Origin of the sequence: Flavonifractor hominis, from assembly GCF_040095835.1 — a bacterium.
In the GTDB taxonomy this organism is placed as follows: domain Bacteria; phylum Bacillota; class Clostridia; order Oscillospirales; family Oscillospiraceae; genus Flavonifractor; species Flavonifractor hominis.
Map to the genome: position 1 here is coordinate 1 of NZ_JBBMFT010000002.1, position 57,671 is coordinate 57,671.

Consider the following 57,671-nt stretch of genomic DNA (forward strand, 5'->3'; position numbering starts at 1 on the left):
ACTTCGTCAACGGCCACATCCTGTATGTGGACGGCGGCATCCTCGCCTACATCGGCAAGCAGCCCTGAGCGGGCACAAGGGATTCAGAGAGAAGAGAATAAAAAGCAGCGCCCCCGCATTTAGCGGGGGCGCTGCTTTTTTGCATCCTTCAGAGCAGGCCGCGGGCCTGCAGATAGGCCTTCCGGCCCGTCTCATAGAGGTTGTTGCCCTGACTGTCAATGACCACGGTGAGGGGCAGGTTTTCCACCTCCAGCCGGCGGATGGCCTCCGCTCCCAGGTCCTCATAGCAGACCAGCTGGGCGGATTTGACGCACCGGCTCAGCAGGGCCCCGGCGCCGCCGATGGCGCCGAAGTAGACGGCGCCGGTCTGCTTCATAGTTTCGATCACCTCGGGGCTGCGCTTGCCCTTGCCGATCATGCCCAGCTCTCCCAGACGCAGCAGAGTGGGAGCGTAGGCGTCCATGCGGTAGCTGGTGGTGGGACCGGCCGAGCCGATGGGCTGGCCGGGGCGGGCGGGCGTGGGGCCCACATAATAGATGACCGAGCCCTCAATGGGGAAGGGGAGCGGCTTGCCCTCCGCTACCAGGGCGCACAGCCGCTTATGGGCGGCGTCCCGGGCGGTGTAGACCGTGCCGGTGAGATAGACGCTCTCCCCGGCCCGGAGGGAGCGGGCACATTCGCTGGTCAGCGGGGCAGTGAGGTATTTGGCCATATCAGAGCACCTCCGTTGCGTGCCGGGACACGTGGCAGTTGATGTTGACCGCGCAGGGCAGTCCGGCGATGTGGGTGGGCATGGTCTCAATGTGTACGGCCAGGGCGGTGGTGCGGCCACCGAAGCCCTGGGGCCCAATGCCCAAAGCGTTGATCTGCTCCAGCAGTTCCCGCTCCAGGCCGGCGTAGAAGGGATTGGGGCTTGGCTGACCCATATCCCGCAGCAGGGCGCGCTTGGCCATCAGGGCGCAGCGGTCAAAGGTACCGCCGATGCCCACCCCGACCACAATGGGAGGGCAGGGGTTGGGGCCGGCCAGATCCACCGTCTCCAGTACGAAGCGGCGGACCCCCTCCAGCCCGTCGGAGGGCTTGAGCATGGCGATGCGGCTCATGTTCTCGCTGCCAAACCCTTTGGGCGCCACCGTGACGCGCACCTGATCGCCGGGGACCAGGTCGATATACAGCACGGCGGGGGTGTTGTCCCCGGTGTTCACCCGTTCCAGCGGGTCGGATACCACCGATTTGCGCAGGTACCCCTCCGTATAACCACGGCGCACGCCTTCGTCCACCGCCGCGTGGATGTCGCCGGTGATATGGACTTCCTGCCCTACCTCCAGGAATACGCAGGCCATGCCCGTATCCTGACAGATGGGGGTCTGCCCGCCGATGGAGTCGTTTTCCAAAATATGATCCAGGATTTCCTGGGCCACCGGCCAGTCCTCCGCCTGACGGGCGGCCGTAATGGTGTCCAGAACATCCTGGGGCAGGCGGGTGTTGGCCTGAATGCACAGCCGGGCCACCGCCTCTGTGATAACGCTGGAAGAGAGTTCACGCATCGTGCTGATTCACTCCTTTTTGCCACATTTGGCTACATTATAAACAGGGCGCAAGACCTTGTCAACGCAGGATAAAAAAGGAAAAATGTTTCGCGTTCGTTGAACTGCACAAAGAAAAAAGCAAAAACATAGTGCATTATAAACGAATCGGGGGCAGTTATTTTAATCTACCTTGACTAATTCCAACAGAATGATTAGTATAATTACAGCAGTTGTGCTAACAGCTCTAACTAGAATGTTAGTATATCTAGCGATAGCACACAAAATCAATCTGGAAAGGGGGAGCAGAAGAAAGAGCGTTCCAAACAACCGGCGTGAAGAAAAGGAGAGGATTCGTGTATGAAACATAGGTATCCCAAGAGCAAGGGATGGCAGCGCTGCCTGACCCTGTCATTGGCTGCCGCCATGACATTGAGTCTGGCGTCCCCGGCCTTTGCAGCGGACGCGGACGACGGCTACATCAAGGCCCCCTATGAGCCCGCCAGTACGATGGAGAGCCAGGAATATCTGGAGCCTGTGATCTATGAAAACGGCGAAGGGGAACCCTCCATCGGCGTGACCACCGTGGATGTGATCCAGCAGGATGGAAAGTATTTCCGTGACTCCGACAACGACAAGGAGCTGGATCCCTTTGAGGACTGGCGCCTGAGCACCGACGAGCGTGTAAAAGACCTGCTGAGCAAGCTCTCTCTGGAGCAGCGTGCCGGTCAGCTCATGATTCACTCTGCGCTTCAGCCCGCCTACGCCACTGGTCAGGCGCCTGATGAAGGTGCCGGCGGTATCATCGGCGCGCTGCCCGGGAACGACGACAAGACCTTTGTCAGCGGTATTCTGGGCACCAGCGTGATCTCTGCTTTGGACAACAACGAGATCCGCCACGGCGTTATCCGCAACAACCCCAGCCCCAGTGAGCTGGCCCTGTTCAACAATGCCATGCAGCAGGTCACCGAATATCTGGCTGCCACCGGCGAGGATACGGTTACCCTGCCTTATATCAATATCTCCAATCAGCGCAACCACAGCGGTAAGACGGCCGTGGGCTTCTCCGAAGCGACCGGCATCTTTGCCACCTATCCCGGCACCCAGGGCCTGACGGCCGCCGCCCTCGGCATGGAGGAGCGGGAAGAAGGTTCCGGCTATGAAATGATTTCTACCTTTGCCGATGAGTCCCGCCAGGAGTGGGTGGCCACCGGCATTCGGAAAGCTTATATGTATATGGCCGACGTGACCAGCGATCCCCGCTGGACCCGCGGCTATGAGACCTGGGGCGAGGATCCCGATGTGGTGGCTGAGATCATCTCCCGCCTGGTCATCGGCTTCCAGAACGGTTCCGAGGGTGTCAACGAGGGCAGCGTGGCCATGACGGTCAAGCACTTCCCCGGCGGCGGCGCCCGTGAAAACGGCACGGATCCTCATAAGGAGAACGGCCGCTGGAACGTGTATGCCACCGAGAACTCCCTGGCGACCTACCACCTGCCCTCCTTCCAGGCCGCGGTGGACGCCAACGTCGGTTCCATCATGCCCTACTACGCCATTGCCGCTGGCGATGAGCGTTCCGCCACTCAGGTGGTCAACGGCTACACCATGACCTTTGACGACCAGAAGGGCATGGCCTACAGCCCCGAGATCCTGGAAACGCTGCTGCGGGGCATCATGGGCTTTGAGGGCTATGTCAACTCCGATACCGGCATTACCGAGGGTACTGCCTGGGGCATTGACAAGAGTGTGTATGACACCACTGCCCGCGTAGCCATGGCGCTCAACGCCGGTACGGACATCATCTCCGGCCAGAGCAACCTCAGCCAGGTGCTGGAGGCTGTGAAGCGCGCCGAGGCCAAGGCCGGCGGCGAAGAGGCCATGAAGGCCTATTGCGAAGCCAATGAGCTGGTGTACGAGGATGTCAAGGACACCCTGTTCTCCGACAACGCGGTGCTGACCGAGGAGCGTTTGAACGAGGCAGCCGGCCGCGTGCTGGGTGAGGCCTTTGACCTGGGCGTGTTCGATAACGCCTATGTGGATCCTGACAACGCCGAGAAGGTAGTCTCCGAGATCAAGGCCACCGGTCATGCCTATGACGTCCAGCAGAAGTCCGCGGTGCTGCTGAAGAACGACGGCGCGACCCTGCCCATGACCACCGACAAGGCCGACGGCAAGAAGGTCTATGTGACCTATCTGGATGAGAAGGGCAACGAGACCACCACCAAGATCGCAGCCGAACTCAAGACCATGTTTGAGAGCGCCGGCTACACCATGACCGACGATCCCAGTGAGGCGGCCTATGCCTACTTCTTCATCGATCCCATCCGCTATCCCAGCAGCGGCACCACCGGCTATGTGCCTGAGCTGGTCCTGGGCGAGAACATGGAAGTGCCCACCATCAACGACGATGCGGGTGAGACCGGCAATCTGTCCGGCGAGACCATGTCTCTGACCACCGTGGCGGGCTTCAACTCCATTGCCACCACTGCCGAGACCGTGCATCAGAACGGCGGCAAGGTCATTGCCCTGCTGAACATGAACCAGACCTGGATCGTGGACAACCTGGAGCCCAACTGCGATGCGCTCATCGTCCACTTTGACACCCAGCAGCCCGCTCTGCTGGACGTCATCTCCGGCAAGGTGGACGCGGTCGGCAGACTCCCGGTCTCCATGCCCGCCAACTACGACGTGGTGGAGCTGCACAACGAGACCCTGACCGGTCCCGACGGCAAGCCCACTGAGTACGCCATCTGCGCCTCCCCCAACGATGTGCCCGGCTATGACAAGGACAAGTACATGGATGCCGATGTGCTGGCTACCACCAGCGGCAACAGCTATGTCTACAAAGACAGCGCAGGCAATTCCTACAAGGTGGGCTTTGGCCTGAGCTATGACAACTACTACATCCCCGCGCCCTATGAGCCTGTGGATGATGTGGAGAGCCAGGTTTATCTGGAGCCCGTGGTCTATGAAAACGGCAAGGACGAGCCTTCCATCGCTGTGACCACCGTGGGCGTCATCTATCAGGACGGCAAGTACTTCAAGGACTCCGACAACGACAAGGTCCTGGATCCCTTTGAGGACTGGCGCCTGAGCACCGACGAGCGTGTGAAGGACCTGGTAGAGAAGCTGCCTCTGGATCAGAAGGCCGGCCAGGTCATGATCAACACCCTGAATGCCGCAATTGCCTCGGGTGAGTCTCCCGAAGGCGGCGCAGGCGACCTGATCGGCGGCCTGCCCGATCCCAGCGAGACCGACGCGTTTGTCAGCGGCCTGATCCCCGAGTCCGGCCTGAGCATTCTGGTGGATAACCAGATGCGCCACACCATTCAGCGCGCCAACCCCAGCCCCTCCGAGCTGGCGCTGTACAACAACGCGCTGCAGCAGACGGCGGAATATCTGGCCGTGACCGGTGACCCGGGCGATGTGGCGATTCCTGTCGTGCAGACCTCCAACCAGCGCAACCACAGCGGCCAGGCTGCCGTGGGCTTCTCCGAGGCCACCGGTATCTTTGCCACCTATCCCGGCACCCTGGGCCTGACGGCCGCTGCCCTGGGCATGGAGGCCCAGGAGAAGGGCTCCGGCTATGACATGATCTCCACCTTTGCCGACCAGTCCCGCCAGGAGTGGGTGGCCACCGGCATCCGCAAGGCTTATATGTACATGGCCGACGTGACCAGCGATCCCCGCTGGACCCGCGCCTATGAGACCTGGGGCGAGAAGCCCGATGTAGTGGCCGAGATCATGTCCCGCCTGGTGATCGGCTTCCAGAACGGTTCCGAGGGTGTCAACGAGGGCAGCGTGGCCATGACGGTCAAGCACTTCCCCGGCGGCGGCGCCCGTGAGAACGGTACCGATCCCCACAAGGAGAACGGCCGCTGGAACGTGTATGCCACCGAGAACTCCCTGGCGACCTACCACCTGCCTTCCTTCCAGGCTGCGGTGGACGCCAATGTCTCCTCCATTATGCCTTACTACGCGGTAGCCGCCGGCGACGAGCGTTCCGCCACTCAGGTGGTCAACGGCTACACCATGACCTTTGACGACCAGAAGGGCATGGCCTACAGCCCCGAGATCCTGCAGAAGCTGCTGCGCGAGATCATGGGCTTTGAGGGCTATGTCAACTCCGACACCGGTATCACCAACAACATGGCCTGGGGCGTGGATAAGGAAGTCTACGACATGCCTGCCCGCATCGCCATGGCGCTCAATGCCGGTACTGACATCATTTCCGGCGCCACGGACCTGGCCTCTGTGCTGGAAGCTGTGGAGCGCGCCGAGGCCAAGGCCGGCGGCGAAGAGGCCATGAAGACCTACTGCACCGAGAATGGCCTGGTGTATGAGGACGTCAAGGACACCCTGTTCTCCGACAACGCGGTGCTGACCGAGGAGCGGCTGGACGAGGCGGCCACCCGCCTGCTGAGCGAGACCATTGCTCTGGGCGTGTTTGACAACCCCTACACGGATCCCGATAACGCCGAGAAGGTAGTCTCCGAGATCAAGGCCACCGGCCATGCCTACGAGGTCCAGCAGAAGTCTGCGGTGCTTCTGAAGAACACCGACAAGACTCTGCCCATGACCGCAGAGAAGGCCAAGGGTAAGCTGGTTTATGCCACCTACATGGATGCCAACGGCGACGAGACCACCACAGAGATGGCGGCCGAGCTGGTCACCATGTTCGAAAATGCCGGCTACACCATGACGAGCGACCCCGCCAAGGCGGATTATGCCTACTTCTTCCTGGATCCCATCCGCTATCCCAGCAAGGGCACGGAGGGCTATGTGCCCGAGCTGCGCCTGGGCGAGGATCTGGATGTGCCCACCATCAACGACGATTCGGGTGAGACCGGCAACCTGTCCGGCGAGTTCACCAAGATGACCACGCTGAAGGGCTTTAACAGCATCAGCACCATTTCGGACAAGGTCCATGCCAATGGCGGCAAGGTTATTGCCCTGCTGAACATCAACAACATGTGGATCGTGGACAATCTGGAGCCCGACTGCGATGCGCTCATCGCGCACTTTGACACGCAGCAGCCCGCTCTGCTGGACGTCATCTCCGGCAAGGTAGAGGCGGTCGGCAAGCTGCCCGTCTCCCTGCCCGCCAACTACGATGTGGTGAAGCTGCACAATGAGACCCTGACCGGTCCCGACGGCAAGCCCACCGAGTACGCCATCTGCGCCTCCCCCAACGACGTGCCCGGCTACGACAAGGATAAGTACATGGACGCCGACGTGCTGGCTACCACCAGCGGCAACAGCTACACCTACAAGGACAGCGAAGGCAACTACTATGGCGTAGGCTTTGGCCTGACTTACAGCGATGTTCAGGAGCCCGATGACGGCGGCAATACCGACGGCGGCAACACCGGCGATACCGGCGACACCGGCACCACCACCCCGCCGGTGGTCATCGTGCGGCCTGCCTTCAACGACATCGCCAACCAGTGGTACACCGACGCGGCCAACTATGTGGGCCGCAACGGCATCATGAGCGGCGTGGGCGGCGGCCGGTTTGATCCCAACGGCTTCTCCAGCCGCGCCATGGTGGCTCAGGTCATCTACAATATGGAAGGCAAGCCCGCCACGGCCGGTGTGTCCGGCTTCACCGACGTGCTGGCCGGCCAGTGGTACACCGACGCGGTGACCTGGAACGTGTCCGCCAAGATCGTCAACGGCTACGGCAACGGCCTGTTCGGCACCAACGACAACGTGACCCGCGAGCAGCTGGTGGTCCTGCTGTACCGCTACGCTCAGTATAAGGGCTACGGCACCTCCGCCTCCGGCAGCCTGGCCGCCTTTGTGGACAGCGCCAGCGTCTCCGACTGGGCCACCCAGGCTATGAGCTGGGCCGTGGCAAACGGCATCATCAACGGCAAGGACGGCGCCCGCCTGGATCCTCAGGGTACCGCTACCCGCGCTGAGATGGCCAAGATCCTGATGGTCTTCTGCCAGAAGATCGCCCAGTAAGTTTAGCAAATACCGTTCACCCTTCCTTGTTTCCGCCGGGGTCCCTCATCCAGATCGGATGTGGGGCCCCGGCCCTTTTTCGACCCAATAGGACCGTTGACAAAGGCGCTCCTTCCGGCTAAACTGGACGGCAGTCAGGAAAGGAGCCGAGTACATATGAACGAAAAAGAAGTGGGGGAGCTGCGCCGGCGTTTCCGGCCTGAGCGCAACGGGATCACCCATATCCGGGGCTGCTATGTCAATGAGATCGGCGAGATCGTGGCCCAGTTTGACCAGTCCCTGGCCCTGCTCAGCCAGGAGGAGACCGAGACCTGCCTGGGCCTGCTGCGGCGGACCCTGTCGGGAACGCTGGGGAAAAACCTGCATTCCCTGGAATTTGCCACCCGTCAGGTGGCACAAGGGGAGGAGCACAAGCTGCTCATGACCCTGCGGGACTCCGCCCTGCGGGAGGAGGAGGCGGTACAGGCCTTTTTTCAGAAGGTCATCGGTGCGGTCCAGATGGAGGGCAACTATCTCATCCTGCTGGTCCACGACACCTATGACGTGCCCTACCGGGCCAAGGACGGCCAGCAGCAGGACGACGCCTCCGCCGAGGTCTATTCCCACATCCTATGCAGCATCTGCCCGGTCAAGCAGACCAAGCCCGCCCTGAGCTATCAGGTGCGGGAGAATGAGTTCCATAACCGGGCGGCAGACTGGCTGGTGTCGCCGCCGGAATTGGGTTTCCTCTTTCCCGCCTTTGACGAGCGCACCACCAATCTTTACGGCGCGCTCTATTACACCCGGGACAGCGCCGACGCCCATCCGGATTTTGTGCAGGCGGTGTTTCAGTGTCCGGTGCCCATGGCGGCCGACACCCAGAAGGAGACCTTCCAGAGCATGCTGGAGGAGACCCTGGGGGAGGAGTGCAGCTACGACGTGGTGCAGGCGGTCCACGACCAGCTGTGCGAGCTCATCCAGGAGCACAAGGACAACCGCGAGGAAGAACCGCTGACGCTGTCCAAGGGGGCGGTGAAGTGCGTGCTCCGCTCCTGCGGTGTGTCGGACAAGCATGTGGAGGAGTTCGATACCCAGTATGACGACCAGTTCGGGGCGGACACCGCCCTCAGCCCCCGGAACCTGGTGGAAAACAAGCTGGAGGTGACCACGCCCGACGTGGTCATCAAGGTCAGCCCCGAGCGCAGCGACCTGGTGCAGACCCGGATCATTGACGGGGTGAAATACATCCTCATCCGGGCGGAAGAGGGCGTGGAGGTCAACGGCGTCAGCGTACAGATTCCGTAGCCGGAGGGCTTGCAGCCGGCCGGTCCGTGTGGGATAATGGAACAAAGCGCAAAAGGGAGGTTTTGTCCATGACGCCCATCAGCACCTGCCAGCCGGAACACCTGCACTATCTGAAGATGCTGGCCCGGCAGTACCCCAATGTACAGGCGGCCAGTACCGAGATCATCAACCTTCAGGCCATCCTGAACCTGCCCAAGGGGACCGAGCACTTTATCTCTGACGTCCACGGGGAGTATGAGGCCTTTCTCCACCTGCTCAACTCGGCCTCCGGCGTGGTGCGGGAGAAGGTGGACGACCTGTTTGCCGCAACCCTGTCCAAACACGAGCGGGACCAGCTGGCCACCCTCATTTACTACCCACGGGAGAAGCTGGAGGAGGTGGAGCGGGAGACGGAGGACATGCGGGAGTGGTACCGCATCACCTTCCACCGGCTCATTGAGGTCTGCCGCCTGGTGAGCTCCAAGTACACCCGCTCCAAGGTCCGCAAGGCCATGCCGCCGGAGTACGCCTACATCATTGACGAGATGCTCCACACCCACTACGGGGACAACGATAAGCGGGACTATTACGAAAAGATCATTTCCACCATCATCGACATCGACCGGGCCTCCAACTTCCTGGTACAGATGTGCGAGCTCATCAAGCGCCTGGCGGTGGATCACCTGCACCTGGTGGGGGACATCTTTGACCGGGGCCCCCGGGCGGACATCATTCTGGACTCGCTGCTGGAGTACCACAGCGTGGACATCCAGTGGGGCAACCACGACATCCTGTGGATGGGGGCGGCGTCCGGGTCCCGCACGCTGGTGGCCACGGTGCTGGCCAATTCCCTGCGCTACAACAATCTGGAGGTCATCGAGACCGGTTACGGCATCTCTCTGCGGCCCCTGTCCGACTTTGCCAACGAGGTGTACGGCGGGTGCGATACCCACTGCTTTGCCGTCAAGCTCTCGGGAGAGGACGCGGGCAACTTTACCGAGCGGGATAAGCTCCTGGCGGCCCGGATGTACAAGGCCATTACCATCATTCTCTTCAAGCTGGAGGGGCAGAAGATCCGGCGCAATCCCGCCTTCGGCATGGACGACCGGCTGCTGCTGGACAAGATCGACTATGCCCACCGCTGCATCACCCTTCAGGGGGTCACCTATCCCTTGGAAGACACCGACTTCCCCACCGTGGACCGGACCGATCCCTACGCCCTGACACCGGAGGAAAACACCCTCATCAACCAGCTTACCGCCTCCTTCCGCCACAGCGAAAAGCTCCAGCGGCATGTGCGTTTCCTCTACTCCAAGGGCAGCCTGTACAAGGTGTTCAACGGCAACCTGCTCTTCCACGGCTGCATCCCCATGACGGCGGAAGGGGAGTTCATGACCTTCGAGACCCGGGAGGGACCGCTGAGCGGCAAGGCCTTCCTGGATTATGCCGACCAGACCGCCCGCCGGGCCTACTACAGCCGCCCGGGGAGCGAGGAGCGGGAGTTCGGCATGGACTTCCTCTGGTTCCTGTGGGCCGGGCGCAACAGCCCCATCTTCGGCCGGGAGCGGATGACCACCTTTGAGCGGCGTCTCATTCTGGACGAGTCCACCTGGACCGAGCCCAAAAATCCCTATTACCAGTTCTACAACGACCCCGCCGTCTGCGACGCCATGCTGCGGCAGTTCGGCCTGGAGGGCCCCCATTGCCACATCATCAACGGCCACATCCCGGTCAAGTCCAAAAAGGGGGAGAGCCCCATCAAGGGCGGGGGCAAGCTGCTGGTCATCGACGGCGGCTTCTGCAAGGCCTACCAGAAGACCACCGGCATCGCCGGGTATACCCTGATCTACAATTCGGCCTGCTTCCGCCTGGTCTCCCATGAGCCCTTTGCCGGGCGGGCCAACGCCATCCGGGAGAACCAGGACATCGCCTCCACCTCGGTGGTGTTTGAGCGGCTGGAGTCCCGCATGAAGATCGCGGGCACCGACGTGGGCCGCCAGCTCCAGGAGCAGATCGACGATCTGATGGCCCTGCTGTGGGCCTACCGCAGCGGCGCCATCGTGGAGGACCACAAGGAATAAAAAAGGGCCGCATCCCACCGGGATGCGGCCCTTTTACAGGTTTAGGGCGTATTCAGACGGTAGCAGCCGTCACTGGTCTGGGTGAACTGTGCCTGGAAGAAGGCGGTGCACGCCCGGGAGAGGTACTCCGGATCCCGGCTGCCTGCGGTCTCCACCGCCGCGTGCATGGCCAGCTGGGCCATGCCGATGTCCGCCATGGGAATGCTCACCGCCCGGCCCAGCAGGTTGCCCAGGGTAGAGCCGCCAGGCTCGTCGGCCCGGTTGGCAAAGATCTGCACCGGCACCTCCGCCCGCTGGCAGATGGCGCGGAACAGACCGGCGGTGAGGCCGGTGGTGGTGTACTTCTGGTTGGCGGAATACTTGACCACCACCCCGCCGTTGGGGTAGACCCGGTTGGCCGGGTCGGCCTTTTCCGGGAAGTTGGGGTGGACGGCGTGGCCGTTGTCGGCACTGAGCAGCAGGCTGTTGGACAGGGCCAGCTGCTGGGCCTGGGGACTGAGGGAGAGGACCTGAGCGATGCGGGCGAGCACGTCGGGCAGGAAGGAGCTCAGCGCTCCCTGCCGGGTGCCGCTGCCCACCTCCTCATTGTCGAACAGGCAGTAGACCTGACCTGCGTCGGCAAGGGGCTTGGCGTTCAGAAAGCCCTCCAGCGTGGCATAGGCGCAGCCCAGATCGTCGATGCGGGGGGCCTGGAAGAATTCCCCGCCGGCGCCCAGCAGCACCGGCTCCTGCCGGGGGCAGAGGAACAGGTCGGTGGAGAGGATGTCCTCCTCTCCACAGCCCAGTTCCCGGGCCAGCAGAGTGGTGAGAGATTCCGCACCCGCCAGGGCGTACAGGGGCTGCATGTCTTTTTGGGCGTTGTAGTCGTGGCCACGGTTCACGTCCCGCTGCTGGTGGATGGCAAGGCTGGGAATGGTCAGCAGGTCACGGTCCAGATAGACCAGGCGGCCCTCCACCCCCTCCGGGGTGCGGACCACGGCACGGCCGGCCACCGTCAGCGGGCGGTCCAGCCAGCTGGCGCAGTTCATGCCGCCGTAGCCCTCTGTGGCCAGGCGGATGTAGCGCTTGTCCCCCTCCAGTACGTCGTTTTTTACATAGAAGGTGGGGCTGTCGCTGTGGGCGGCGGTCATACGCCAGCCGGTGGGGGCCTGCTGGGGCAGGCGGAAGGCGATAAGGCTGCTCTGATTGCGGGTGGTGTAGTATCCCTTGCCGGGCTCCAGTTCCCACAGAGAACCTTCCTCCAGGCGGATAAAGCCGCCCTCTTCCAGTAGTGCAGCGGCACTGCGCACCGCGTGATAGGGGCTGGGACTGTTCTGTATGTACTGCATCAGGCGTTGGGTTGTCTGCATGATGGTATCCTCCTTTGCCGGTCCATTATAAGCCTTTGTCCGTGCCGTGTACAGTGCCGGACGAAAAAAAGCCCCCCGGCTGTGCCGGGGGGCTTTTGCAGATTTGTTAATTGCCTTCGTCCTGCATGGCCTTCTCCTGAGCGGCAGGAGGAGCGTCTGTCCCGGCGGAACAGGTTCCGCCGGGAGCCCTGTGGGCGTTATTTGATCTGCTCGGGGCAAGTGAATGGCCCCGGCATCAAGGTTTTGTGCCGTTGGCCCAAAACGCTTGAACGGCGCAAAGTGCCGCCCCGTCTTTGGCGGGGCCCCTGAGGCCGCTCTCCCTGCCGCCAACAAGAAAGCCCCCCGGCTGTGCCGGGGGGCTTTTGCAAATTTGTTAATTGCCTTCGTCCTGCATGGCCTTGGCGGCCTCGATGGCCTTCTCCTGAGCGGCAGGAGGAGCGTCCTCATAGCGGACAAAGTGGAAGGTGAAGGAACCGCGGCCCTGGGTCATGCTGCGCAGGTCGATGGCGTAGCGGCCCATCTCAGCCATAGGCACCTCGGCCTCCACGATCTGGTTGCCCTCGCCGTCGGGGTTCATGCCCATTACGCGGCCGCGGCGCTTGTTCAGATCGCCGATGACGTCGCCCATATAGCTGTCGGGGATGGTGACCTTCAGCTCGCCGATGGGCTCCAGCAGCACAGGGCTGGCCTGGGGCATACCGGCCTTGTAAGCCAGCTGTACGGCGGTCTTGAACGCCATTTCGGAGGAGTCCACCGGGTGATAGGAGCCGTCAAACAGGGTGGCCTTCAGATACACCACGGGGTAGCCGGCCAGCACACCATGGACCACAGCTTCCCGCATGCCCTTTTCGACAGCGGGGAAGTAGTTCTTGGGCACAGCGCCGCCCACGACTTCCTCACAGAACTGCAGCTCCTCGGTATCGCCGGGCTCGAAACGCATCCACACGTCGCCGAACTGGCCGTGGCCGCCGGTCTGCTTCTTGTGGCGGCCCTGGACCTCCACCTTCTTACGGATCTTCTCCCGGTAGGCGACGCGGGGCTCACTGAGCTCGGCGTCCACGCCGAAGCGGCTCTTCAGCCGGGAGACGATCACGTCCATCTGCATATCGCCGGTGCCAGAGATCACCATCTGGTGAGTCTCGGCGTTGTTGACCCACTTGAAGGTCAGATCCTCTTCGTTCAGACGGGTAAGGCCGGCGGCAATCTTGTCCTCCTGACCTTTGGCCTTGGGCGTGATGGCCACAGAGTAGCAGGGCTCGGGGAAGGGGATGGGCTCCATCTTGACCACCTTGCGGGGATCAGAGAGGGTATCGCCCGTCTTGACCTTGTCCATCTTGCCGATAGCGCCGATGTCGCCGCACTCCAGCTCCTTGACCTCTTCGGCCTTCTTGCCCTTCATGACATACAGCCGGCCCAGCTTCTCCGTAGCGCCGGTACGGGAGTTGACCACCTGCATATCGGGCTTCAGGTTGCCGGAGAGCACCTTGACGAAGGAATACTTGCCGTACTGGTCGGAGACAGTCTTCCACACCAGAGCGCAGGGCAGAGCGCCGGGGGAGGCCACGAATTCATCCAGATCGCCCTTTTCGTTCTCACCCATCAGGGGGCGGCCCTCCAGCGGAGAGGGCAGCAGCTCCACGATGGTATCCAGCAGCATACGGGTGCCCAGACCGGTGACGGCCGAGCCGCACACCACGGGGAAGAGGGACAGATCCTTCACGCCCGCCCGCAGGCCCTGGATCATCTCGGCATAGGTAAAGTCCTCACCGGAGAAATATTTTTCCATCAGCTCCTCGCTGGTCTCAGCCACCGACTCCTTCAGGGCGTCGTACAGCTCGTCCAGCACGGGCTTCTTGTCCTCGGGCACGTCGATTTCCACACGCTCGCCCTTGGGACCGGCTTCAAAGGCGCGCTTATGAAGCACGTCGATAAAGCCGATGACCTTTTTGTCCGCATCCCAGATGGGGGCGGCCACAGGGGCGATGTTCTTGCCAAAACGCTCCCGCAGGGTGTCAAAGGCGGCGTTATAGTCGGAGTTATCCTCGTCGGTCTTGGAAATATAAATCACCCGGGGCACACCGCGGCGCTCGCACAGCTTCCACGCCTTCTCAGCGCCTACGCTCATGCCGCCCTTGGCGGAGCAGACGATGATGGCGGCGTCGGACACGTGGAGGGCCTCGATGACCTCGCCGGAGAAATCAAAGTAACCCGGAGTATCCAGCACATTGATCTTACAGCCGTTGTACTCGATGGGAGCCACTGCGGTGGAGATGGAAATCTGGCGACGGGTCTCCTCGGGATCATAATCGCAAACGGTGTTGCCGTCGGCGGGGGTGCCCAGCCGCACGGTTCCGCCGGTCAAATACAGCATGCTCTCAGCCAGGGAGGTCTTACCGTTTCCACCGTGGCCCAGCAGACAGACATTGCGGATATTTTGTACGGAATAGCTCATTTCTTGTTTCCTCTCCTTACATTTGGAATCGGGTAACAGCGCTCCCGAGGGACTGGATCACTGTTATTGTTGATTATACATTAAATGGAGATAAGATACAACTGGAATTTTAGAAAAATCGCGCAAAAAGCCCCGGCGCGTCTGCGCCGGGGCTTTTGAGGGTCAGGAGAGGGGGATGGTCTGGCCGTTGAGGGTGACCGAGACCAACTGGTCCGGGTCGATGGGGTCCTCAAATTCCCACATCACCCAGCCTGCCTGCTGGCTCCACACCTCGTCGTAATAGGCAGGGGCAAGCACGGTGCCGTCGGCCATGGTGACGGTGAGGGAGAGCTCAGCACCGTTGAGCATACAGGGCGCTTCCTGCCCTTCAGGTGTGGTAAAGTCGGCGCAGACGCTGAGGGGGGAGACGGTGAGCTGGTGCAGCTGGGCGTCATGGGCCCGGCCGTAGGGCTGTTCCCCGTTCTGGGTGTAGGGGAGCACCAGCGGCTCCGCTGGGGCGGCGGTGCGCAGATCCATCACCTCCACCGGTACGGTGACCGCCCAATTTCCTTCAATCCGTCCCCCCGCCACCGAGTAATCGGCAGAAAGACAGAGCAGGTCCAGGTATTCCAAGGTGTCCGGCGTCAGACTGGGCAGGCAGAAGTCCCACCCTCCCTCCACAGCGGTGCAGATGGCGTTACCCACGCCCTGATCTGGCCAGCGCTCGGGGTTTTCCGGGTCGTATAGGTAGTAATCCACCCGGAAGGGGCACTCGCCGTCTGTGATGGGGGAGACCTTTTCCCCTTGGGCAAAGCGGATGTGGAAAGATCCATCAGAGGCAAAACCTATGGAGGAGATGGACACATCTCCATCCTCCCCCAAAACCATGGGGTTCTGGTCCGACAGGAGGACGGTGGTGCCGGCGTCGGTAACGGTGCTCTCCAAGGTCTCGGTGGGGAGTTCATCCCGGTCCAGCACCAGTTCCGCCTGCCTGTGGCCGGGAATAAAATAGGTGGCGTCCAGGCGGACCCGGGTGGGGGGAGTGCCGGCCAGGTCGGCGGTGCCCCGGCTGTACACCAGGGTAGCCAGATGCTGCTCCGGGTCGTAGGAGAGCACCTCCAGGCCCTTGCCTCCGTTGCCCCAGTCAAACTGCCCGCCGGTTTCTTGGGAGAGGATCAGATCACTTGTTGTGTCCGCGTCCAAAAGGGCCCCGGTCCGATCCTGCACGGTGAAGTAGAGCCGGGTGACCCGGGTGTCCGCCAGAGCGGCCAGCACCTCGATGCGGATGCCCTGGTCCTCACAGGCGGCCTCCACCTGCGTGGCGTAGGAGGCACGGTTCCCCAAGTCGTTCTGGATGGCCTGCCAGAGGGTGGGGCCAGCGGCCAGGGCGGTGACGGTGAGGACGGCGGCAGTGGCCAGAGCGGCCAGTCCCCGGCGGGTCAGATGGCGGCGGGGCTTCTCCCTGTTGGAGGATGCGGTCCGCACCCGGTCCTTGGTGGCCTCCACCAGCGCGGGGCTGGGGTTGATGGAATCAAACTGCGCGCGATACTCTGGTTCAAACACAGGAACTACCCCCTTCTTGCAGATCCTCTCGCAGCTGCCGCCGGGCCCGCATCAGGCGGGTGCGTACGGCGGACTCCGATTTGCCCAGCAGGGCTGCGATCTCCGGTGTGCTGTACTGTTCGTAGTAATAGAGATGAACTGTCACCCGCAATTCCGGGCTCAGACGTGCCAGACAGGCATCCAGATCGTCCGGCGGCGGTTCCGGGCCGGGCTGGATACAGTGCTCGGCCGCCTCCAGCGGCGCGGTGCGCCGGCGGAAGGGATTGCGCCAGTAGGAATTGGAACAATTGATAGTCACCCGGCAAAACCAGGCTTTTTCGTGGGCGGGGCTGTCAAACACCGGGGCCTTGCTGACGTAACGGAGAAAGACCTCCTGAAAGATGTCGTCCGCCTCCTCCCGGCTGCGGGTACGGGCGAAGGCCAGTTTGTAGACCATGGAGGCGTATTTTTCCACCATGGCCTCTGCGGGGCACGGCTGCGGCTGCATACAGAACTCCCTCCTTTTGTGGACATTGCGTGGAGCCGTTCACTTAAACTACGCAGACAGGGGGAAAAACGTCGCACAAAAGGCAAAAAAACACGGCCGGCAAAGGCCGGCCGTGCTTGTTACGGGGTTTCGGTTCGGATCTCGCTTCCGTCCAGGGATACCAGGTAAACGATTGTGGCGTTTTCCCCTTCTTCGCAGACGCGCTGGAATCGGTAGAACTTCCCGTCGGAGGACAGGCCCAGACCCGTCACCTCGATGGATGCGGGCTGTGGAGAGGCCTGGGGATCGGTTTCGCCGTTCTCTTCTTCCTCCAGCCAGAGCAGCAGCGCCGCACGTGCCTCTTCCTCGCTGAGGACAGTGGGAGTGGCGCTGGGGGCAGGCTCTGCAGCCGGAGCGATGGTGAGGGGAGATGCAGAGCGCAGGCCGTTGGGATCCTCAGCGGGGGAGGGCTGGGGCGTGGGGGCGGATTCCGCCGCGGGCGCAGTGGGCGCTGCGGGGGGCTGGGTGCCGCCGGATGCGCCGGACGCCTGCTTCTCGGACTGACTGGTAAAGCCAACCTGGCTATCCGGCTGTGCTGCACCACCGGCGTCTTCCGGTACGGCTTCGTTAACCGGGGGCGCGGAAGCCTGCTGGGGCTGCGCGGCGGATTCCGGTTCGTCCTGGACAGTGGCTGTATTGGGAGAAACGTCCGAGGCGCTTCCCGTCTGGGAGGACTCGTCTTCGGGGGCCTGGGCGCTGTCATTGCCGGCGACGTCGGACATTGCCGGCGCCTGGAGCTGGGTACGCGCCAGGTCGGAAGCCGGACTGCCTGCGGCGTTCCACTCCCGCAGCGGACCGCTGCCCACCAGGACGATGGCCAACACGGCAGCCAGCGAAGCCCAGGCCTTCCAGCGAACCTTTTTCCGGGCGGGCGGGGCGAAGGGAATGGGTGTCTCCGCCGCGATGCGGGCCATCACCCCGTCCTTCAGGCCGGCAGGCGGCGGGACCTCCTGCCGGGGCATGGCCTCGTGCAGAGCGGTCAGGTCGGCCAGAAGGGCGCGGCACTGGGGGCATTGGGCCAGATGGGCCTCCAGCCGGGCCGCTTCCTCCGCCGTCAGTTCTCCGTCCAGCTGGGCGCTGATGAGCTCCAGCGCCGCTTCACACTCCTGCATGCCGCATCCCTCCTTTCCTTAGTCGGTTATATGGACGACGCTCCCGCGGAAAAGTTCCCACGCTGGAGCAAATAATTGCGCAGAGACAGACGGGCCCGGGCAATGCGGGACTTGACCGTTCCCTCTTCCAGATCCAGCAGCGCCGCGATCTCCCGGTAGGACAGACCTTCCAGCTCCCGGAGCACCAGTACCTGCCGGTGCTCCTCCGAGAGAGTCTTCAAGCCATCCTGGATGGTCTGGCGCAGTTCCTGGCGCTCGGCCTGCTGATGGGGGCTGTAGCGCTCATCGGGCAGCTCGGCCTGACGGGCCTGCTGCTCGTCATCCAGAGACACCGTCATGGAAAGGGTGCTGCGCCGCTTCTCCCGGCGGAGAAAGTCAATGCATACGTTGCTGGTCAGCCGGTAGATCCAGGTGGAAAAGGAACTCTCCCCCTGGAACTTCTCCAGTCCCCGCCAGGCGTTGAGAAAGGCCTCCTGGCTCAGTTCGGCCGCGTCGTCCGGATTGCCGGTCATGCGCAGGGCCAGGTTGTATACCCGGCTCTGGTTGCGCTCCACCAGAGCGGCAAAGGCATCCTGATTGCCCTGCCGGGCCAGATGCACCAACTCCTGTTCCTCTGACAAACCTTCCTCACCTGCCTTTCCTGCCGGGGCCGGTTACTTCAGGTCCCGCTTGATGCCCGCTGTTACCTGATAGATATCCTCCATAGTGGAGAGATGACTGATCTGCTCCTTATAATAGCCTGCGTAGGGTACCCCCTTGAGGTACCAGGCGTAGTGCTTTCTGGCCTCCAGACAGGCGATGTGCTCTCCTTTCTGAGCGGCGGAGAGCTCAAACTGCCGCACGGCGATGTCGCACCGCTGGGCCAGAGGGGGCAGGGGCGGGATCTCCCGCCCCTCCAGCGCGGCCTGGGCCTGCTGAAACAGCCAGGGGTTTCCGAAACAGCCGCGGCCGATCATGGCCATATCCGCACCGGTATAACGGAGGATGTGCACCGCGTCCTGGGCGGAAAAGACATCCCCGTTGGCGATGACCGGGATGGACACCGCCTCTTTCACCGCGCGGATGTAGTCCCAGTTGGCCCGGCCGGAGTACATCTGTACCTTCGTGCGGCCGTGGACGGCCACAGCCGCCACTCCGGCTCCCTCCATGGCCTGAGCGAACTCCACACAGTTGATGGAGCCCTTGTCCCAGCCCAGGCGGAACTTTACCGTCACCGGCCGTCCGCCGGCGCCCCGGATGACCGCCTCAGCTACCTTGACCGCCAGTTCCGGGGTGCGCATCAGCCCTGAGCCGTCCCCAGAGTTAGCCACCTTGGGCACGGGACAGCCCATGTTGATGTCGATGATGTCGGCCCCTGAGCGCTCAGCAGCAATGCCGGCGGCCTGCTCCATACAGGAAGGATCGCTGCCAAACAGCTGCACCGCCGCCGGGTGTTCTCCCGGTCCCAGCTGGAGCAGAGGCAGCGATTTTTTGTCCTGATAGCACAGCGCCTTGGCGCTTACCATTTCCGTAATGGTATATACGTCGGCCAGCTCCCGGCAGACGGTGCGGAAACCCAAATCCGTCACTCCTGCCATGGGAGCCAGTGCCAACTTGGTATTTATCGTGATTTTGCCAATATTCACGGTGTCCCCCGATGTGTTATAAATTGAATGTATCATACCACAAAGGAACCTGTTCAGCAAGGTATCTTTCCTTCCCGCGGTGGTGATACTATCAATGAAACGAAAAAAGGAGTTTATGAGTATGGATAAGTACGTCTGCGATATCTGCGGCTATGTGTATGATCCCGCCGAGGGCGATCCTGAAAACGGCGTGGCTCCCGGCACCGCCTGGGAGAATGTGCCCGACAGCTGGGTCTGCCCCCTGTGCGGCGTGGGCAAGGACCAGTTCTCCAAGCAGTAAGCAAACAGCAGCGTGGGAGCGGCATCTGCCGCTCCCACGCTGTTTTTTTACCTGGCGTCCGGGCACGGACAGCGCCGGGTTACGACCGCTTTTTTCCAATATATGGATTATACTGTCTCTGACACACGCCGGGCGGACAAGCCCCGCGAGCAAAGGAGACAGAAACATGGCGACAAAAGAGACCTTGAAGATCAAGGCGGCCCGGGTCCGGGAGGAGGCCCGGGAGACAGGAAAGGTGATCCTCCGCGCCCCCGCCCTGGTGCGCTCTGCCGAGTGCGGCATCCGCTTTTTGCTGGGGGCCATGCTGTCCGGGGCGGAGATCTTCGGGGGATACGCCCCCTTCGGGCTGGGACTGGTGGCCTCCTCAGGGTCGGGGGTGGACGGATTCTGCGCGCTGCTGGGGGCTTGCCTGGGCTATCTGTCCTTCCAGGGCTTTGCCGAGGGACTGCGGTATGTGGCGGCCTGTATCCTGGCCTATTCGGTGGCCTTCGCCTTTTTTGACGTCAAGGCCTACCGCCGGGCCTGGTTCATGCCCCTGGCCGCGGCGGGGATGGATGCGGTGACGGGGTTTGTCTACCTGTCCGACCGGGGGTGGACCCCGGAGAACGTCATTTTCTTCGGCACGGAGCTGTTGCTGTGCGGGGCGGCGACCTATTTTTACCGGATCGCCTTCACCCCCTGGACCGGACAGCGGGAAGAGGAGGAACTCACCGCCCGGCAGACGGTGAGTCTGCTTATTTTGATGGGTACGCTGCTCATCACCCTGAGCAAGATCACCCTCTTTGGCGATCTGTCGGTAGGCCGGACGGCGGCGGCGCTGGCGGTGATGGCCGCGGCCTACAAGGGGGGCATCGGCGTGGGGGCCACCCTGGGGGTGGCGGCCGGATTGGGCATGGACCTGGCGGCGGGAGAGACACCTTTTTACTGCATGACCTACGCTTTGTCCGGAGTGATGTGCGGCGTGTTCCACCGCCAGGGCAAGCTGGCCGCCGCCCTGGCCTATGTGCTCTCCAATGCCCTGGGGGTGCTCTGGACCTGGCAGCAGGGGCTGCAGGTGTCCCTGCTCTATGAGGTATTCATCGCCTCGGTGGTGTTTCTGCTGCTGCCCGAGCAGGTGCTGCGCCGGGTGGGGGCCATGGTGGGACAGCCGCCCCAGCGGGGCACCCGGGAGCGGGCCGGGGCCTATGTCCGCCAGCGGCTGGAGGACACGGCGGGGGCCTTCCGGGGACTGTATGAGTCCATGCGTACCTCGTTTGGCCGGCCGGCGCCCAACGACAACGACGCCGCTGCCGTCTTTGACCGGGCGGCCGCCCGGGTGTGCAGGCGCTGCCCGCTCCAGAACGCCTGCTGGCAGCGGGATTACATTTCCACCTTCAACGCCCTCAACGACGCCCTGCCCGCCATGCTGGAGCGGGGACGGGGGGAGGGGGGAGACTTCCCGGCCTATTTCTCCAACCGGTGTATGCACTTTTCTGATTTTCTCAGCGCCGCCAACGAGGAGCTCTCCGCCCTGCTCTGCCGCCGGCAGTACCAGAGCCGCCTGAAGGAGAACCGTGCGGCGGTGTGCCGGCAGTACGCCGAGCTGGCCGGCGTGCTGGGGGCGGCCGCCGCCGAGCTGGGGGCCGAGCTGGTGCCCGACCCGGTGCGGGAGAAACGCCTGCGTCAGTACCTCACCGCCCAGGGGGTGGAGTGTGAGGTGGGGGCCTATTACGACGAGGCCGGACACCTGCGCATTGAGCTGGAGGGAGCAGGGCTGAGCGCGGTGCGCAAGAGCGAGTCGGTGGAAAAGATCTCTAAGCTGATGAATTTCCCCCTGCGTGCGGTGGACCAGACCCGGAGGGACCAGCTGCTGCTGGTGCAGAGCGAGCCTTTGATGGCCGTGGCCGGTGTGGCGGCCCGGAAAAAGGACGGGCAGACCGTCTCAGGAGACGCGGGGGCCTGGTTCAAGCACGACGACGGTTCACTGTATGTACTGCTGTGCGACGGTATGGGCTCCGGGGTGCTGGCCGAGCGGGAGAGCTCCCTGGCCGTGCGCCTGCTGGAGCAGTTCCTGCGGGCGGGCATCCGGCCGGAGAACGCCTTAAAGACCCTCAGCTCCGCCCTGGCCCTGCGCAATGAGGAGGAGGCGGGGGGCTTTACCACCATCGATCTGATGCGGGTGGACCTGTTCACCGGTGAGACGGGGGTGTATAAGTACGGCGCGGCCCCTACCTATGTCAAAAAGGGAGGCAGCGTCCAGCGCATCACCGGTAGCGCGCTGCCCGCCGGACTGGCCGGCGGAGACGGCGCGGCTCCCGATGTGACCCGGCTGCAGCTGGAGGGGGGCGACTGCGTGGTGCTGGTGAGCGACGGAGTCTGCGGCACCGGAGCGGACCAGTGGGTGCGCGACCGGCTGAGCGCCTTTGACGGGGGCAGCCCCAAGGACCTGGCCCAGGCCCTCATCGACGAGAGCGGGGAACGGGTGGGAGCCGCCGACGACCGGACGGCGCTGGTGCTCAAGCTGGTGCGGCGGTGAAAAAAACGACCGGGCGGGGCGCTCTTTTCGGAGCGCCCCGCCCGGTTTTTGGGAAAGGGGTCAGTCGGGCAGATAGTCCAGCGGGTTGACCGGTTCTCCGTCCTGCTGCATGACGAAGTGCAGGTGGTCGGGCAGGGCGCTCTCGGCAATGGCGGTCTGTCCCACCGCACCGATCACATCCCCGGCCAGCACGCTGTCGCCCACCTCCACCGTGGGGACGGCGGCCAGGTTGGCGTAGGTGCTGGTCAGCCCCGCGCCGTGGTCGATGACCACCGTGGTGCCCATGAGGGCGTCCTCCACCAGGTCGGTCACAGTGCCGGCGGCGGTTGCGCGGACCTCGGTGCCGGCAGCGGCAGCCAGATCCAGTGCGGCGTGGACCCGCCAATCCTCCATGGTCTGGTCATAGGCCAGGGTCTCCACGCTGAAGTCGGAGAGCACTTCGCCCTGAACCGGCCAGGCAAATACCGTGGGGACGGTCTGAGTCGTTGTTCCGGCAGCGGCGGGGGCCGGGGTGTCAGACACGGCCGGATTGGTGGTCTGTACCGGCTTGGGGGTCTGGACAGGCGTGGGGGTGGCCGGCGGCTGGGACGGGGCGGTGGGGGTGGGCGTCACGGTGATGTGCACCGGGGCATTGACCGTGGCGTCCGCCTCCTCCGGAGAGAGGGAAGTGAAGAGATAATAGCCCGAAATTCCGATTGCGGCGACGCAGAGGAACAGGACGATGTAGAAACCCTTCCCCTCCAGAAAGTCGCCCATTCGCTTGAGGAATGGTTTTTTCATGCTTTTAGCACCTCCGAGCCTATTGTGGACACTCCGGCGGGCAGATATACATAAACTTGGAAAAAACCCTTGACCTTTCACCAGGTGCAGGGTGTATAACACGGAGGATGGTTTAAGAAATTTTTAATCTTCTCTTCATAGAGGCTTACATAGGTTTCTGATATGCTCATCTTTGGCAAATAAAAACAAACTGCAAACATTGCGCCGGGGACGTTGACATGTGACAGGTTGTCGCCTAATATAATGACAGCTTGTCAGGTGAGGAGGCGCGGCATGCCCAGCACGACCTTTTACAATTTACCCCCGGAGAAGCGGGAGCGGCTGCTGGCTGCGGCCCGGGCGGAATTTGTCCGTGTACCCTATGAGGAGGCCTCGGTCAACCGGATCATTCAGGCCGCTGGGATTCCCAGGGGGAGCTTTTACATGTACTTCACGGATAAGGAAGATCTGTTCCGGCATCTGATGGAGTGCTATGCACGGCTGCTGGAAGAACGAATGGCCCAGCTGCTGGACCGGAACGGAGGCGATCTGTTCGCGGCGTTTCTGGAACTGTTTGATCACATCCGTGGGGTGTGGAGGCAGGGGGAGTACCGGGAGATCGGGCAGATCCTCTGCCGCAACCGGCAAATGCAGCCGTGGCTGTTCCTGGACCGGGCAGGGCCTGAAGCGGTCCTGAACCGTCTGCGGGACAGGGTGGATCTGTCCCGATTGGATTTGCAGACCGAGACCGATCTGTCCGATCTGTTCCACCTGCTGGTTACTACGTTAGCCGGCACACTGGTTACCGCGCAGACGGTTCGGGAAGAGGAGGCCCGGGCGCGGCTGGTGCGGGTCTTAGGCATCCTTCAGCGGGGGGCGGCCAGCAAAGCGCCCAGCTGTGAAGAGGCATAGCAAAGAAAAGGAGAAAGCGTTTATGGAAGCAACCCAAGTCAAACCAAAGGTCTCAACATCCGCTCCGGCCACTCCGGAGAAGCAGGCGCCCAAATTCAAAGCGCCCAAGAAGAAACGCAAATGGCCCAAGCGGCTGATCATTCTGCTGGTCATTGTGGCGGTGCTGGCCCTGCTGCTCTCCCGGTGCATGAATGCCGGCAGCCAGATCGTCAGCAGCGCCTACCTGCCCTATACCACTGAGATGCGGGATATGACGGTCTCGGTGTCGGGTACCGGCACCATCGAGCCCATCCACTCCTACAAGGTCACCACCCTGGTCAGCGGCGAGATCCTGGAGGCGCCCTTTGAAGAGGGGCAGACCGTCCACAAGGGCGACGTGCTCTTCCGCATCGACTCCAAGGATGTGGAGAGCAACATCGAGCAGCTTCAGCTCAATGTCCAGTCGGCTCAGCTGGCGTTGAATGATCTGCTGGAGACCCAGAGCGACAACCAGAAGGACCGCAATCTCAAGGCTGAGGACGCCGGCGTGATCACCAAGCTCTATGTGGAGCAGGGGGACAGCGTGAGCATCGGCGCACCCATCGCCGACGTGCTGGACCGGGACCACATGAAGCTGAAGGTGCCCTTCCACTCCGCCGACGCGGCGGGCTTCTATGTGGGGCAGACCGCCACTGTGGTGGTGGACGGCACCGCCCAGAGCCTGACCGGCACGGTGGATGAGATCGCAGTCACCGACGAGGTGGGCCCCGGCGGTACCCTGGTGCGCCAGGTGACCATCCGGGTGGATAATCCCGGCGTGCTCTCCGAGACCAGCCGCGGCACCGCCAGCGTCAACGGCGCGGCCTGCGCCTCGGGCGCCGCATTTGCCTATGCCTCTTCCTCCCAGATCACCGCCAAGGCCGCCGGAGATGTGGAGACCCTGAGCATCAAAGAGGGCGACCGGGTAAGCGAGGGCCAGGTGGTGGGCGTACTCTCCGAGGTGGATCTGGACAGCCAGATCGAAAACGCCCGCATCTCCCTGGAGACCGCCCAGCTCTCCCTGAAAAATGCCCAGGAGAAACTGGACGACTACACCATTACCTCCACCATCGACGGTGAGGTCATTGAAAAGAACCTGGACGTGGGGGACAACATCAGCGGGGTGTCCAGCTCGGGTACGTCGGTGAGCTATCCCGCCGTCATCTACGACCGCTCCCAGTTGACCTTTGACATGGACATCGACGAGAAGGACATCAGCAAGATCCAGGTGGGCCAGAAGGTGGAGATCACCGCCGACGCCCTGGACGGGGAGAGCTTTACCGGCGTGGTGGATAAGATCAACATCAACGGCACCACCACCAGCGGCCACACCAGCTATCCCGTCACCGTGCTGGTGGACGGCTCCCCCGAGGAGCTCTACCCCGGTATGAACGTGTCCGCCAAGATCATCGTGGAGGAGGCGGGCAGCGTGCTCACCCTGCCGGTGGAGGCCGTGGAGCGGGGCGACACCGTACTGGTGGCCCTGCCGGGCTGCCTGGACGAGAACGGCAACGTGGCCGATCTCAGCGCCGTGGAGGAGCGGCAGGTCACCCTGGGCCGCAACGACGACAACTACATCGAGATCGTGGACGGCCTGGAGGACGGCGAAGTGGTGGTGGCCCTCAGCCCCCAGGGATCCAGCATTATGAGCGCAATGGGGATGGGCTAAGCCATGGAACACCTGATTGAACTCAAGGATATTTATAAGATCTACCAGATGGGCGACGAGGCGGTCCACGCTCTGGACGGCATCTCCCTGACCGTGGACCAGGGGGAGTTTGTGGCCATCGTGGGCCAGTCGGGCTCGGGCAAGTCCACGGCCATGAACATCATCGGCTGTCTGGACGTGCCCACCTCCGGCACCTATCACCTGGGGGGCGTGGATGTGTCCACCATGGACGACGACCAGCAGGCCGAGATCCGCAACAAGATGCTGGGCTTCATCTTCCAGCAGTATAACCTGATCCCCAAGCTCAATGTACTGGAAAATGTGGAGCTGCCCCTGCTCTATGCCGGGGTATCCGCCGGCCAGCGGCGGGAGCGGGCCATGAACGCCCTGGAGCGGGTGGGCCTGGCCGAAAAGTATAAAAATCTGCCCAGCCAGCTCTCCGGCGGCCAGCAGCAGCGGGTGTCCATCGCCCGGGCCCTGGCCGGGGAGCCGTCGGTGATCCTGGCCGACGAGCCCACCGGCGCGCTGGACTCCCGCACCGGCCGGGAGGTGCTGGGCTTCCTGCAGAAGCTCAATGCCGAGGGGGACACGGTGGTGCTTATCACCCACGACAACTCCATCGCCGTCAAGGCCAAGCGCATCGTGCGCCTGCAGGACGGAAAGATCATCTACGACGGCGACGCCCACGACCCCCGGGCCGTGGTCCAGCCCGACGCCGAGGGTGAGAACGAGAGCCGGGAGGTGCTGGGCGTATGAAGGTAGGACAGTCCTTCCGCATGGCCATCAAGAGCCTGCTGACCAGCAAGGTGCGGGCCCTGCTGACCATGCTGGGCATCATCATCGGCGTGGCGGCGGTCATCGTCATCGTCTCCCTGGGCAACGGTATGCAGCAGTACATGAACGCCCAGTTCGAGCAGATCGGCGTCAACCTGATCCAGGTCTACATCTACTCCTACGGGGGCAACCGCGAGGTGACTCCGGACGACTTTTACACCCTGGCGGAGAAATACCCCCAGTACATCGACAGCGTCAGCCCCTATCTCAGCGCCAGCGCCACCGTGCGCTGCGGAGCGGATGAGTACAGCCGCACCAGCATCTACGGTGTCAGCGAGACCATGTACAACGCCGAAAAGGGCCAGACTGCCGGCGGCGACAAGCTGGAGGAAGGGCGTTTCCTCAGCTATGTGGACGTGGAGCGCAACCAGAAGGTCTGCGTCATCGGCAGCTACCTCAACGAGGACATGTTTGACGGCAAGGGCCTGGGTCAGACCCTGACGGTGGGTGGCGTGCCCTACACCGTCATCGGCACCCTGGAGGAAAAGGCCGATTCCAGCGAAGGCAGCGGAGACGACCTTATCTACCTGCCCTACGGCATGGTGGAGCAGCTCAACGCCCTCAGCGGCGGCATGGGGATGAAATCCTATCTGGTCACCAGCACCAGCCAGGACACCTCCTCGGCGGCCAAGGGAGTCATCGAGAGCATGCTGCTGCGCATCTATGAGGACTCGGATGCCTATATGGTCATGACGTCGGCCGAGATGATGGATATGATGGACTCCATGCTGGGTGTGCTTATGACCATTCTGGTGGTTATCGCCGCCATCTCGCTGGTGGTGGGCGGCATCGGCATCATGAATATTATGCTGGTTTCGGTCACCGAACGCACCCGGGAGATCGGCATCCGCAAATCTCTGGGCGCCAAAGGCAAGGACATCCGCAGCCAGTTCATCATCGAGGCGGGCACCACCTCCGCCATCGGCGGCGTCATCGGTATTGTGCTGGGCATTGTGCTGGCCAACGTTTTCACTGCCCTGGTGGGAGTTCTGATGAGCAGTGCGGAGGGGTTTGCCGCCATACCCACCGCCGGGGGCATTGCGGTGTCCTTCGGCGTGAGTGTGGGCATCGGTATCCTCTTCGGCTACCTGCCCGCCAACAAGGCGGCCAAACTCAACCCCATCGACGCGCTGCGGTACGATTGACTTGCCTGCCGGCGGCGGTTGGTATATGATAAAGGCACAGGCTTTCATTTCCGTGAGAAGGAGAAAAAAGATGAAACAACGATTGTTATCCGGCCTGCTGGCTGTGGTGCTGGTGCTGGGCCTGCTGGCCCCCGCGGCCCTGGCAGCGGCCCCCACGCAGGACGAGGCGGCCCAGGTCCTGGCCGCCCTGGACATCATGGTGGGCGACGAGAACGGCGATCTGCGCCTGGATGCTTCCATCTCCCGGGCGGAATTCACCAAAATGGCGGTGGCAGCTTCCACCAGCCGGGATTCGGTAGGGGACACGGTCTCCGTCAAGCCCTATCCCGACGTGCCCCAGACCTACTGGGCCGCTCCCTACATCAAGGCGGCGGTGGATCTGGGCCTGGTGCAGGGCGACCTGTACGGCAACTTCAATCCCGAACGCTCCATCACCCTGGCCGAGGGCGTCACCATCGTATTGCGCCTGCTTGGGTATGAGGACGACGCCTTTACCGGCGTGTGGCCCTCCGGTCAGATGGCCCAGTACCGGGCCCTCAAGCTGGACCAGGGCGTGACGGCCGGCCAGGACAGCGCCATGACCCGCCGGGACGCGCTCTACCTCTTTTATAATCTGATGGTCACCAAGAACACCTCTGGGGTCTATTACCTGAACGTTCTGGAGCCCACCCTCAACCTGGTCAACAGCGCCGGTGAGCTGGACCGTGTGGCCCTCATCAACTCCGCCATGGACGGCCCTGTGGTGGCCGGCGCCGGCTGGCAGAGCGCGGTGCCCTTCTCCACGGCCACGGCGAAGGTCTACCGCAACGGCAGCGCCGCAGACCTCAGCGACATCCAGAGCCAGGATGTGGTTTACTGGTCCAAGTCCATGCGTACCATCTGGGCCTACGCCAACAAGGTCACCGGTACCTATGAGGCGGCTTCGCCCTCGGCCAGCAACCCCACCTCGGTCACCGTGGCGGGCAAGAGCTATACCATCGAGACCACCGAGGCGGCCTATGCCCTGTCTGATCTGGGCAGCTGGAAGATCGGGGATACGGTGACGTTGCTGCTTGGCCGCGGCGGAGGCGTGGCGGCGGTGACCCAGGCCCAGGCTGCGGATGGACCGGTGTTCGGCGTCATCACCGCTGTGGAGAACGCCTCCTACGATGACGGGAACAACAGCACCTACACGGCCCGTACCGTTACGGTGTATGCCACCGACGGCAATTCCTACCGCTACCAGTGCAGCGACGAGAATCTGGAGGAGGGCGATCTGGTCCAGGTGGAGAGCGGCAGCCTTCAGGTCCAGCGCCTGAGCCAGGCCAGCCTTACCGGTACCATGAATCAGTCCGGCACCAAGCTGGGGGACTATCCGCTGGCCGACGACGTGGAGATCATCGACACCTATGAGGCCTGCATTCCCATCCGGGTCTATCCCAGCCGGCTGGCCGGGGTAACCTTCACCAGCGGCATGGTTCTTTTCTACTCCATCAACACCCAGGGTGAGATCGACCGGCTCATCCTGAAGGATGTGACGGGGGATCTGCATTCCTACGGCGTGATCACCGAGGTCAATGAGACCGACATCAGTTCTTCCATGGGGTTTGTGCTGGCCTCTTCCTACACCTTTGATGTGGGCGGGCAGAAGCAGGTGTTCGGCTCGGAGAGTGCGGTCTACAACCTGAAAAAGGGCCCCTGCCAGGTCAAGATGGACGGGGCGGCCTCCATTGAGCGGCTGTACGCCCTCACCGAATGCAAGCTGGCCAAGGTCAGCGACCAGATCGCGGTGGGCGAGAACAACCAGCGCTACACCCTGGCGGAGAATGTGGCAGTCTATGTGCTGGACGACGGCACCTACCAGTACTCCAGCCTCTCCCGGGTGAACGGCGGGGATTACACCCTCACCGGCTGGTATGACAAGGCCGAGAGCGCCGGCGGACGCATCCGCGTCATCGTGGCCGAGGCCAAAGACTGATCGAAACCAATGCGCCGGTATCGGGCCAAACGGCCCGATACCGGCGCATCGTTTTATCACAGCAGCATGGCCACGCTCCAGCATACCGTGGTCAGCAGTGCCCCCGCCGCAGCGTAGACCGGGGCCGGGATCTTCCGCCACATCCGGTTCCAGCGGGTGTTGCGGCGTATATAACCGTCGGCCACCCGCCGGGCTTCCTGCAGCACGTCGTCAGCAGTGACGCCCTTGCCGAAGGCATCCTCCTTTACGATAAAAATCGCCTGTTCGAACAGGCGGGGATCGGGGGACTTGACCACAATGACCTGCCGGGACACACCCTTGACCACCAGACGCACATCCTTTCCTGTTTTCTTCCAGTATGACCCCTTTTCAGGCGGACTATTCCAAAAAGATGGCAAGCATTGCCGCTCATATCCGTGCCGCCGCCGCCGTACACTAATCGGGAACGGAGGCGGTAGACATGCAGCACAAACGCAGGCTGGCGGGCGCGCTGGCCATTCTCTTTGCGGTCAACATCGCGATCATTGCCTTGGCCCAGGGAGCCCAGGCGGCCACCTACCGGCAGGGCTCCAGCGGCGAGCAGGTGCGGACCATCCAGACCAAACTGAAAAACTGGGGCTATTACGACGGCGCGGTGGACGGCATCTATGGCAGCGCCACCACCCGGGCTGTGAAGTACTTTCAGCAGAAAAACGGGCTCACCGCCGACGGGGTGGTGGGTCCGGCCACGCTGAAGGCCCTGGGCATGTCCACCGGCGAGAGCGGAGGAACCGCCAGCCAGGCCAACAGTGTGGATCTGCTGGCGCGGGTCATCTCCGCCGAGGCACGGGGAGAGCCCTACAGCGGACAGGTGGCGGTGGGAGCGGTCATCCTCAACCGGGTGGAACACCCCTCGTTTCCCAATACCATTGCCGGCGTGGTGTATCAGCCGGGGGCCTTTACCTGTATGGTGGACGGGCAGTTCAACGAACCGGTGGCGGAGTCCTGTATCCGGGCGGCCCGGGATGCCCTGAACGGGGTCGATCCCAGCGGCGGGGCTATCTACTATTTTAACCCAAACACGGCCACCAGCGCCTGGATCTGGAGCCGGCCGCTCATCAAGGTAATTGGAAACCACCGCTTTTGCGCATAACAGGGAGGACCGGCCCGGCCGGTCCTCTTTGTGCTTATATGCGAGATGAAAAGGCCGCCTTTGCCCGTGGGGCAAAGGCGGCCTGGTGCTCAGCTCTCCATATGGCGGCCCAGAAAACCGGCGATGGTCTGCACCAGTTTGTAATCGGTCTCACTGCTGGAGAGGCTCTCCTCCGTGCTGGCAAAGAGTACGCACCCCAGCACATCCCCCTCGGAGAGGATGGGGGCGGCGCATACGATGCGATAGCGTTCGTTTTCGTCGCTGACCGGGAGAGAGGGAGCGCCCGGCTGGTACTGATAGATCTGCCGGCCCTCCATGATCTGCTCCAGTTCGGATGAGATCCGCTTGTCGCTCAGCTCCCGGCGGGCCGCGCCCGCTACAGCGATGCAGCTGTCCCGGTCGGTGATGACCGCAACCTCGCCGGTGGTCTTGTTCAGCGTTTCGCACATCTGCCCGGAAAAATCACCCAGGCCGCCCATCAGGGAGTATTTTTTGAAAATGACGCCGCCGTCCTTGTCCGTGTAGATCTCCAGCGGGTCGCCGTCACTGATAACATTGGCATGGAACACCTTGTCCGGACGTTTCTGAGACGTCTGAACGATGGTGACAGGTGAGATATGCTCCATGCCTGCCTTAAAATTTACGGTGTCCTCCAGAGTCTCAGACCGAAGGATTGCGTCGATGTCCGCCTGGAGCTGGATCTCCAGGCGGTCCTCGTAGACCTTGATTTGGCGGATGATAAGCTCCAGGTCGTTGCGTTCCAGACGGTCTTTGCTGAGGATATCCCCAAAGACTTCCATGGCAGTGCGGGCGGCCCGGTTCACCTGGATGATGGTGTTGCGCTTATCGGAAAGCATGTCGATCTGGTGGCTGATGCCTTCAATTTTTTTTTGCAGCTCGCCCTCCAGTTCGTCGTAGGTCTGCTCCAGGATCTCATCCTGGTCCGGATGCTTCATCAGGTCCCGTATGCGTTGGCGCTTGGTGACCTTCAGCTCTTCCTGGAGATCGGCCAGTACCTCTGCCAAGTGGTCGGCGCTCTGCTCCGTCTCGGCCATATCCTCCTGTTCATGGGCCAGGTCCTCATTGAGCCGTTGGAGCATGTCCATGGAGTGATCCATCACCTTCCGGACATAGCTCTTGAGCAGTTCATCCAGTTTGTCCGCCCGGATGTGGTGGGAGGTACAGCCTGCCCGGCCGCGGCGGTGGTAGGTGCCGCAGGTGTAGGCGCTCTTCAGGTCTCTGCGGCTCATGGCAAACATAGGGCTGCCGCAGTCCCCGCACACCAGAAAACCGGAGTACACATTGTCGTATTTCTTGACGCCCCGGTAGTTGGAGGTGGTGCGCTTCTCCCGCAGCGCCCGGGTGGTGGCAAAGGTGCGGTAGTCGATGATGGCTTGGTGGTGGTTTTCGATGACCACTTGCTCCCCCTCGTCCTGCCGGATGTCCTTACCGTTGATTTTTTTACGGGTGTATTTCCCCTGGCGCAGGGTGCCGATATAGAAGTCGTTGTCCAGAATGCCCTGCACCGTTACGATGGCCCAAACGGGCTTGACCGTCCGGCTGTACGCCTCCCCAGCGGCTTCCTTCCGGTCCCGCTCGGCCATACGGGGGGTGGGGATGCCCTGATCGGTGAGGTAGTTGGCGATCTTCTTATAGCCCCAGCCCTCGTCGTTGTAGAGGCGGAAGATGGTGCGCACGATGTCCGCCTCGGTGGGGACGACCTCGAACGCCTGCCGCTTGTTGACGATGTACCCGTAGGGGGCGGCGCAGATCCACTTGCCGTCGGCCTGCCGCCGTTTGATGACGTTCTTCACCTTTTTAGACGTGTCGGTGACAGGCATCTCGTTGATAAGAAACTGAAACTGGATCTTCAGCCAGTCGTCGTCGTTGGGAAAGTCGATGCCGTCCCCGATGGAGATGATACGCACCCCGGCATCCCGCAGATCCTCCAGTTCCACCAACCCCCGGCTGTTGCGCCGGGAGAAGCGGGAGAAGTCCTTGACGATGAGTATGTCATATTTGTGGCTCATCAGCCCCTTCCGCATGGTCTGATAGCCATCCCGCTGCTCGAAGGTGTAGCCGGAGCGGTCCCGGTCCTCGTAAAAGGTGAGGGCACTGTCCGGGAATTTCTGCTTCACAAAGTCCTGGATGATGGCTTTCTGGTTTTCAATGGACACATTGTCCCGGTCCAGTTCGTCGTCCACCGAGATGCGAGTATAGCCGGCGATATCAAATTTCTCAATCAAGGGTTCTCACCGCCTTTCAAGTACTGCTCCATGGCCCGGTCAAACTCTGAGATATAGTTCCTGTCCTGCTGTTTGCGGAACTCAGCGTAGATATCTCCAACCTTTTTCACGGCCTCCTCCCGGGAGATATGCCCCTTGCCCTCCAGCACGTTCCGGCGGTTGTTGGTGAGGAAACGGTCTGTCTCGTGGAGCCAGTCCTCCATGCTCATGAGCTGCTCGTCCTCCGCCATCAGCTCGGCGTAGTCGATGAACATGGTCACCAGCCGGTTGAGCCGGGAGATCTCTTTCTCGTTGAGGTAGTTTTTTGCCACCAGGGTGTCGCTTTTCAAAATTTTTCCGCCCGGTGCACCCTTCCAAGTAGTAAGGCCCATGGTGGGGCTGTCCAGGGTGGCCCGCTCGGCAATCAGCTCCGCCGCCGTCTTTCCGGTGACGGCGAAGTGGAGTTTGTTCTGCACGAAGGCGTAGAAGTCCCTGGTGGTCTGGCTGTTTTTGTCGTAGTCATAACTGCACTGCTCAAAGACGTCCGCGATTTTCTGATAGGCCCGGCGCTCGCTGGCCCGGATCTCGCGGATGCGCTCCAGCAGTTCGTCGAAGTAATCCCGGCCGAAGGGTCTTCCGTTTTTCAGCATCTCGTCATTGAGGACAAAGCCCTTCTGGATGTACTCCCGCAGTGTTTTTGTGGCCCACTGACGGAACCGGGTAGCCTTTTTGGAGTTGACCCGGTAGCCCACGGCGATGATGGCGTCCAGATTGTAGCACTGGGTCATGTAATTTTTGCCGTCAGCGGCAGTTACCGAGATTTTCTCGGTAACTGCTTTTTTGTCTAATTCCTCCTCTGAGAAAATGTTTTTCAGATGCAGGGAGATATTGTCTGCCGTACAGCCAAAGAGTTCCCCCATGGCTTTTTGCGTCAGCCAGAAGGTTTCATCCTTGAAGATGACACTGACAAATTCCTTCTCGCCGCCGTTATCATACAGAAGGATTTCACCGTACTTGGATCGTTCGTTTTCCATGCCGCCCTCCCTTAACAATATAATTTCAAAGTTTCGTTCTATTTGTAGATAACATTGTACATTGGAACGCGCAAAATAGCAAGCGGAAAATAAAAAATAAGGGGGAGACAGTACCAGGCCGCCTCCCCCTTACCATACATCACATTTGCAGAGATACCCCCGCCTGCTTTGCTGCCCGGACCTCCTTTTCCGCCAGACGCCGCCGGTTGTAGACTAGCAGATCTCGGGTTTGCTGGTACAGATCCGCCTCTCCGGACAAAAATACCGCTACCATGTATTTCTGCGCCTTATACTGCTGATAGATCGGCTTCAGTGACTCCCGAAACACCGGGTCATTATTTTCTTCCTTGGTCAGCCAGAGCTCTACGATCTTGCTCTGCTCTCTTACTTCCATGTGCAATTGGCGATCAACTCCTATCCAATATTTTCTTTTGTATGGAAAAAATTATTCATGTTGACCAATTTCGGGTCAAGGCGAGGGGAGACAGAGACCAGGACTGGAACATGTCCCTGGCGCTGCCAGAGGAACTGCCCGACCCGTAGGGACTGGAGGAGCCGCCGGTACTTGCTGACCTCGGTACGATCTCCCGGACAGAGCGTTCTGGCCAAGCGGGCAATGCCGCAGTCGTCCGGCCGGAAATGGGCTTGGAGAGCGGCCTGATGCAGTGCGGAGACGGCAGGCCCCTTGCTGAGCCACTGGGAGCAGAACCAGCCGGCCATGTCGAACTTCCGGCCCTCACGCAGGATGCGTATGGCCATGCCGTTCTCGCCCCAGCAGAGCCCCTGGCACTCATCCAGGACAACGATTAGAGGGACGGAAGGTGCTAAACTCTCGGAGCAGCGCTGCGTCCAGACGGTCTGGAGAATCATCTCTATCAAGATCGCACGCAACTTTTGGCTCAGGACCTGGCTTAGGTCTAAGACCAGGAGGCCGGGGGAGGTGAGGTCTACGCTGATAGGCTGGTCTCCGCAGCGGACCAGGTAAGCGACCAGCTCCACGGAGTCCGCAACGGTCTCAGATACGGGCTTCTGAGAGGACAGGCTGTAAACATACTGGGATAGGCCGACAAGGGAGGGGACGCCGGATTCGACCTTCAGGTAGGACTGCGTGACTTGTAGGAGTTCCAGAGCCGCCCGCGGCCCCATTCGGCACACCTGCTCCAGCAGTCCAAGGAGATGCTGGGCACATGCGACGCTGTCCTGGCCGGCGCGGGCCAGGGGATTCAGAGTGAACGCGGGACCCATCACGTCCACACAGCGGAAAGAGACGCCATCGGGGGGCGTGCAGCTGCGAAAGTCGGAGGAGCTGTCCAGGACAAGACAGAGCGCATCCTGCTCTAACGCCTGCCAGACTAGCTGCTTCAGGAAGGAGGATTTCCCGCTGCCGCTCTGGCCGGAGATATACACATGGGGATTGGGAGGCTCCTTCAGCCAGACCTTGGTGCCGGATGGGCTGCGCCCCAAGCAGAGCTCCAGATTCATAGGTCCACCTCGTCTTTGAGAAAAAGTGGGTCGCCGAAGGTCTCGAACACACTGCGCTTGACCTTGTAAACAGAGACTGTGTCCCGGACTCCGTAGACGTTCCATACACTGACCCGGGTCATCCGGGTCTCTGCATTGATCGGGCTCCCGCACAGCATGCCGGCATCTGCTAGCGCGCGCAGAAGGTCTGGGCGGCTCTGAGAAAGGGTCTGACAGATGAGCCGGAAGGCCGGGGTCGGGAAGTAGAGATACTCATTGTCAAAGTATACGAGGGTATCATCTGCAGGACGGCTGACATGGGTGGTGGGGCAGACGGCCAGGATGCCGCTGCGGATATGGGACCGGACCACATCCACGAAGTCGCGGAGGTCAGAGGAGCTGTCCTGCCCCCTCAGGGAGGCGCGGGAGAGCAGATCAAGCAGGTGGTCCATGCGCTCCTCCTGGGGGGAAGTCCAGATTGATGAGGCGGATATGGCATCATAGGCATCATAGAACCCGTACACGAATTCATCGAGGGCGGCCATGATGCCCCACAGGTGCAGACAGGGCTCACTCAGTGCCTCACCAGACAGCTTCAGAGCCTCCAAGCTCCATGCCTGCAGTGCGGACTTCAGACAATCTATGTGCTTCTGTGTGTAGGAGGTAAAGGCGGAGAGATAGTCCTGCCGGTACTGGAGAAGCGCAGTGCGATCGATCCAAAGCTTCCGGTCCAACTGCTCCTGGGTCAGCTCGAGGAGCATGAGTTCCGGGCTGCAGCTCAGCGAGGAGGACTGCCCCGAGAGGACGACCGGCAGAGCCAGGAGGGGAAGGTACTTGGTTTCCCTCTTGTGCTTCCAGGGGATCTGACCGGTGACGAGGACCTTCGCGAAGGCACCGGCGTTTGCCATCGCGTCGCTGGTCCGATACTCGTCCAGAATGAAGAGCGGCTGGTCTTTCCTGGAGAGAATGTGGTCAGTGAAGAGGTCGGGAGCGACGCTGAGAGAGACCGTGGGGTCTCCGTACCAATTCAGAAGGCTCTTTAGATAAGTCGCGCAGCCCCCGTCCGTGGTGAAGATGCTGAGGCCCATGGGCAGAGGGAACGAGAGTTGCTCCAGCAGCGAGTACAGCGCCGCTGCGTGGAACCACAGGAAGAGGTGCCAGCGGAGAGGTTCGTCGCGCACGACCTCAAAGAGCGGGCAGAACTTTTCCACCGCAGTTGCCGCGGAAGCGGCGGAAATGCTGTTGGTAATGGAAGCGTCGATCTCCTGTCCCTGATTTGACCTGTGGGTCACAAAGCCGGGAAAGAAGGTGAAGCGGAGATCACCTTGCCATCCAGCGTAGTAATCCAGAGAGATGTGCTGTACGACTCGAGAGATGGCTGAGCGGAGCAGGCTGGCAGTGTTCTTGGTGGAGCGGCGGAGTTTGACACTGACGCTGGGGCTCTCCTGAAAAGCATTGACCAGCGCGGAGTCGGCGAAGTAGTGCTCCTCGTCCAGGATCAGCGGTTCGGAGATCCGGAAAAGATGGAGTGAGTAAAAGGGTGGCATGGCATACGGCGGTTTGGGTACGACATGGAGCGCGGAGCAGACGTACGTGTTCATGAGCAGTAGAGCATTGTTGTGCTTCCCACTGGTATAGGTGCAGAAATCATCGAAGACTGCGGTATCGCTGAAAGCTTCCTCTGCCGTATTTTTCTGAGCCAGCTGCTGTTGGAGCTGAGCGTTAGCAGCAGTTGCGCGGAAGAGGGCGTTGGTAAGACCCATAATCTGCTCCGCAAACTGCGGCGGGACCATGAGTGTACCCTGATAGCCATAACAGCCAGTAGGGACGGCAAGGGGGTAGTACATAGTAGCTCCTTTCTTGCTTTGGGCAGGTTGGTTGGACGTCCGGACCGTCAGCTCAGAGTTGGTGGAGAGGCTCTGGGGCCCCGCCTGCCTGAGCACACTTATGATACGACACGCAGAAAAGAAACTACATAAATAATACATAATATGTTTTTTATGTCGCATTATTAAGGCGAAATGGGGGCTACCGGCGCGGCTACAAATAAAAAACCGTCGTGCAACTCATGCACGACGGTAAAGAAAAAATTAGGATTTCGCTGATGGGAGAATAGAGATCACGGGTCTTTTTGTGGGGAAGCCGATATGTTCGATATATCGGTGATGATAGACGGAAGCTCCCGTTCTACGACGATTTGCAGAAGCCACATGACAAAACTGCAGAGAAAGAGAGAAAAAAACTGAGCGACTTTTTGGAGCGAATATTGAAACGTCGGGTCCTCGATGACCTGAGTGTAGTAATTAAATGCAGCCTTTATTATCTCCAATGAGGGGAAGGGTGGCCTTTTATTGAAAAAATTCGCCGCTGTATTGAATTTCTGGTACAGACATTCCAGCGGAATCGTGGGCCAGAATGAGTCTTCCTCGAACGGTAAGGCAGGCTCACCGACGATGCAGCTCCAGGCCTGGCTACAAAGTGCCGATAGAGCCTTAATCTCTTTCTGAACGCAGGTATACCGCTCCACTATCTCTTCCTTGGTTTCTGCTGTTACAAAGATATCATCAGAGGTACGCCGCAGTTTTATTCTTTCATGTAAATTATATTTGTCAAGTGCCAAATAAGTGGCAGATTCCTGGAAGGCCCGCTGAAAAAGGAAAGCTATCGCTTGCTCAACAGGGGCCAGGTGCCGGGCAATAAGATTGTCGATCAGATACGACCTATAGTTATGATATGAGACCCCAGGCTTGGGATTCGGATTATAGCTGTAAAAGCAGTTGCAGAAATCGATAGCAGGACTCCAGTACTGTTTACAGCGTTCCAGGATATAACCCTCTAGTTCGACAGTGTCAGGGAAGAAGGTCGGATTCAGGTAGGACTGGAGCTTCAGATACTCCTTTTCAAAACCGGAAACCACAGACTTCGAGGACAGGTTTGATAAGTAGCTACGGCGTGCTTGCATCAGAAGCGCATGGCTGTAGGTCTTCGATGAAGTCAAGTCGTGGAAGGCACGCTCCATTTTGAACTGACTATCAGAGAAGTTATTATCTACACAATAGTAAGGAACGGAACTGTTTCCGTCGCGCTGTGGCTTCCGGTGGGCCAGCAGACATTGCAGCATATGCACCAAGGCTTGCTCTGAAGATGCGGAAGATGGATACTCTCGCTCGGACGGCTTTTTTGAAGACAGAAGGTTGATCTTATCATCTAGCAGGAACAAAAGATCAGAGATGAGTGCAACCTGATTCTCAGGAGACTCATATTTGACAAGCTGCTGCAGCCGCTGATAGCGTGGGACCACTTGGTCTTCCCATAAGTTTTCCAGAGCGAGCCGGCCAAATGTGGAATCCTGGAAAAGCTTATGACGGCAGAAATCGTTTTCATCTTCCTCGGAAGGATCGTGTGGAGGGGCTACCCGTTCACACAGTTCGCGGCACAGCGCATGAAGAAAACGGTCCATCGTGTTCTCGGAGTGGACAGGTCTGTTGAGGCGAAAGTCGTCCCGAAACTCGGGAGAAAATATCAGCCTGTAGAAGCAGGACAAGAGTGGGACGGCTTCCAAGGGAATAGGCAGAGCGTTGTCACGGTCATCAAGAAATAATTCGGACAACGCTTTTTTGAACATCTGATTGTGAAGCAGGTATTTCTTGATCGTGCGATAGTCTAGCCCTAACATTTTGGAAAACTCAGAGTAAGAATAGTCGATGGGGAAGATTTTGCGTGAGCCACTCTGATGCCAACGAAAGGAATCTGTGGACGGCGGTGGTGTGTTCTGTGCCATATAGTGGGCCTCCTTGCTGTTATTCGTTTTTATATACCATATATCGTTGTGCAGGATCGTGCAAGAGGGAATTGGGCCCGGGGCAAGACAGGGGTAATATGGTACTTGAGAAGACGTTCAGAAGCTAGGTTTTTGGACGAACCTGGCTATCTTGCAGACGACAGCACCTGTTTTGATCCCATCGAAAAGAAAACCTAGCAACGAGGAGCGCTCGCCCTTGCTCACAGACACCCGCTCGGCTGGGTCTCAGAGCGGTGTCGCAGGTTGCCGGTGATTGTCAGAGAAAGGCCCTGGCGTACCAGTTTGGCACGCTAGGGCTTACTTTCTATCAAGGCAATAATATATATTTAAAAGTCTGGCCGCTTACGGTACTCGGTCGGTTGATTGTTCCGCAAGCAAAAATAAATTTCTATAACGACTAAACATATATGTAGGGAAATGTAGTACAAAAAACATTTCCTTGCTCATGCTTTCCCAGATATACGGCCTGGAATTCTACTGTTGTTTTAGCCTCTTTCCTCTCTTATCTCAGTTTCTCTTCTCTATTTTAGTCGATTTGTTTTCTTGTCCTTGCTTCTCTTATCTGATTTATGCCTCTATAAGCCTATTTATCAGTAAGATACAATATTATCCTAAGCATTTATCCGTATGTTACTGTGAAATCATAAAATATCGGAGGTCCATATGAAAAAGAAGTCCAATACCATACAGGTCAGATTGAATGACCAGGAATATCAAACTCTTTTACAGGAATGTTCCAAAAGTGAAATGCAAATAAGCGCCTATGTCCGCGCTTGTCTGGCGGGAAGTCATGTCACAGAGATGGAAAACAGGCGTGAGATTGAAATCAAGTTGGTGGAGATGTACTCCATATTGAATCAAGCAGCAGACAGCGAGTCGAAAAGTGAACTCATGGAAAGGATGAATGATATATGCCGCTACTTAAAATCGTAGACGAATCCTAACCCTGGCGAAGATCTGTATCCCTTTGACGGACTGGAACTTTGTGCGCACTGCCTGGACGAGCGGACGCTGCTCTGCCGCCACTGCGGGGAGCGAATTTGGGAGGAGGACAACGCGGGCAGCAGCGAGGTCCCCATCTGCCAGAGATGCTACGATGACCACTACACCAACTGTTGCCGGTGCGGAACGCTGCTCCACGAGTCCCAGGCCTACTACGCCGAAGACGACGACTATGACGAATCCCCGTACTGCTCGGGCTGTTTCCACACCCTGTCCGACGCCTCTCCCATCCACGACTATTATTACAAACCCAAACCTGTTTTCTATGGGACAGGCCCACGCTTCTTCGGTGTGGAACTGGAGATCGACGGAGCAGGCGAGCTCAAAAAGCACGCCCGCTTGCTGCTGGAGGTGGGTAATCAGGAGGGCGAGTATTTGTACATCAAGCACGATGGTTCCCTGGATGACGGCCTGGAGCTGGTGACCCACCCAGCGAGTCTGGACTACCAGCTCCACCATGTTCCCTGGGCAAAGCTGTGCGGGAAGGCGGTGTCTCTGGGCTACCTCAGCCACCAGGCCAATACCTGCGGCCTGCACGTCCACGTGAGCCGGAGTGCCTTTGGCGCTGAGAGTTGGGAACAGGATCTGGCCATCGCCAGGGTACTCTATTTCTTTGAGAAACACTGGGAAGAGCTGCTGAAGTTTTCCCGCCGGACACCCCGGCAACTGGAACGGTGGGCGGCCCGCTACGGCTACAAGGAGCAGCCCATGGAGATCCAGGACTACGCCAAGAAAGGCTACCATGGCGGCCGTTATACCTGCGTCAATCTGCAAAATCCGGATACCGTAGAGTTCCGGATGTTCCGTGGGACGCTGAAAGTCAATACGATCTTCGCCACATTGGAGATGCTGAACTGCATCTGCGATGCGGCGATTTTTTTATCCGATGACGAAATGAAATCCCTGGCCTGGACTACGTTTGTTTCCGGTATCCAGACGGATCAATATCCGGAACTGATACAGCACCTGAAGGCCGTCCTAAAAAATCTAGAGTGGCTGCAGGTGGCACTCCAGACCGGCGAGACGGAGTTTCCGACAGAAAAGCGTGAGAAGATCATGGTGCCGTTCCGTGCGTTGCCGGTCATTCTGGGAAGCAAGGGATCTCGGCTGAGTGGTTGGCCGGATATGATCGCTGTCCGGGTATCCAGGGTTGATTTTGACACGGACCTTTGTGAAAAAGTGATGGGGTCCAGCGGATTTGGCGAGGAGTACTGGGCGGCGCTGACGGGATATGTCGGGGAACGGATACCCCAATTGCAGGCGTACCTCCGGGAAGGTATCGTGTACGCACGCCGGGCAGCAGATGACCAGAATTTGAGTTCTGTCTGAGGGGCGACTTTGGGGACCCTCCGGGGGTTGTATCGATTCCTGCGTAGCTTTTATCGATATCTCTCCCTCTCCCTGAATAAGTTGGTCGGCAACGAATGGGAGGAGTGTCTCCTCTTGGCCCTGGAGGAGAGCGAAGCCCCGCAGACGGCCCTGGATGGGCAAGCGGAGTACTTTGCGAAGTCAGCCGCTACTCCAACCCCAACTATCTGGTGGTCGCCCAGATTATCCGCAGCATCGCCCACATGAGCGAGGTGATGGATGGGGAATATCAAGGAGTGGGCCAAGTCCCTGATCGAGGATATCCTGGCAAATGAGAGTCTCCAGCCCCGTGGCCCCTGGTGGGTTACTACAAATTCCCCGGCATGGCCCGTGTGGCTCAACACAGCGAGGAGTACTCCTTTGGCTTAGCCATATACGGCTGGAACAACAAGAACTACGAAGAGGTTAACGGCGAGGGCTTCAATATGTAGCACACTGCCGATGGCATGCTCTATCTTTACAATGCCGATTGGGAGAAGTAGGCCGACAACTTCTGGGGTACAGTGGATCATCAGTGCCTCCCCGACACCACCGTGGGCCGCTGGGACAAGCCATCCAATTATCTCCTTGAGCAGAAGAACAAGTATGCCACAGTGGGTGGCACCGATTTCTTTGGACAGTACGGCGCCAGCGCCTTCGAGGTCGACAACGGGGCGCACTCCAAGAAGTCCTACTTCTTCTTCGATGATAAGGTGGTGCTCTTGGGCTCCGATATCTCCTCTACCAGCTACCAGCGGCAACCCTGTAGAGAGCATCGTGGAGAACTACAAGGCCGAGCTGGACCTGAGCAACACCGTCACGGTGGACGGTAAGGTCCAGAACTGTGGCGAAACGGACGAGTTTAACGGCAAGCATGAGGACGTCCACTACATCTATATGGAGGGCAACGTGGAGGGCGCCGATGTGGGCTATGTGTTCCCCGGCGGCGCAGATGTCACAGGCCTACGTGAGACCCGCACTCAGAAGTGGACGCTCATGAACACCTATGATAAGTTCTACTACGATGATGATGTGACCAACAGCTTCATCACCATGTATCTGGAGCACGGGGCCAATCCCGTCGATGCTTCCTACCAGTACATTATCCTGCCCAGCAAGAGCGAGGCGGAGACCGCCGATTACAGCACCAACGCCGATGTGGAGATTCTGGCCAATACGGATACAGTCCACGCGGTGCGGGAAAAGACCCTGGGCATCACGGCGGTCAACTTTTTTGAGGCCGGCGATTGCCCTGAGGCCCAGGTATCTGTGGATAAGCTTGCCAGTGTCATGTTTGGTACCGATGAGAGTGGCTGCCTGACGGTCTCTGTGGCTGACGTGACCAATAAGGCAGAGGGTACTATCACGGTCACGCTGAGCTTCACGGTGGATAGGATCCCGTCTGGCAATGTACTGTTACGGTGGAGCATAAAGAGGATAGCACTGTGCTGACCGTGGATGTGACCGGCAGCCGTGGACAGTCCCGCACGGTCACGTTTGCCGCCGCACCAGTCCTTGTTGAGAGTGTGGGCATGAACAAAGATAGTCTAATCCTGGAGGAGGGCCACACCTACACCCTGACCGCCACCGTCCTGCCTGAGATCGCCACCAACAAGACCGTGACCTGGAGTAGCAGCGACATCGACGTGGCCACCGTGGATTAGAGAGGCAAGACCCTGGCCAAGAATCCCGGCACTGCGACCATCAACGTGACCACTGTGAACGGCGGCCATACCGCTACTTGTACGGTCACAGTTTACAAGCACGATGACGACGGCAGCTCCAGCAGCCGTCCCTAGCCCTGTTACGATGTGGAACTGGATGTGACGGGCGGCTCTGCCAAGGTGTCCAACACCCGTTCCAAGGCGGGTGACCGTGTGACCGTAACCCTGCGGCCCGACACCGGCATAGAGCTGGAGTGCATTGAGGCCTTCACTGAGGACGGCGACACCGTCAAGCTGACCAGGTGGACGAGTACACTTTCCGCCAGCCTGCCGACGATGTGACCGTCCGGGTGGTCTTCATGACCGTGGAGACCGAGCCGGAGGTGGGGTTTGGCGATGCGAAGGATATTGACTGGTTCTCCGCGGCTGTGGACTACGTGGTGGAGAAGGGCCTGATGCAGGGTGTGGGTGCTGACCTGTTCCAGCCCCAGGGCCTGACCGACCGTGCCACGGTCGTAACGATCCTCTACTGCCCGGAAGGCGAGCCTGCCGTGACCAGTGGCCAGAGCTTCCCAGATGTGGCTCCCGACACCTGGTACGCCAAGGCGGTCCGCTGGGCCTCTTCCGATGGCATCGTGGTCGGCTATGCTGACGGGACATTCAGCCCCACCGACACCGTGACCCGTGAGCAGTTGACTGCTATCCTGTACCGCTATGCGGGCAAGCCCGCTGTAGAGGGCGAGAGCAAGACTTTCGTCGATTCCAAGACCTGCTGGATTCCACTGACGCCGCTGCCTGCGCTGAGATGGCCCAGATTCTCATGAACTTCTGTGAGAATGTGAAGTGAGTCTGGGCTGAGTGAGCGGCGAACAGATCCGGTAAAAACAGACGGCGATAAGATGCCCCCCTGATGTAGGAGGCTATATCGGAAGGTATTACTATATATAGTAGAAAATGCATATATTTTGAGGTTCGGTAGTCCCAAATGCTCGATACCCATAAAGTAATTTTGTGCTGGTGCAGGAACATTGGCTTTTCCTTATCCTTTTCGGTTGTGCACAAAAAAACAGACAGAAATAAGACAATAGTAACAAAAATGAAGGAAAAGCGTTTGGAATAATTGACTTTATAAATAAAGAATGCTAGAATTCTAGAAAAGAAACGGTAGTTTTATTGTTTTCCTTGAAGGAAAACGATAGGAGCGTACCGGCGGGAGGATATGGGATGCACATACCAGAACAGGTACCTGGCGAATCTGGACGCAGCTATGCACTACGGGCCATCAAGGAGAATATCATCCGGCTGGATCTAACACCTGGGACCCGTGTCAGCGAGAGCGCCTTGGCGGCAGAGTTAGGGCTGTCACGGACGCCGGTAGGTGAGGCGCTCAACGAATTATCCAAGAGCAAGATCGTAGAGGTGTATCCACAAAAGGGAAGCATTATCGCCTTGATCGACTACGAATTGGTAGAGGAAGCCCGCTTTATCCGAGAGGTACTGGAGTGCGCAGTGGTGGAATTGGTATGTCTCCAGGCTGAGCCCGAGGATCTGCATAGCTTGAGTGAAAACGTAAAACTGCAAAAGTACTACTTGAGTAATTCGGACCCGGATATGTTGCTCCAACTGGATGATCGATTTCACCGCACATTATTCACGATCGCACGGAAACCCCAGGCCTATGCCATGATGGAGAATACCGCTGTTCACTTCGACCGGGTACGCAGTATGTCGTTATCCACCTTAAAAGATTTGAAGATCGTTCAAGATCACGAGGCAATCTTGACGGCTATTACACGGAGGGAGGTGGACCAGGCCAGAAAGCTGATGAAGTGCCACTTGAACCGCTACAAAGTAGATAAAGCTGCTATCCGGGCACGGTATCCAGACTATTTTACTTGAGGTCAAGGTTTGCACTAACTAGAATTCTAGTATTTTAAAAAGGAGGAAAACGCATGAAAAAAAAGATGAAGCGGCTCCTGTCACTTTGCTTGGCGCTGACCATGGTCCTTGGCATGGTTCCAGCGTCGGCGGCAGGGCCTGACACGTCTGGCTCTGCCGTGGAAGTAACCCCGGTGGAGGCTCCACCCTTGGAAGTGACCAACGAGATCGTTATTGGCAACCTGATCGATTTTCACCTGATGACACCGGGACAGGTGAAGTATCAGATCGCGAGCATCAACCCCCAGGGGGCTAAGCTGACCGTAACATCGTCCAATCCGGACGTGGCGGTAGCTGAGATGGTCCCCACTCCTGAGCATATCACCGGAAATCAGGATCTGACCTGTACCGCCAACACGCCCAATGAGCGTGACGATGTGCGGGAGATCAAAGTCACGGCCAATACTCCCGGTACTGCCACCATTACTGTGACAGCGACTGCAGATGGATATGATGAGACCTCTGTGACCTTTGAGGTCAACGTGTTGGAGAGCGTCAACGAGGGCACCCAGCGCAAGGATGTCAGCATCGACAAAGGCTGGAACTTTGCCCTGGCGAAAGACCTGCCCGCGGACTTTACTCCTGAGAAACTCTCCGATCCTAACTGTGACCTGAGCACCTTTGCGGCCGTGGATCTGCCCCACACTTGGAACATCCACGATGTGGAGAACGAGCTGACCAAGCATTACGGTGTGGGCTACTACCGCAAGGAGATGTTCTTCTCCTCTGAAGAGTATGCGGACAAGGCGATCTTCATCGACTTCGGTGCAGCCAACAAGGTCTCCGACCTGTACATCAACGGAGAACATGTGGGCACCCACAAGGGCGGCTATGCCCGGTTCCGCTATGACATCACCGACAAGGTGAAGCTGGACGAAAACAACATCATCGTCATGAAGGTGGACAACAGTGTCGGCGGCACGGTGATGCCCTTGTCCGGCGGTTTTGCTTACCACGGCAGCATATACCGTGATTCCTACGTTACCGCCACTGACCCTGTGGCCTTCGACAAACTGGACTATGGCTCTTCCGCCGTCTATCTGACTCAGACCAACGTCTCCAAAGAGTCTGCCGACCTGAACGTGAAAGCCAAACTGCACAATTATGGTGACAGCGAACAGACCGTCCAGGTCAAGGCGGTCCTGTACGAGGAGGATGGCCGTACACAGGTCACCACGCTGGAGGACACCCTCACGCTGGGCATTGGCGAAGACAAAGAATTCTCCAAGGACTATACTTTGAATGATCCTCACCTGTGGAATGGCCGGATCGATCCGTATCAGTATGTGGTGGAAGTCACCATCGAGCAGGAAGGTGCTGTCCTGGAGCGAGTGCGGGAGCGTATCGGCTTCCGGTTCTTTGAGGTCCTGGGGGTGGACGACCCCAGAGCCGATGAAGGGGCCTTCTTGCTCAACGGCGAGCATTACCTGCTGGCTGGCGTGGCCCAGCACCAGGACCGGGAGAACATGGGTAACGCCATCACTCATAAGGAGATGGATGAAGACATCGCGTTCGTCTCCGAGATCGGTGCCACCTGCCTGCGCCTGTCCCACTACCAGCATGATCGGTATATGTACGATCTGGCCAGTGAACGGGGTATCGTGACCTGGGCTGAGATCCCCAACGTGAACACGGTGGGTGGAAAGAATACCGAGTTCCTGGATAATGCCAAGCAGCAGCTCACCGAACTGATCCGCCAGAACTATAACGCCACCGGTATCCTGATGTGGGGCATCCACAATGAGCAGTGGCCTCACAGCGATATGTGGGTCAACGAAGTCCTGGATGAGCTCTATAACCTGGGCAAGCAGGAGGATCCGACCCGGTACATCACGGTGGCCACGGCCCAGAGCCAGAGTACGCCTCTGAGCTGGCAGTCTGATATCTCTGCTTGGAACAAGTATTTTGGCTGGTATGAGGGCGCTAATATCGATGGATTTGGGCCCTGGGTAGACAAGGTAAAAGAGTTTGCGATAAACAACGACACTGTGACCTATACCGGTGAAGGCGGAACGTTTACTACGGAGGTCAACAAGACCATTGGTATGAGTGAGTATGGTTCCGGAAACAACATCTGGACCCATGAGATCAATCCGCCCGACCATGTGGCAAGTATTAAGGGCTATCAGTCTGAGGAATATGTCAACAAGTATCACGAGAGCCACTGGCAACAGATCAGAGAGCGTCCCTGGATCTGGGGCACCTTCATCTGGAACATGTTCGACTTCGCCCAACCCGGCGTGACCAGTGAGGGCGGTATCGTCAGCCGCAACACCAAAGGCCTGATGAGCTTCGACCGCTCTCTGAAAAAGGATCAGTTCTACTTTTATAAAGTCAACTGGTCGGACGAACCCACCGTCTATATCTCCAGCCGCCGGTTCGACAAGCACTACGAGGACGAGAACTACGTCCGCGTCTATTCCAACATGGACGAGGTGGAGCTGTTCGTCAACGGAGTCTCCGCTGGCGTCATCAAGCGCACCGATCCGGCTCTGCCCAATACGGAAGCGGGCAATCTGATTCGGGATCCCAGTCTGGGTATCTTCCACTTCGAGGGCGACGTGGTCACCCTGCCCCAGTTTGGGGATTATGAGATCACCGCAGTTGGACGCATGTATGGCGAGGACGATACGGTGGTCAACGAGTACAGAGATACCATCACCATCTCCCGTCTGAAGGATTATCGCACGGAGCTTTCCTCCAAGACTTATATCATCGATAATACTAACAAGACGATCTCCAAGGTCTCTTACGGTACGACGGTGGAGGAGTTCCTGCCGAACGTGGAGGTACTCTACAACGGCACTATGCGTATTATAGATGAGGACGGTAAGGACATAACTGATGACCCCGCAGCGGTTATCACGCTGGATACCACAGTAAAGGTCACGTCGGAGGATGGGGAAAATGAGGCAGTTTACACTGTGGAAGATACTCCTATCTCTGTGGATGCAGCCGCAAAAGCGTCTTCCTCCAAGTCTGGCCATGACGCCAAATGTGTGACTGACAGCAGGCTGGATACCTACTGGAACGCCGCTGATGGCACCTATCCCCAGTACTTTGAGATCGACCTTGGGGAGGAGACGAACCTCTACAAGTTCTCCACCCTCTTCTATGGCGCGGCCCCACGCTCTTATCAGTATAAGATCTCTGTAAGCAACGACGGCTCCAACTACCGGCAGGTGGTGGACCGCACAAAGAATACCGAGAGCGCGTGGGTGATGGATGACCTGGATGAGCCGGTCTCCGCCCGATATATCCGCCTGGAGTTCACGGGTGTCAAAAATGGCAGCAACGCTGCCGCGCATGAGTTCATGGCTTACGGATTCCGAGTGGCTTCCAGGCGCTATACGGTGGAGAATGGTACCAGAGAGGTGTGCGGTGTGGCACCTACTACTACGGTAGAGGATCTGTTGAGCAATCTCTCCGTGACTGGCAACTATGTTGGTATGGGCGTACAGGACGCAGAGGGCCAACCTCTCACGGGTGACACGCCTGTGGGAGAAGGCGCTGAACTGTGGGTCTCTATTGAGGACGGATCCATTGTCACCTATCAAATTAAAAAAGATGCCGCCACAGACGTCCCTGTCTCTCAGAACAAGCCCATTTCTGATGTCTTCGACGTCAAGTCGGGCAGCAGTGCCAGTTACGTCAATGACGGTAATTTGGATACTTTCTGGAATGCTAGTACCGGCTTCGATCCTGCCAGATATGTGGTGATAGACCTGGGTGCGCCCTACTATCTGACTCAGAGCAATGTGGACTTCTATCAGAGTAGCTCCGAGCGTTACTATCGCTACCGCATCAGCGGAAGCCTGGACGGAGAGGAATTCACCGAACTGGTGGATGGGACCGGCAATACGGATAAGGAGAGTGTCTCTCATGTCCTGGGCGTCCCCGTTCGCTATCTCAAGCTCGAGGTGACCGGCACTTCCGTGGCAAATGTGAACTTTGCCGCCGCCGTCAGAGAGCTTCGGGCCTATGGCTGGACCATGTCTGGCTCTTATCCCGTAGACCACGTGGAAAAGACGATCTCCGGTGTGGTGGATATGACTCCTACCGACACATTTATGCAAAATCTGGATCTGCGGGGCAACTTTACTGCCACTCTTATGCAGGACGGGCAGGCCGTTCCTGAGGCGGAGTTTATCCGCGATGGTATGACCCTTCGTGTCATGGACCTGGATGGGAAAAATGCCGTGGACTATGCCATCGTTACCGGTATGGACATGACGCCTATCTCCAGAAACAAGCCTGTCTCTGGCGAGTGTAAGGCGGGCAGCGACCCGGCGTTTGCTGTGGACGGCGATCCGGAGACCTTCTGGAATGGCCCGATGAAGGATTCCAACACTGCAACGTACCCCGCATCTTTGCTCATCGACTTGGCCGAAGACGAGACCGTCAACGGTAAGAAGATTGAGTATAATCTTACCAAGGTGGTGACCAACTGGTATGAGAAAAATGGACGTACCTATCAGTTCGAGTACACCGTCCTCCCGGCCCTTGGACTGCCCATCGTGTGGCACGATGGAAAGGATAACCAGACCAACGGTATAGTCGAGGTGACCAATGAGACCAATAACGGCTCGGACACCAAAGTGAGCGAATTCCGCATCGATGTGATCGACCGGACTCCAGCGGAGAGCTACCTGGCGGCCGCCATCCGCGAGGTGGACGTGTACGGCTGGTACCTTGGTTCTGAAGTGTACACCGTGGAGGATACCTCTATCACCGGTGTGCCCGCAGGTACGGATGTGGATACATTCCGAAAGGACCTGGACATCCGCGGTAACTTCCTGTATCAGCTGGTCGATGAGAATGGAGAGCCCGTGACGGACGGTGAGGTGACCTCTGGGATGCAGGTGGTCATCACTGACATCGAGGGTAAAGAGTTCAAGTTTGTGATCACGGTCGGCGAGGCTCCCGTGACCTATACCGTCACCGTGGAGACCGAGGGCGAGGGCACCGTGTCCGCCGAGCCCAAGCAGGCCAAGGAGGGCGACACCGTCACCCTGACCGCTGCTCCCGCCGAGGGCTGGAACTTCGTGGAGTGGAAGTCCGAGGATGTGGAGGTCACTGAGGATGGCACCTTCACCATGCCTGGCAAGGATGTCACCGTCACCGCCGTGTTTGAGGAGGGTGCGACTGATGTGAAGGTGGAGTCTATCACCGTCAGTGCTCCCACCGACAAGATCACCGAGAAGGGCGGTACCCTGCAGATGGTGGCCACCGTCCTGCCCGAGAACGCTACCGACAAGACCGTCACCTGGACCGTGACCTCCGAGGACGGCAGCGAGACCCAACTGGCCACCATTGACCAGACGGGCCTGCTGACCGCGGCCGAGGAAGAGGGCACCGTAAAGGTAACCGCCACCGCCAATGACGGCTCCGGTGTCACCGATGAGAAGATCATCACCATCAACTTTGCCGATGAGCCCGTGGTCACCGGCGTCACCGTCTCCCCCGCCACCGCCAGCGTGCAGGTGGGCACCACCCGGCAGTTCACCGCTGTGGTCACTGGCGAGAACGAGCCCGACCAGGCCGTGACCTGGAGCGTGGAGGACGCTCAGTCTGAGACCACCACCATCTCCGACGACGGCCTGCTGACCGTGGCCGAGGACGAGACCGCCGAGACCCTCACCGTCACCGCCACCTCCGTGGCCAACGAGGAGATCTCCGGCACCGCTACCGTCACCGTCACCGCCGCCCCGGTGGAGACCTATACCCTCACCGTCAACGGCGGCACCGGCTCCGGTGAGTACGAGGCCGGCGCCCAGATCACCGTCACCGCCGACGCTCCCGAGGCGGGCATGCAGTTCGTGAACTGGACCGCCGAGGGCGTGGAGCTGGAGGATGACACCGCTACTACCCTGACCATCACCATGCCGGCCAATGCCGTGACCCTGACGGCCAACTATGAGGCCATCCCGGTCACCAACGTCACCGGCGTGAAGCTGAACGTGGAGAGCGTGTACCTGTACTCCAACTTCGGTCCCCGGGGTGAGCAGCTCATCGCCACCGTGGAGCCCGCCGACGCTGACGACAAGTCGGTCACCTGGACCAGCGCCGACGAGAACGTGGTCACCGTCAACGACGTGGGCTACCTCACCGTGGTGGGCGAGGGTATGACCACCGTCACCGTCACCACCAACGACGGCGGCTATACCGCCCAGTGCCTGGTGCAGGTTGGCTCCTACAACGACGGCAGCGACTCCGGTGAGGACGAGAATACCACGCCTCCCACCGAGACCGAGGAGCCCGGCGAGACCACTGAGCCTGAGCAGCCCGGTGAGACCACTGAGCCCGGCGAGCCTGAGACCCCCGCCTTCTCCGACGTGCCCGCCACCCACTGGGCCAGCGAGGCCGTGGACTATGTGGTGAGCGAGGGCCTGTTCAACGGCACCTCTGACACCACCTTCTCCCCCGACGCCTCCATGACCCGCGCCATGTTCTTCACCGTCCTGGCCCGCCTGGACGGGGTGGACACCACCGGCGGGGCCACTTGGTATGAGAAGGCCATGGCCTGGGCAGTGGCCGAGGGCATCACCGACGGCACCAACCCCGAGGCCACCATCACCCGGGAGCAGCTGGCCGTCATGCTCTACCGCTACGCCGGCTCCCCCGCTACTGAGGGCAGCCTGACCGGCTTTGCCGACGCCGCCTCCGTGTCCTCCTGGGCGCAGGACGCCATGGAGTGGGCGGTGGCCGAGGGCATCCTCACCGGCAAGAACGGCTCGGCTCTGGATCCCCAGGGCACCGCCAGCCGCGCTGAGGTAGCCACCATGCTCATGCGCTTTGTGCAAGGGCAGAGCAATTAAATTTGATATTCTCCCTTCTCTAATTTGGCCCCCGGGATCTAATCCCGGGGGCCAAATTTTTTGTCAGACACCCTCTCCCAAGCAGTTGGATTGGATTTTCGATGTTGCTCAATCTACTTGTATCCGTATTGCAAGCAGACGGGAATTGAAAAATGGCTGATATTCTCTCCATCTTTTTCAATTGCCCCTCTGCTCTTCTCGGGTAGCCAACACAACTTTCGCCCCAGTCCACTGTGCAAAAGGCTGTGCGCAAAAACGGTTTTTTCTGTGCACACCTCTGGTAAAAAATCTATGTTATACTAAATTTGCTTTTATTCGTAAGCTTGTACCAGGAGGTGACGTCTTTGCTGCTGTTCAGCGAATACCTGCGGGACCTGCTGCAGGCCAAAAAAATGACCGTCTCCGCCTTGTCCCGCCTATCCGGTGTGGAGCGGACCGCACTCTCCAAAGCTTTGGCAGGGCAGCGAGTGCTGCCCTACGACTCCCTCAGCTCCATAATTTATCATCTTCGGCTGACCCCAGCCGAGGGCCAGCGGCTGCGGGTCTATTATGATGCGCAGTTTGAAAAAGAAGGCATCCGTCGGGCCCGAGAGCTGGTAGGGAGGTTATTTGTCGATTTAGCAGAGCTGGACTTTGTGACCCCCGCCTTTGAAGAAAGCCAGCTGCTGATGGATCTGACACAATATGCTGCCCAGCGTTCCATTTTCTCTGGCGTCACCAATGTGCAGCCTCTGCTCCGAATGGTTCTTACACAGGAATTGACGCGGGATGACGCACAGATTGCCCTTACTGTACCGCCTACCGATACCTTTCTCATCGGAGAGTTGCTGCGCCGCTATCTGGATGGCCGGATGAACGGGGAAGTCCGTCAGATCATCGCCTTTGATGCTTCCGGGACAGCGGAGGATATCAGTCTGCATAATCTGGAGTGCTTTTGTCGCATCCTTCCCATCTGCCTTCTCTCCAGGCGAACTTATCATCCTTATTATTATTACGATAATACCGTCGCCGCCCGCTATACCGATCCCTTCCCCTATTTTCTGGTGACGCACAGCTGTGTGGTCTGCCTTTCAGAGGACGGAGAACAGGCAATGCTGCTTCAGGGCGCGGATCAGGTCAACTGCTATCGCCGGCATTTTCAAAACCTCTGTTCCCGCTGCTATAACCTGATTCAGTATACCACCGATCCTGTGGAGATCCTTGCCTCTTATGACGGATGCACCGACCATGACGGGTTTTATATGGTCATGGAACAGCCCTGTTTCGGCCGTTTTTATGACGAGGCTGTCATTGCGGCCCACCTGCGCTCCAATCTGCCCTTTCAGGATCGTCTGGCCCAGGTGGCCCGGAAGCGTTTTGCCAAACTGCGGACAGCGACGCGTTTTTATACCCTCTTTTCCCGGGAGGGATTGGAGCGCTTTTCCGCCAGCGGCGCACTGGATGACTTTCCCACCGCCTTTGTTGCACCTTTTTCCCCGGAAGAACGCCGTTGGCTGATGACTGCGCTGGCGGAACACATCCGCTCCGGCGACATTGTAGGTCGGATCTTTTCCCAGGGCGTGTTCCCCGATTATCTGAGTATGACCACCTCGCAGCGTTCCGGGATCGGCTTTTTTACGACGGAACGTTTCCCGCTGCAACGGGGATTTTGCTCGGTACAGCTGCGGGAGCCTAACCTATGCAGAGCTTTCCATCAGTGGCTCCTCCACCTTCCAGTCTGTGAAGGGGTGCTGAGCAGAGACGAGACCGCGGCAGTTCTGGAGGAATTGGCCCGTACATTGACATGAGAGGTGCAGCTATGCTGAACTGGATAATAGCAAATTGGATTTTTTCCATTCCCATCGGCGTCTTTGTTGTCTATCTCCTCTGTTACGGAATGGAACAGGCCGTCTATTCCGTTCTGGGCATCCGTGCCGCCAATGTGCCCCACAAAAAGCGCTTTCCCGCCACCATCCTCTTTCTGGAGGCCCTGTCAGTATTTTTCTTCCTGATGTGGTACAACTGCGGCATGGTTTTCTGGCAGAAGGGCTGGCGTCCTGCTCTGCTGGCTCTCTTTTTTGTCTCGCTGGCTCTGCTGGCCGGAATGTGGCTCCGGACTTACCAACGGCTGACACGGCGGTCCCCTAAATGGGGGCGAGGCTATCCGCCTGGGGCGGCACTGTGCTTCTGTCTCCGCCGGACACTGGGCAGCTTTGTGCCCGGCTGGTTTGTGGGGCTGATTCCGGCCGGTTTTTATCAGAGTGTAGGCCTGAACGGTATGGAAGGGGCCACCCGCAGCCTGGTCGCTATGGTGCTCCCCGGCCTTCTACCCCTGCTCTTCCTGCTGGTCGTCTGGCTGATATGCAGCCTCGATGAAAAGGCCATCCGGGCCGCGGCCAACGGGACCTATGACCCGCTGAAGGAGCCGGAGAAGCAGGAGCGTACCCTGTTTGACATAACCTATGAGGCACAGATGGCGGACCTCATCCAGCAGGCCATCCGGCAGGAAGAGGAAGAGAATGAGCGCCGCTACCGAGAATACTGGGAGGGAAAACAATGAAAAGGAAGCGTTCTTTGAAGGGAAAAACGGGTATCAGCTGGCTTTTGACCCTGGCGGTGATGATGGGGCTGTTTTCTCCGCTCAGCATTTTGGTGCCAGAAGCCCGGGCGGCAAGCTCCCCCAAGCCCGCCGCACCGGCGCTGGACGACTTTCTGGTACCGGTATCCCAGGTCACCAAGGTCCCTGCCGGATATACCGGCGTGTACACCGCCGCCGACCTGCTGGCCATCTCGGACGCCCCAAACGAAAACTACATCCTGATGGCCGACATTAACCTGTCCGGCTATGCCTGGGAACCGCTGTGCAATGATTCCGACGCACCCTTTACCGGCATTTTTGAGGGCAACGGCCATGTGATCTCCAACCTGAAGGGCGGCAACGGCCTGTTCAGTTATACGTCCACTTATCAAAATGGTGCGGAGATACGGAATGTAGGCATCGAAAACGCCTCCATTTCTGCCCAATACGAGGATCAATGGAACGGTATCATCGGCGGCATCGTGGCCTATGCCACAGATGACACCACCATTTCCAACTGCTATTTTCAGGGGGGTATCGACAGCAACGCCAATATGATCGGCGGCATCGTGGGAAAGTTCAGCAGCGCGAAGCCGGTGGAGTCCTGCTGGATGACAGGCGACATCCGTTCCACCAATATGGGCGGCAGCTTTAATGAGCCGTTGGTAGGCGGCATTATCGGTCAGTCCAGCTACAGCAATCTGACTGTCACCAACTGTATCCACAACGGTTCCATTGAATCCTACGGCTATGCATCTTATGTCGGCGGCATCAGCGGCAGCATGGAGGGAACCATCTCCAACTGCCAGAATTACGGTTCCATCACTCAGCACGACCAATACGCCTATATCGGCGGCATTGTCAGCGGACTTTGGACACCCGAGATCGAATCCTGTATAAACGCTGCGGAGGTTCGGATGGCGGGAAATGGCACCGCCTCCCGCTCGCGGCTCGGCGGCATTACTGCCACCAGCGCCAACATCAGCAACTGCTTCAACTGCGGCGATATTACCGCCGACGGGGCCTCCTATGTGGGTGGGATCACCGGCGAAAACGGCTATGCGGACAACAGCTACAACGTGGGCACTGTGCGTCTGGACAACCCAGTCACTGCCGGCGCGTTCGCCGGAGATTACGGCTGCGGCGCGCTGTTTGGGTCCGTTTCGGGTGCCTCCTCCAACTGCTACTATCTGGCCGGCGACCTGCCCGCCTATGAGAAGGTCAACGGCACTCCCACCCTCACCAACCTCCGCTCCCTGACTGCCGACCAGATGAAAAAGAGCAGCAGCTTCGGCGGCTTTGACTTTGATAACGTCTGGACCATGGACAGCGGCAGTTACCCCTACCCTGTCCTGCAGGGCATAGACCTCTCCGGCGGCGGCTCTACCACCTCGCCTTCCTCCAACATCCCCACCCCGATTATGACGAAAGTCACCAGCACCAAAAGCGGCGTACAGGTTTCCTGGACCCGCCCTCTGGACAGTTTGAACACCACCTATACCATTGACGGCTACTATATCCTGCGAAAATCGTCGGGCGGCAGCTTCCAAAAAATTGGAGAAACCACCGGTACGTCCTATATGGATACCACAGCGGAAGAAGGACGTACTTATACCTACACTGTCCAGGCCTATTATCAGGGAAAGACCGGCAGCTATGATCCCACCGGACTGAGCATTACCTTCAGCAAGCCGAAGGAGGAGGCGGAGTGGGTCCCCAGCGCTGCCGTCAACACCTATGTGCAGGACCACGTCTGGTTTGCCGAAAGCGATACTTACGACAACCGGATGGACCACCGCTTTGCCGCCTACATCGCCGAGGCCCAGAGCTCCGGCGGACAGATGGCGGCGGAGATTGCCTATGATCTTCTCAACACCGCCGATGAAGCGACCAACTTCCAGCGCCTTACCATCCTTGAAAATCCTTATGACGCGCTGATGGTGGAGCTGCTGTCCAATATGGGGGAGTCCCAGAGTTCTCACGTAGCGCTGGAATCCGAGATGGTTGACCTGAGCAATTCCGTATTGGAGCTGATCTACAAAATGCAGCCGGACTATGTGCCCGACGACACCTTCAGCACCAACCTCATGGACCTCTTTACGGAGCCGGAGAGCTTCCAGACAAAACATCCAGCCCTGTATGACACGCTGAAAAGCGCCATCGACAGCAGCGTCAAAGAAGTGGGGCGGGAAAAAACCCTCAACGCGCTGCTCACAGGCATTGAGGGCGTGGAGGGTTTTGCCACCGCGCTGGCGGTAATCGGAGAGGCGGGGGAGGTGGTAGACTGGTTTTCCGATTCGGCCCAGTACTATCTGCTGGTGGAGACCTATGTGAATCTGGGCGAGAATACCCGGGAGGTTCTGCGGAGCGTCGCCTCCAGAATGAGCGGCGTTCAGGCCATCCAGTTCCGCGCGGCGCTGGCCAAGTACGAGCAGTATATGACGGCTGATGAGCTGGCTGCCGCCTTCATGAAGGGGGGCGACATCGCCGTGGATCTGGGCGGGCGGCTCTATGACATGGTGGGCGCTCCGGCCGCCAGTTTCCTGGCCACCAAATATGTATCCAAGCTGACGGGTGCGTCGGTGACGGTACCGCTGGCCGCCTATCACTTGGGATGGGCCATTTCCAACGCCATTACCAGCAACGATCAGCTGGTCCTCAGCCGGACCATGATCCGTGCCAACTACCATGTGGAACAGGCGGTGTACACCATTCTCCAGGAAAATCGCTCCGCGCTGCTCCAAAATCCCAACCCCAATACGGCACTGGCCTTTGATGCGGCCTATACGATTCTGCGGCAGTGTGAACTTTACGCCCTGCGGGAATATCAGGACTATCTGGATGCCAGTCAAAAATCCATGGTGCAGGGCATCCTACATCTGGGCAATCAGAACAGCAATTCCTATGAGATTGCCATCGCCGACCGTGAGATCATTGACTGGGATCTGGCTTTGTGTCACGGAGAGCGGGTTTCCGACCAGCATTTGGGCAGCAACATTCTGGTGATCAGCGGTGCCAGCGAGGCCTCTCTGCGCAACAGCACCGGAAAGACCCTGCTGGAGGCCGATCTGGACGGCATCACCGAGCACGGCAGCTCGGATGTGACCGGGCAGCTTCTCAGCAAGGATGTTTTTTACCTGGGCATCTACGCAAACG

The 57,671-nt window shown here is 59.5% G+C and carries 42 protein-coding genes (1 of these 42 running past the window's edge); 24 read left to right on the plus strand and 18 right to left on the minus strand.

Features of this window, described 5'->3' with window-relative positions:
• Positions 1 to 148: 148 nt before the first annotated feature.
• Both WMO45_RS04310 and WMO45_RS04315 read right to left on the minus strand, forming a co-directional pair.
• Positions 149 to 712, minus strand: coding sequence for a Fe-S-containing hydro-lyase (locus WMO45_RS04310; protein WP_349139336.1), 564 nt, complete (start codon positions 710 to 712; stop codon positions 149 to 151).
• Position 713: 1 nt separating this feature from the next.
• On the minus strand, positions 714 to 1,547 hold the full coding sequence (locus WMO45_RS04315) for a fumarate hydratase (protein ID WP_349139337.1): 834 nt from the start codon (positions 1,545 to 1,547) through the stop codon (positions 714 to 716).
• Between the two features lie 339 nt (positions 1,548 to 1,886).
• Between WMO45_RS04315 and WMO45_RS04320 the strand changes: the two genes are divergently transcribed.
• From WMO45_RS04320 to WMO45_RS04330, 3 genes are all read left to right on the plus strand, one after another.
• Positions 1,887 to 7,496, plus strand: a complete 5,610-nt coding sequence (locus WMO45_RS04320; RefSeq protein ID WP_349139338.1) for a glycoside hydrolase family 3 N-terminal domain-containing protein — start codon at positions 1,887 to 1,889, stop codon at positions 7,494 to 7,496.
• Between the two features lie 156 nt (positions 7,497 to 7,652).
• Complete coding sequence (locus WMO45_RS04325) at positions 7,653 to 8,780, plus strand: DUF4317 domain-containing protein (protein ID WP_349139339.1); 1,128 nt, start codon at positions 7,653 to 7,655, stop codon at positions 8,778 to 8,780.
• Between the two features lie 68 nt (positions 8,781 to 8,848).
• Entirely contained in the window at positions 8,849 to 10,840 is a 1,992-nt protein-coding gene (locus tag WMO45_RS04330; protein ID WP_349139340.1) for a fructose-1,6-bisphosphatase, read from the plus strand.
• Positions 10,841 to 10,881: 41 nt separating this feature from the next.
• On the opposite strand, the gene WMO45_RS04335 is transcribed toward WMO45_RS04330, so the two are convergent.
• From WMO45_RS04335 to dusB, 7 genes are all read right to left on the minus strand, one after another.
• Positions 10,882 to 12,189 carry a M18 family aminopeptidase gene (locus WMO45_RS04335; protein ID WP_349139342.1) on the minus strand — a complete coding sequence of 436 codons (1,308 nt, stop codon included), beginning with the start codon at positions 12,187 to 12,189 and terminating at the stop codon, positions 10,882 to 10,884.
• 373 nt (positions 12,190 to 12,562) lie between these two features.
• Positions 12,563 to 14,641 (minus strand): elongation factor G, encoded by a 2,079-nt coding sequence (locus tag WMO45_RS04340; protein WP_349139343.1) that lies wholly within the window; start codon positions 14,639 to 14,641, stop codon positions 12,563 to 12,565.
• 162 nt (positions 14,642 to 14,803) lie between these two features.
• The gene (locus WMO45_RS04345; RefSeq protein ID WP_349139344.1) at positions 14,804 to 16,183 is read right to left on the minus strand and encodes a hypothetical protein; all 1,380 of its coding nucleotides are present in this window, start codon (positions 16,181 to 16,183) and stop codon (positions 14,804 to 14,806) included.
• Complete coding sequence (locus WMO45_RS04350; protein ID WP_349139345.1) at positions 16,176 to 16,670, minus strand: RNA polymerase sigma factor; 495 nt, start codon at positions 16,668 to 16,670, stop codon at positions 16,176 to 16,178. The genes WMO45_RS04345 and WMO45_RS04350 overlap by 8 nt, the downstream gene beginning before the upstream one ends.
• Before the next feature lie 119 nt (positions 16,671 to 16,789).
• Positions 16,790 to 17,821, minus strand: coding sequence for an anti-sigma factor family protein (locus tag WMO45_RS04355; RefSeq protein ID WP_349139346.1), 1,032 nt, complete (start codon positions 17,819 to 17,821; stop codon positions 16,790 to 16,792).
• 26 nt (positions 17,822 to 17,847) lie between these two features.
• The gene (locus WMO45_RS04360; protein WP_349139347.1) at positions 17,848 to 18,441 is read right to left on the minus strand and encodes an RNA polymerase sigma factor; all 594 of its coding nucleotides are present in this window, start codon (positions 18,439 to 18,441) and stop codon (positions 17,848 to 17,850) included.
• Between the two features lie 33 nt (positions 18,442 to 18,474).
• Positions 18,475 to 19,446 (minus strand): tRNA dihydrouridine synthase DusB, encoded by a 972-nt coding sequence (gene dusB, locus WMO45_RS04365; RefSeq protein WP_349139348.1) that lies wholly within the window; start codon positions 19,444 to 19,446, stop codon positions 18,475 to 18,477.
• A 121-nt stretch (positions 19,447 to 19,567) separates the two neighbouring features.
• Between dusB and rd the strand changes: the two genes are divergently transcribed.
• A complete protein-coding gene (gene rd, locus WMO45_RS04370) occupies positions 19,568 to 19,726 on the plus strand; it encodes a rubredoxin (RefSeq protein ID WP_349139349.1) in 159 nt (52 codons plus the stop codon).
• Positions 19,727 to 19,892: 166 nt separating this feature from the next.
• Positions 19,893 to 22,241 carry a SpoIIE family protein phosphatase gene (locus WMO45_RS04375; protein WP_349139350.1) on the plus strand — a complete coding sequence of 783 codons (2,349 nt, stop codon included), beginning with the start codon at positions 19,893 to 19,895 and terminating at the stop codon, positions 22,239 to 22,241.
• A gap of 60 nt (positions 22,242 to 22,301) precedes the next feature.
• On the opposite strand, the gene WMO45_RS04380 is transcribed toward WMO45_RS04375, so the two are convergent.
• On the minus strand, positions 22,302 to 23,021 hold the full coding sequence (locus WMO45_RS04380; RefSeq protein WP_349139351.1) for a peptidoglycan DD-metalloendopeptidase family protein: 720 nt from the start codon (positions 23,019 to 23,021) through the stop codon (positions 22,302 to 22,304).
• Between the two features lie 273 nt (positions 23,022 to 23,294).
• Between WMO45_RS04380 and WMO45_RS04385 the strand changes: the two genes are divergently transcribed.
• The 5 genes from WMO45_RS04385 (at position 23,295) to WMO45_RS04405 (ending at position 29,535) form a co-directional block, all read left to right on the plus strand.
• Positions 23,295 to 23,912 carry a TetR/AcrR family transcriptional regulator gene (locus WMO45_RS04385; protein ID WP_349139352.1) on the plus strand — a complete coding sequence of 206 codons (618 nt, stop codon included), beginning with the start codon at positions 23,295 to 23,297 and terminating at the stop codon, positions 23,910 to 23,912.
• 22 nt (positions 23,913 to 23,934) lie between these two features.
• Positions 23,935 to 25,599 carry an HlyD family efflux transporter periplasmic adaptor subunit gene (locus WMO45_RS04390; protein WP_349139353.1) on the plus strand — a complete coding sequence of 555 codons (1,665 nt, stop codon included), beginning with the start codon at positions 23,935 to 23,937 and terminating at the stop codon, positions 25,597 to 25,599.
• Between the two features lie 3 nt (positions 25,600 to 25,602).
• Positions 25,603 to 26,355 carry an ABC transporter ATP-binding protein gene (locus WMO45_RS04395; RefSeq protein WP_349139354.1) on the plus strand — a complete coding sequence of 251 codons (753 nt, stop codon included), beginning with the start codon at positions 25,603 to 25,605 and terminating at the stop codon, positions 26,353 to 26,355.
• Complete coding sequence (locus tag WMO45_RS04400; RefSeq protein WP_349139355.1) at positions 26,352 to 27,578, plus strand: ABC transporter permease; 1,227 nt, start codon at positions 26,352 to 26,354, stop codon at positions 27,576 to 27,578. Before WMO45_RS04395 ends, WMO45_RS04400 begins: the two co-directional genes overlap by 4 nt.
• A 70-nt stretch (positions 27,579 to 27,648) precedes the next feature.
• Positions 27,649 to 29,535, plus strand: coding sequence for an S-layer homology domain-containing protein (locus WMO45_RS04405; protein ID WP_349139356.1), 1,887 nt, complete (start codon positions 27,649 to 27,651; stop codon positions 29,533 to 29,535).
• A gap of 56 nt (positions 29,536 to 29,591) precedes the next feature.
• Here the strand turns inward: WMO45_RS04405 and WMO45_RS04410 are convergent, their stop codons facing one another.
• Positions 29,592 to 29,861, minus strand: a complete 270-nt coding sequence (locus WMO45_RS04410) for a translation initiation factor 2 (protein WP_349139357.1) — start codon at positions 29,859 to 29,861, stop codon at positions 29,592 to 29,594.
• Between the two features lie 134 nt (positions 29,862 to 29,995).
• Between WMO45_RS04410 and sleB the strand changes: the two genes are divergently transcribed.
• Positions 29,996 to 30,667, plus strand: a complete 672-nt coding sequence (sleB, locus tag WMO45_RS04415) for a spore cortex-lytic enzyme (protein WP_349139358.1) — start codon at positions 29,996 to 29,998, stop codon at positions 30,665 to 30,667.
• An 89-nt stretch (positions 30,668 to 30,756) separates the two neighbouring features.
• On the opposite strand, the gene WMO45_RS04420 is transcribed toward sleB, so the two are convergent.
• The 6 genes from WMO45_RS04420 to WMO45_RS04445 form a co-directional block, all read right to left on the minus strand.
• On the minus strand, positions 30,757 to 32,913 hold the full coding sequence (locus WMO45_RS04420) for a stage V sporulation T C-terminal domain-containing protein (RefSeq protein WP_349139359.1): 2,157 nt from the start codon (positions 32,911 to 32,913) through the stop codon (positions 30,757 to 30,759).
• Positions 32,910 to 33,926 carry a virulence RhuM family protein gene (locus tag WMO45_RS04425; protein WP_349139360.1) on the minus strand — a complete coding sequence of 339 codons (1,017 nt, stop codon included), beginning with the start codon at positions 33,924 to 33,926 and terminating at the stop codon, positions 32,910 to 32,912. The genes WMO45_RS04420 and WMO45_RS04425 overlap by 4 nt, the downstream gene beginning before the upstream one ends.
• Positions 33,927 to 34,065: 139 nt before the next feature.
• Positions 34,066 to 34,326, minus strand: a complete 261-nt coding sequence (locus WMO45_RS04430) for a hypothetical protein (RefSeq protein WP_349139361.1) — start codon at positions 34,324 to 34,326, stop codon at positions 34,066 to 34,068.
• 14 nt (positions 34,327 to 34,340) lie between these two features.
• The gene (locus WMO45_RS04435; protein WP_349139362.1) at positions 34,341 to 35,408 is read right to left on the minus strand and encodes a helicase HerA domain-containing protein; all 1,068 of its coding nucleotides are present in this window, start codon (positions 35,406 to 35,408) and stop codon (positions 34,341 to 34,343) included.
• Positions 35,405 to 37,234 carry a hypothetical protein gene (locus WMO45_RS04440; protein ID WP_349139363.1) on the minus strand — a complete coding sequence of 610 codons (1,830 nt, stop codon included), beginning with the start codon at positions 37,232 to 37,234 and terminating at the stop codon, positions 35,405 to 35,407. The genes WMO45_RS04435 and WMO45_RS04440 overlap by 4 nt, the downstream gene beginning before the upstream one ends.
• 272 nt (positions 37,235 to 37,506) lie before the next feature.
• Positions 37,507 to 39,168 (minus strand): hypothetical protein, encoded by a 1,662-nt coding sequence (locus WMO45_RS04445; RefSeq protein WP_349139364.1) that lies wholly within the window; start codon positions 39,166 to 39,168, stop codon positions 37,507 to 37,509.
• A gap of 684 nt (positions 39,169 to 39,852) precedes the next feature.
• Here WMO45_RS04445 and WMO45_RS04450 point away from each other — a divergent pair.
• Positions 39,853 to 40,122, plus strand: coding sequence for a plasmid mobilization protein (locus WMO45_RS04450; RefSeq protein ID WP_349139365.1), 270 nt, complete (start codon positions 39,853 to 39,855; stop codon positions 40,120 to 40,122).
• Here WMO45_RS04450 and WMO45_RS04455 read toward each other — a convergent pair.
• Positions 40,111 to 40,581 carry a hypothetical protein gene (locus tag WMO45_RS04455; RefSeq protein ID WP_349139366.1) on the minus strand — a complete coding sequence of 157 codons (471 nt, stop codon included), beginning with the start codon at positions 40,579 to 40,581 and terminating at the stop codon, positions 40,111 to 40,113. The genes WMO45_RS04450 and WMO45_RS04455 overlap by 12 nt on opposite strands.
• Here WMO45_RS04455 and WMO45_RS04460 point away from each other — a divergent pair.
• From WMO45_RS04460 to WMO45_RS04510, 12 genes are all read left to right on the plus strand, one after another.
• The gene (locus WMO45_RS04460) at positions 40,567 to 41,520 is read left to right on the plus strand and encodes an amidoligase family protein (RefSeq protein WP_349139367.1); all 954 of its coding nucleotides are present in this window, start codon (positions 40,567 to 40,569) and stop codon (positions 41,518 to 41,520) included. The two genes, WMO45_RS04455 and WMO45_RS04460, sit on opposite strands and share 15 nt — an antisense overlap.
• Positions 41,521 to 41,858: 338 nt before the next feature.
• The gene (locus WMO45_RS13665; RefSeq protein ID WP_353963429.1) at positions 41,859 to 41,990 is read left to right on the plus strand and encodes a hypothetical protein; all 132 of its coding nucleotides are present in this window, start codon (positions 41,859 to 41,861) and stop codon (positions 41,988 to 41,990) included.
• Between the two features lie 102 nt (positions 41,991 to 42,092).
• Entirely contained in the window at positions 42,093 to 42,371 is a 279-nt protein-coding gene (locus WMO45_RS13670; protein ID WP_353963431.1) for a polysaccharide lyase family 8 super-sandwich domain-containing protein, read from the plus strand.
• Positions 42,316 to 42,990 (plus strand): polysaccharide lyase family 8 super-sandwich domain-containing protein, encoded by a 675-nt coding sequence (locus tag WMO45_RS04470; protein WP_349139369.1) that lies wholly within the window; start codon positions 42,316 to 42,318, stop codon positions 42,988 to 42,990. The genes WMO45_RS13670 and WMO45_RS04470 overlap by 56 nt, the downstream gene beginning before the upstream one ends.
• A complete protein-coding gene (locus WMO45_RS04475; RefSeq protein ID WP_349139370.1) occupies positions 42,984 to 43,202 on the plus strand; it encodes an Ig-like domain-containing protein in 219 nt (72 codons plus the stop codon). The genes WMO45_RS04470 and WMO45_RS04475 overlap by 7 nt, the downstream gene beginning before the upstream one ends.
• A 159-nt stretch (positions 43,203 to 43,361) precedes the next feature.
• Complete coding sequence (locus WMO45_RS04480; protein WP_349139371.1) at positions 43,362 to 43,544, plus strand: hypothetical protein; 183 nt, start codon at positions 43,362 to 43,364, stop codon at positions 43,542 to 43,544.
• Positions 43,505 to 44,026, plus strand: a complete 522-nt coding sequence (locus tag WMO45_RS04485; RefSeq protein WP_349139372.1) for an S-layer homology domain-containing protein — start codon at positions 43,505 to 43,507, stop codon at positions 44,024 to 44,026. The genes WMO45_RS04480 and WMO45_RS04485 overlap by 40 nt, the downstream gene beginning before the upstream one ends.
• A gap of 400 nt (positions 44,027 to 44,426) precedes the next feature.
• Positions 44,427 to 45,101, plus strand: a complete 675-nt coding sequence (locus tag WMO45_RS04490) for a GntR family transcriptional regulator (RefSeq protein WP_349139373.1) — start codon at positions 44,427 to 44,429, stop codon at positions 45,099 to 45,101.
• A gap of 53 nt (positions 45,102 to 45,154) precedes the next feature.
• The gene (locus WMO45_RS04495; RefSeq protein WP_349139374.1) at positions 45,155 to 51,958 is read left to right on the plus strand and encodes a discoidin domain-containing protein; all 6,804 of its coding nucleotides are present in this window, start codon (positions 45,155 to 45,157) and stop codon (positions 51,956 to 51,958) included.
• Between the two features lie 344 nt (positions 51,959 to 52,302).
• On the plus strand, positions 52,303 to 53,745 hold the full coding sequence (locus WMO45_RS04500; protein WP_349139375.1) for a helix-turn-helix domain-containing protein: 1,443 nt from the start codon (positions 52,303 to 52,305) through the stop codon (positions 53,743 to 53,745).
• Between the two features lie 11 nt (positions 53,746 to 53,756).
• Positions 53,757 to 54,497 (plus strand): hypothetical protein, encoded by a 741-nt coding sequence (locus WMO45_RS04505; protein WP_349139376.1) that lies wholly within the window; start codon positions 53,757 to 53,759, stop codon positions 54,495 to 54,497.
• Positions 54,494 to 57,671, plus strand: the 5' portion of a protein-coding gene (locus WMO45_RS04510; protein ID WP_349139377.1) for an S-layer homology domain-containing protein. 1,037 nt of this gene lie beyond the right edge of the window; only the first 3,178 of its 4,215 coding nucleotides appear in the window; it begins with the start codon at positions 54,494 to 54,496; its stop codon lies off the right edge, out of view. The genes WMO45_RS04505 and WMO45_RS04510 overlap by 4 nt, the downstream gene beginning before the upstream one ends.

Excerpts from the sequence above, each read along its gene's own strand:
- WMO45_RS04310 (WP_349139336.1), bottom strand. The coding sequence starts at position 712 with ATGGCCAAATACCTCACTGCCCCGCTGACCAGCGAATGTGCCCGCTCC.
- WMO45_RS04315 (WP_349139337.1), bottom strand. The coding sequence starts at position 1,547 with ATGCGTGAACTCTCTTCCAGCGTTATCACAGAGGCGGTGGCCCGGCTG.
- WMO45_RS04320 (WP_349139338.1), top strand. The coding sequence starts at position 1,887 with ATGAAACATAGGTATCCCAAGAGCAAGGGATGGCAGCGCTGCCTGACC.
- WMO45_RS04325 (WP_349139339.1), top strand. The coding sequence starts at position 7,653 with ATGAACGAAAAAGAAGTGGGGGAGCTGCGCCGGCGTTTCCGGCCTGAG.
- WMO45_RS04330 (WP_349139340.1), top strand. The coding sequence starts at position 8,849 with ATGACGCCCATCAGCACCTGCCAGCCGGAACACCTGCACTATCTGAAG.
- WMO45_RS04335 (WP_349139342.1), bottom strand. The coding sequence starts at position 12,189 with ATGCAGACAACCCAACGCCTGATGCAGTACATACAGAACAGTCCCAGC.
- WMO45_RS04340 (WP_349139343.1), bottom strand. The coding sequence starts at position 14,641 with ATGAGCTATTCCGTACAAAATATCCGCAATGTCTGTCTGCTGGGCCAC.
- WMO45_RS04350 (WP_349139345.1), bottom strand. The coding sequence starts at position 16,670 with ATGCAGCCGCAGCCGTGCCCCGCAGAGGCCATGGTGGAAAAATACGCC.
- WMO45_RS04355 (WP_349139346.1), bottom strand. The coding sequence starts at position 17,821 with ATGCAGGAGTGTGAAGCGGCGCTGGAGCTCATCAGCGCCCAGCTGGAC.
- rd (WP_349139349.1), top strand. The coding sequence starts at position 19,568 with ATGGATAAGTACGTCTGCGATATCTGCGGCTATGTGTATGATCCCGCC.
- WMO45_RS04375 (WP_349139350.1), top strand. The coding sequence starts at position 19,893 with ATGGCGACAAAAGAGACCTTGAAGATCAAGGCGGCCCGGGTCCGGGAG.
- WMO45_RS04380 (WP_349139351.1), bottom strand. The coding sequence starts at position 23,021 with ATGAAAAAACCATTCCTCAAGCGAATGGGCGACTTTCTGGAGGGGAAG.
- WMO45_RS04385 (WP_349139352.1), top strand. The coding sequence starts at position 23,295 with ATGCCCAGCACGACCTTTTACAATTTACCCCCGGAGAAGCGGGAGCGG.
- WMO45_RS04390 (WP_349139353.1), top strand. The coding sequence starts at position 23,935 with ATGGAAGCAACCCAAGTCAAACCAAAGGTCTCAACATCCGCTCCGGCC.
- WMO45_RS04395 (WP_349139354.1), top strand. The coding sequence starts at position 25,603 with ATGGAACACCTGATTGAACTCAAGGATATTTATAAGATCTACCAGATG.
- WMO45_RS04400 (WP_349139355.1), top strand. The coding sequence starts at position 26,352 with ATGAAGGTAGGACAGTCCTTCCGCATGGCCATCAAGAGCCTGCTGACC.
- WMO45_RS04405 (WP_349139356.1), top strand. The coding sequence starts at position 27,649 with ATGAAACAACGATTGTTATCCGGCCTGCTGGCTGTGGTGCTGGTGCTG.
- sleB (WP_349139358.1), top strand. The coding sequence starts at position 29,996 with ATGCAGCACAAACGCAGGCTGGCGGGCGCGCTGGCCATTCTCTTTGCG.
- WMO45_RS04425 (WP_349139360.1), bottom strand. The coding sequence starts at position 33,926 with ATGGAAAACGAACGATCCAAGTACGGTGAAATCCTTCTGTATGATAAC.
- WMO45_RS04435 (WP_349139362.1), bottom strand. The coding sequence starts at position 35,408 with ATGAATCTGGAGCTCTGCTTGGGGCGCAGCCCATCCGGCACCAAGGTC.
- WMO45_RS04440 (WP_349139363.1), bottom strand. The coding sequence starts at position 37,234 with ATGTACTACCCCCTTGCCGTCCCTACTGGCTGTTATGGCTATCAGGGT.
- WMO45_RS04445 (WP_349139364.1), bottom strand. The coding sequence starts at position 39,168 with ATGGCACAGAACACACCACCGCCGTCCACAGATTCCTTTCGTTGGCAT.
- WMO45_RS04450 (WP_349139365.1), top strand. The coding sequence starts at position 39,853 with ATGAAAAAGAAGTCCAATACCATACAGGTCAGATTGAATGACCAGGAA.
- WMO45_RS04490 (WP_349139373.1), top strand. The coding sequence starts at position 44,427 with ATGCACATACCAGAACAGGTACCTGGCGAATCTGGACGCAGCTATGCA.
- WMO45_RS04495 (WP_349139374.1), top strand. The coding sequence starts at position 45,155 with ATGAAAAAAAAGATGAAGCGGCTCCTGTCACTTTGCTTGGCGCTGACC.
- WMO45_RS04505 (WP_349139376.1), top strand. The coding sequence starts at position 53,757 with ATGCTGAACTGGATAATAGCAAATTGGATTTTTTCCATTCCCATCGGC.